Origin of the sequence: Dongia sp. (assembly GCF_041910485.1) — a bacterium.
Classification (GTDB): domain Bacteria; phylum Pseudomonadota; class Alphaproteobacteria; order Dongiales; family Dongiaceae; genus Dongia.
Window position 1 is genome coordinate 57,672 of the sequence record NZ_JAYRQR010000062.1, and the last position, 56,047, is coordinate 113,718.

The following is a 56,047-nucleotide window of genomic DNA, read 5'->3' on the forward strand; positions in this document are numbered from 1 at the left end:
CAGGTCTCGACGGCACTGGCCGTGGCCGGTCTCCTTGCGGCCGAGGATGTGTTCCTCGCGGCCCTGGCCGTCGGTGCCATGACGACCGACGCGACCCTGGGCAGCGACACGCCGTTCGATCCGCGCATTCATGAAGTACGCGGTCAGGTGGGCCAGATCGAAGTCGCGGCGGCCTTGAAGGCGATGATGGAGGGCAGCCCCTTGCGCGCCAGCCACGTCGATTGCGACCGCGTGCAGGACCCCTATTCGCTGCGCTGCCAGCCGCAGGTGATGGGGGCCGTTCTCGACATGCTGCGCCATGCCGCCACCATCATCGGGCGCGAAGTCAATGCGGTCAGCGACAATCCGCTCGTTTTCGCCGCCGAAGGCGATGTCCTGTCCGGCGGCAACTTCCATGCCGAGCCTGTGGCGATGGCGGCCGACTGCCTTGCCATTGCCGTGGCCGAGATCGGGGCCCTATCCGAACGCCGCATCGCCATGCTGACCGATGCACGCTTCAGCAATCTGCCGGCTTTCCTGGTGCCGGAGCCCGGCCTCAATTCCGGCTTCATGATCGCGCATGTGACGGCGGCGGCTCTGGCATCGGAGAACAAGTGCCTCGCCCATCCGGCGAGCGTCGACTCGCTCCCCACGTCCGCCAATCAGGAAGACCATGTCTCGATGGCAACGCACGGCGCGCGCCGCGTGCTCGACATGGCCGACAACACCACCGGCATCGTGGCGATCGAACTCCTCTGCGCCGCGCAGGGGATCGATCTCCGGCGGCCGCTTGAGACCAGCCGCACCCTGCGCCGCGTCATGGATGCGCTCCGCACAAAGGTCGCCTTCTGGAACGAGGATCGCGAGATGGCGCCCGACATCGCCGCCGCGAAATCGGTCATCGCCGCACCGCTCTTCCACGAATTGACGCCGCTCCGCGCCGTTCGCTAGCGCGTCACCGCACCGGTTTCGCCGGCAGCACCTGCTCCATCTCGCCGAGCGACAGGGTCAGATGCTCATAAGAGATGGTCTGGTCGACCCGGTGCCCGTCGCTGGAGAGCGGGAAGACGCCGACGCGATAGGGAATCTCGGTATGGGCCGTGCGGAAACGGCAGACACCGGCGATCGGCTTCCGCTCGCGCACGATCTCGGCGTAGATCTGGAGCCAATCCGTATCGCTTTCAGATTCGAACATGAGTTCGTCGAGATAGCGGCCGGTATAGTCGAAGCCGGCGCTGCGCGCGCAGGCGGTGCCAACGATGCTGTACCTGACGCGGAATGGATCGTGCTCGATCCGCGCCATGATGATCTGCGGCAGCAGCGGCTTGATCTCGGCCGGATCGATATCGGCGCGCGACGGCATCAGGCGATCGCCCCGCTTCTGGTGCCAATAGGTTTCCATCTGCAGCAGCGGTGCCGAACCGAGGTCAGCGATTTGGGTTGCTCGAATCATCCAATCTTTCCGCTATTGTCATCGCCCCCATGTGGGCACTATCGACGACGGCACGGCGCCATGCAACCGGCATGGATCATACCTCGATGATGACACCCCGATGACGCGATATTTTGCTGGCGCGCTTACGCCGCATCCTTGCCCAGATGGTGCCGCAACAGGACCAGCCGGTCATTGCCCCAGAAGACCTCACCGTCGACAACGAAGGTGGGCACGCCGAAGGCACCGGCCTCAACCGCGGCCGCAATCGTCCGCTGGTGGAGCGCCACCGTTTCCTGGTCGTCGATGAGGGAGACCAGCCGCTTGCCATCAAGCCCCGCTTCGTCGGCAAGGCGCGCGAGATCGTGATCGCTCAAGACCTGCGCCCCTTGACCGAAGACGGCATCGAAAAGACGGCGTGAATAGGCGGCGACATCGCCCACCCGCGCGGCGGCAACCGCCGCCAAGTTGACGCGGCGCCAATCGATGACCTTCCAGGCGGGCTCGCGGTAAGGGATGCCATAGAAGGCCGCCCAGCGCGCCGCGTCCTCGGATCGATATTCCGGCAGATACTGGACCGAAACCGGATTCTGCTTGAAGGGCGTGAGGCCGCGCGCGCGCATCAGTTCCTCGGAAAGGAGCGGCTGCCAGCGAATGGCGACATGGCCGATCGCCTCCAGATGCGCCACCTGGCTTTGTGCCAGATAGCAATAGCGGCTGCCGATCGCATAATAGAAATCGACGATACGCGCCATGACGGATGTGCCTTTCGGTTGAGGTCTAAACCGATCCATCGAACCTGACGATCTTTCGCCCGCCGAAGGACAACGTCAAGGCACTCCGGCAGTCAATATGGGCGCGTGCAACGCCTTACGTCAGTTGAACCGCGACCCGGCCCAGACCCGGAAATTCCGCCACGATCGCATCGCCCGCATCGACATGGAGCGGCGTGATGCAGGTGCCTGTCGTGATGATGTCACCGGCCTGCAAAGCCGGGCCGCGCTTGGCGCGTTCATTGGCGAGCCAGGTGAGCGCCAGGCATGGATCGCCCAGCGCATTGGCACCCGCCCCCTCCGCAGCGACCTTGCCGTTCTTTGTGACTCGCACCGGCTGGTTGGGAAGATCGAGCCTCTCCCATCCCGTCACTTTCTGCCCCAGCACGAACCAGGCGGCAAAGGCATCGTCGGCGGCGATCTGCGCCGGGCCGATCGTCTCAAACGGCTCGAAGCGCGCATCCGGAATCTCAATCGCCAGATGCAGATCGGCGATTGCCGCGCGCACCTCGCCGATCTTGTAAGGCACAGCCCGCGCCGGCAGATCGGCGCCCAAGCGGAAAGCGAACTCCGCCTCGACGACCCGCATCTGCAAGGGTGCCGCCGGCAAACTGGCGCCGTCGGGCAGAACGAAATCGGCAAAGAGGCGCCCGGCCAACGGCTCGGTAACGCCGATATGCTTCTGCCCCGCCGCACTGGTGGCCGCAATCTTCCAGCCGACCGTTGCCTGGCCGGCCAGTGCTGCCATCGCCGCCTGCACCGCATAGCCTTCGTCCAGCGTCGCCGGCTTGCAATCGGCCGGCAAGGCCGCCAGCCGCCCCTGCGCCAAGCGCGTCTTCCAAAGAATGCCGGCTGCCTTGTCGATCGAAGTCTCAGTCATGTCGATTGCTTCTCAGATGGTGCGATGTGATCAGGGCGGGGTCCGATTGTTGCCGACATCGTAGAGCGCTTTCGGCTCTTGCGTCAGCCCCTTGGTCGATATTTCACCGGCAAGCTGGTCAATGACATGACCGATCTCGTGGCCGTAAACGCCCGGCAGGTCTTCCGGCGTCAGCTTGTTGGAGAGACCCACCTCCTCTGGCAGGCGCGAGTAACGATTGACTACGACCTGACCAACAGTCCCGGATCCCCGGAGCGTGCTCGGCGGAGCAATCTTAGTCCCTCGGCCCGTTCCTTCCTTTGCAATGGCGTCAAATTCTGCTGCCGGGAAGGCTTGGTCCGCTCCGCCAACCACGCTTCTGCCCACAACTCGTCCGCCGACTTCGAGCGGGTTTCCGTCGATGTCGTGGGTGAGGTTTTGAGCTGAATCGTGTCGTCCTTAGACATTCGGATAATCCGCTGAAAATGGCCGTTCGGTGACTGGGCCATTGTACAGTTTTACGCGGCGAGACGGCAGAGTTTGCCGGCGCCTTTAGCTGCTCTTCGGATTGCCGCTATGGGCAGAGAAGCTTTATCGGGCGTCCATCCTTGAATTCGAACACTTCGCGGCATGCTGGCCGATCGGCACTTGGGCGTACGCCATAGTCAATCGTGGCCCAAAGTTCCGTCAACGATGTCTGGCCACTATCATCCCAATCCATGTCAGCGAGAGACAATCCTTTGCTGAAGGTATTGCTAACGACAAACCAAGTCGCTGCAGCCCCTATCGCGATAATGATGATCTGAAACGCATGGAGATTCGTTTTATCAAATTGACAAGATAAAGACAGAAGAGAATGCCAATCAGCCCTTCTTATCCGGATCGAGATCCGGATATTGCCGGACGATATGCATTGCCATCTCATAGCCGAGGGACTGCATGGCACTAGCTATTTGTCGACGTATGAATTTGCGCTCAGTTTCGTCTTCGATCTGATACGTGATGTTTGTCAGTTCATCGAATGAGGGACCCATCCGCAGCAAAGCATCCATAAAGACTATGGCGGTATCACGCTTCATCAGCCCCCCTAGATGGATGTTCCATTTAGAAGTCGGAATATCCATGATCTTTTAGGCAATCTCGCACACATCTGCGCCACCGTGCGCTCATATCGGATCCTTCGCCGGGCAACTGATGCGGATTGTTTTCGTAAATATCCGTACAAAGGTTGCGGCAGAATTCATATGCTTCATCGCGATCAGGTTGCGCATCTTCGTTGGAATTACCACGAAGTAAATTGAACAGCCACTGCTTAATAGCTGGAGCAATTTCTAGACTGGCAGGTGTTGTTTCGCCCAATACACTCGGAGTTCCGGCTGGGGTCGGCTCCGTCGTTTCAAGGTTTTTGCCAACGGATGCTTCGCTGGCACCAAATTTCGAAATAATTTCTCTCGAAAAACTCGCTTCCTCCTTGGTCAGAGATTCTCCTTTTCTTAGTTTGGCGATCAAGGATGAATATGTTTGGTAATTTTCGACGATCAAGTGTTTGAGTGAGGAATCCGATGCGCTAGCTTGCGTCGCTTCCGAATTTGGGCTGGGTGCTTTGGGGGCAGCAAGAGGAAGGGAACTTGAAATCTGCTCCATCGGGTTGGACGGACGCGCAGCAGTTTCCATGTTCGGCATTTCTTGTATTGTTTCTGCCTTCTCGCGATCGATATCTGCCGGCTTCGACTGGGTTGCTGACTTCTGATATAGACTCGGTGACTCGTCGGCTTCGGGGCCTTGAGTACTGGACATCATGAGAGCCAAGAATCCCCCAACCAGCCCCGTAAAAGCAGCGACACCCAAAGCAGCAGTGCCTACTGCCGCTTCTTCCAACAAGGTGCCGACAGCTGCGGCCGCCGTACGTAGGCCGGTCAGAGACGCGCCCCCGGCAGGAATTGCGAGTGTTGCACCGGCGATAGCTGGCGACGTTGATTTGATTGTGCCTGCATTGAGATCATCGACAGCATTCGAAGAACTGGCCGCACGCTCGACGGTTTGTTTGAGGCGTTCTACATCGACCTTCTTCAAGTCGATCGAAACGCCGGCTTTGGCGAAGGCTGCCTCAGTGCGCTTTAGGAGATCGCTGTAATCAGCGGACAGGGATTCGCTGTTCTGAAACTTTTCGATCGCCGATATCAGCTGCGGCAACCGTCCCTCAGCCCCGACACGTTGCTGTGACAGGTTACTCTCTGCAGCAACGCTTTTGACCGAAGACTTTATCGGCGCCTGCTCCCCATAACTCCGCGCCACGGCCTCGTCGATTTCCGGGTCATTGTCATTGGCGGCGATGGCTGCGGCGTCGCCTTGGGTGTCGGCTTTCTCCGTGGCGCGTTTGCGGCGGAGGGCTTGCACCTCGGCGCTTTCCTGGGTGCCTTCGTTGGCGGCGTAGAAATAGCCGTCGTCATAGCCGCGATAGATGCCGGGAATGCCGAGCGGGATTTCCTTGCCATCGGGGCCGCGCGTCGCCTGCTGCAGCTTTGGCTGCTGCGCCATCGGCAGCGGGTCGCCGTTATGGGCGGAATCCGGGGCAACGCCGACGCGGGCGTAATGGAGGTTGAGGGCGTGCGCGTCGGGCCGGCCCGTGCTGGTGTCGTGCGGTCGGCCGAGCGGATGGACAAGCGGGACATTGGCCACGTCGACCAGTTGCTCGACCGGCTTCGGCACCGCCCCCAGATAAACATCGAGCGCGTCCTGCCCCTGCGCCGGGGTGGCGGCGACCTGCGGTGCCGTCTTATAGAGCCGCCCCGCCACCTCGAAATGGCGCGCGTCCTTCTCCCCGGTTTCGCGGAAAGCCTGCTGTGCCGGCCAGTCTGCCGGCTGGGCCGCTGTCCAATTGTTGGGGTTGATGCCCTGGGCGTGGAGATGGGCGGCAAGGTTTAGCTTTTCAGCGTATTTTTGTCCCTCGCCGGACTCCCGGACGGTTGCAAGTCCTGATCCTTTTTCGCAATAATTGCCGCACTAACACCGGGTATGGGTCGTTGCATTGAGGGGACCTCCTACAGATTGTCTACGCAAAATATACAACGTAAAAAGCGTTCATCAAGCAAAATGTTCTTTTTATGTTCTCATCCCTTGACTCTTCCCAGATAGAGAACAAAAACAGAATATGACCCGAGCAAAAACCATCAACACCCCCATCTCCTCCCCTGGCGCCCAGCCCGGCCAGAGCCCCGCTTCGCAGCCATTGGGGCTCGTTGCCCTGCGCCGGCAGGTGGCTCTGCTGGAAAAGCTGCCGGCAGCGGATCTGGGGTCGCATCGCGGGCCGCGCGTGCTGGATTGGGGCCTCGCCGCCATCGACCGGCATCTGCCGGGCGGTGGGCTGGCCTGGGGGGCGCTGCATGAATTTGCCGGCGACGGTCCTGACCTTGAGGAGGCGAGCCTGCCTGCAGCGGCCGTCGCTCGGCTGATCGGCCGGCGCCTGCGCCTCTCGCCGGCGAACCGGAACGAAGGTGGCAGCGTGTTGTGGGTGGCACGGCGGCGCGATCTCTATGCGCGCGCCCTTCCCGCCGCCGGCTTCGACCCCAGACACCTGCTCCACCTCAATGTGCGGCGCAATACCGATGCGCTCTGGGCGATCGAGGAGGCATTGCGCTGCCAGCATCCCGGCGCGGCGGGCCTCATTGCCGTGGTGGGCGAGATCGGCGCGCTCGACCTCACGCAAAGCCGGCGCCTGCAATTGGCGGCTGAAAAGAGCGGCGTTCCCACCTTGCTCATCCGCCGCGACAGCCGGGGCGGCGAGATGCGGCGCCTGGTGCAACAGCCCAGCGCCGCGATGACGCGCTGGCGCATTGCCGCAGCACCCTCCACCGGCATGGCGGCACCGCCGCACCCGATCCTTCCTGGCCCCTTGCGCTGGCGTCTCGATTTGTGGCGCTGCCGTGGCGGCCGGCCCGCAACCTGGCTCATTGAGGAGCAAGCAGATGGATGGCGAGAAGCGGCGTTTTCTCAGCCTGTTCCTGCCCCGCTGGGCGACCGATTGCCGGCGCCGCCAGCAGCGTCAGCAGATGGCCTCCGCCCCAAGCGCGCCACGGGGTGATGCCGCGGCGGATGAAGCGAACGCGACACCGCTGCTGCTGGTGCGCAGCAGCGGCAATCTGCGCCTCGTCCACGCCGCCGACGATGCGGCATTGGCGCTGGGTCTTTATCCCGGCCAGCGCCTGGCCGATGCCCTGGCCTGCGTGCCGGGGGCGCGCGTTGAACCGGCCGATCCCGCCGGCGATCAAGCGCGCCTCCATGCCTTGGCGGCGTGGGCGACGCGCTTCTCACCTTACGCCGCGCCCGATGCGCCCGACGGGCTGATGATCGACATCACCGGCTGCGCGCATCTCTGGAAAGGCGAGGCGAAGCTGATGGAGGACGCGCTCTTCCGCCTCGCCCGCCAGGGCTTCAGCGCGCGCGCCGCCATCGCCGGCACGATCGGCGCCGCCTGGGCCAGCGCGCGCTTTGGTGGCGACAAGTCGATCATCCCGCCGGGCAGTATCGGGGCAGCATTGCATAGCCTCCCCGTCCGGGCGCTGCGCCTTGATGAAGCGACTGCGGCAGGGCTCGACCGCTTGGGACTGCGGCATGTCGGCGCGCTCTATCCGCTGCCGCGCGCCGATCTGGTGAAGCGTTTCGGGGCCCTGTTGCTCACGCGCCTCGACCAGGCGCTGGGCTATGCGGCCGAAAGCCTCTCGCCGCTGGCGCCAAAGCCCGATCATCGCGTCAGCCTGGTGTTCGCCGAGCCGATCGCGACGCCGGAGCAGATCGCCCGCGCCGTCGAGATCCTGCTCGCGCGGCTCCTCAAGGAACTGAGTGTGCAGCAACTGGGCGCGCGCCGCCTCGGCCTCATCTGCCACCGCCTTGATGACGAGGCGCCGGGCCTCATCGTCGGCACCGCACAGCCCAATTGCGACCAGAAGCATCTTCTGAAACTCATCACGGAAAAGCTGGAAACGATCGACCCCGGCCCCGGCATCGAGCGCATGAGCCTGAGCGCGATCCTCTCCGAGAAGATCGTGCCCACCCAGGCCGATTTCGACCGGCGCAATGCCTTGCTCGCGGCGGCCGATCTCGCCCCCTTGATCGACCGGCTCACCAATCGGCTGGGTGCCGGCAGCGTCACCGTTCCGCAGGCGGTCGCCAGCCATGTGCCAGAACGCGCCGTGGCCTTCGTGCCACCGCTGTCGCGGCACGGGAATGATTGGTCGGCCGATCTGCCGCCGCGCCCCATCCGCCTGCTCTCGCCGCCCGAACCGATCGAGGCGATGGCGCCGGTTCCCGACGATCCGCCGCTTTCCTTCCGCTGGCGCCATGTGCAGCACCGCGTCGCCAAGGCCGAGGGGCCCGAGCGCATCCGGCCCGAATGGTGGCAACAGATGGATGCGCGCGGCGAGACGCGCGACTATTACCGCGTCGAGATCGAGGATGGGCGCCGCTTCTGGCTCTTCCGCAGCGGCCTTTACGCGCAGGATACGGCACGGCCGCCGCGCTGGTTCCTGCACGGAATCTTCGCCTGATGGCGGCGGACAACATCATCGCCCTTCCCGAACGGCCGCGTGCGTCACATGGCGACGCGCCGGTGGTCGAATATGTCGAGCTTTCCGCCATGACCAATTACTGCTTTCTCGAAGCGGCGTCCCATGCGGCCGAACTGGCGGTAACGGCGGCGGCACTCGGCATGCGCGCCATCGGCATCGCCGACCGCAATTCGCTTGCCGGCATCGTGCGCGCCCATGTCGCCTGCAAGGAGACCGGTATCCGCCTGGTGGTAGGTTGCCGCTTGAGCTTCCGCGACGCGCCCGACATTCTCGCCTATCCCGTCGATCGCGCGGCCTATGGGCGGCTGTGCGAACTGCTCACCCGTGGCCGCCGCCGCGCGCCCAAGGGTGAATGCCATCTCGACTACGCCGATTTCACCGAGATGAAGCAAGGCTTCCTCGCCATTGTCGTGCCTTCTCTACCCCCCACCCCGCCCTCCCCCTCAAGGGGGGAGGGAGAAGAAAGAGCCTCATCACAGCATCCAGTCTCGCTGCAATCCCCTCCCCCCTTGAGGGGGAGGGTTAGGGTGGGGGGTGAACAAGTGAAGACTCTCACCACCTTCCTCCACCGCTTCCGTGCCGATTTCGGCGCCGACGGCTATCTCGCCCTCACCCATTATTATCATGGCGACGATGCAAGGCGGCTGCGGGAATGGCAGCAATTGGCCGATGCGGCGGACCTCCGCACCATCGCCATCAACGAGGTCCGCCATCATCTCCCCGCGCGGAAAATCCTGCTCGATGTGCTGACCTGCGTGCGGCATCACTGCACCATCGACGATGCCGGCTTTCGCCTTGAGAAGAATGCTGAGCGGCATTTGAAGGATGGAGCCGAGATGCGCCGGCTCTTCCGCGGGCTAGAGGATGCTGTCGCCCGGTCGAACGAGATTGCCGCGCGCTGCACCTTCTCCCTCGACGAACTCAGATACGAATATCCGGAAGAGGTGGTGACGCCCGAAAAGACGCCGCTGGAAAGCCTCAAGGCGTTCGTCGAGGAAGGCGCCCGGTGGCGCTATCCGCAGGGTGTCCCAGCCGGCATCCGTGCCAAGATCGCCCATGAGCTCGATCTCATCGCGCGCTTCGACTATGCGCGCTATTTCCTGACCGTCCACGACATCGTCCGCTTCGCGCGCCGGGAGAACATCCTGCATCAGGGGCGTGGGTCGGCAGCCAACTCCGTCGTCTGCTTCTGCCTCGGCATCACCTCGATCGATCCCACAAAGGTCGACCTGCTGTTCGAACGCTTCATCAGCGCCGCGCGCAAGGAACCGCCCGACATCGACGTCGATTTCGAACATGAGCGGCGCGAGGAAGTCATCCAGTACATCTATCGGAAATATGGCCGCGACCGGGCCGGCCTTGCCGCCGCAATCATCTGCTATCGCGCGCGCGGGGCGCTGCGCGATGTGGGGCGGGCGCTGGGGCTGTCGGAAGATGTCCTCAATCGCCTTTCAAAGACGGTCTGGGGCATTTCCAGCCGCAGCCTCACCGACCGGCAGATCGCGGAAGTCGGTCTCGATCCGACCGATCCGCGCCTCGCCCTCACGGTGCGGCTGGCCGGCGAACTCATCGGCACGCCGCGGCATCTCTCGCAGCATGTCGGTGGCTTCGTCATTTCCAAGGGACCGCTTTCGCGCCTCGTCCCCATCGAGAATGCGGCGATGGCGGACCGCACCATCATCCAGTGGGACAAGGACGATCTCGACGCCGTGGGTCTCCTCAAGGTCGATATCCTGGCCCTTGGTATGTTGAGCTGCATCCGCCGCGCCTTCGACTTCATCCACCAAGTCTATGGCAAGCGCTACAATCTCGCCACCATCCCGCAGGACGATCCCATGACCTACGAGATGCTGTGCCGGGCGGATTCGATCGGCGTCTTCCAGGTCGAGAGCCGCGCGCAGATGAGCATGCTGCCGCGCCTCAGACCCCGCACCTTCTACGATCTGGTCATCGAGGTGGCAATCGTGCGGCCCGGTCCCATCCAGGGCGACATGGTCCATCCCTATCTGCGCCGCCGCAACGGCGAGGAGAAAGCCGACCCGCCCAAGGAGGAACTGCGCGCCATCCTCCAGAAAACCGAAGGTGTGCCGCTGTTCCAGGAGCAGGTCATGAAGATGGCGATCGTCGCCGCCGGCTTCAGCGCCGACGAAGCCGACGAGCTGCGCCGTGCGATGGCAACCTTCAAGAAAGTCGGCACCATCCAGAACTATCGCGACAAGTTCATCGGCGGCATGCTGCGCAACGGCTATCAAGCCGGTTTCGCCGAGGATTGCTTCAAGCAGATCGAAGGCTTTGCCAATTACGGCTTCCCCGAAAGCCATGCCGCGAGCTTCGCGCTCCTCGTCTATGTCTCGGCCTGGCTCAAATGCCATTATCCGGCGGTCTTCGCGGCCGCCCTCCTCAACAGCCAGCCGATGGGCTTCTATGCGCCGGCGCAGATCGTGCGCGATGCGCGCGATCACGGTGTCCGCATCAAGAGCGCCGACATCAATCTCAGCAACTGGGATTGCACGCTCGAAGGTGGCGGCCGCCCAACCGATTTCGCGCAGGACTTTGCCGACAATCGCCGCCGCGCCGCCAACGGACCGATCCTGCGCTTAGGGCTTCGCCAGATCGACGGCCTGCAGAGCGCGGAGATGCTGCGCCTCATTTCCTTGCGCGACGGTGGCTATCAGAGCGTCGATGATCTGTGGCGCCGCTCCGGCCTTTCGCCTAAGAGCCTCGCGCGCCTTGCCGAGGCCGACACTTTCCGCTCATTGGGGCTCGACCGGCGCCAGGCCCTGTGGGCGGTGAAGGCGCTCGGCGAAGCGCCGTTGCCGCTCTTTGCCGATCTCGAAGCGCCATATCAGGCCAAAGCCGATCTTCCCGACATGCCGCTCTCGCAGCATGTGGTCGAGGATTACCAGACGCTGCATCTCTCCCTGAAGCGTCACCCCGTCGCCTTCCTGCGCGACATCTTCCACCGGCGCGGCATTGTCGCCCATCGCAAGCTCGGCCACATGCGCAACGGCGAGAAGGTGTTCGTCGCCGGCCTCGTCCTGGTGCGCCAGCGGCCGGGCACGGCCAGCGGCGTCATCTTCGTGACGCTCGAGGATGAAACCGGTGTCGCCAACCTCGTCGTCTGGCCCAAGATCTTCGACCAGCACCGCGCCATCCTCATGGGCTCGAAGCTCATGGGCTGCACCGGGCGCGTGCAGATCGAAGGGAAGGCGCCGCACCAGGTCGTCCATGTGGTCGCCGACCGCCTCATCGACCTGAGCGATCTTCTGGGCCGCCTGCATGAGGCGCAGGAGAATCATTTCACTCCACCCCTTGCCCGGGCCGATGAAGTGGCCCGCCCGAATGGCGGCGATCCGCGCCAACGCCCCGCTCTCCACACCCGCAGCAGGGATTTTCACTGAAAGCCGCCACCCGTAACGACCTTGGCAGCCGGCACGTAAAGCCCCATATAGAGAGCCACACGAAACGGAGCCCCGCGCATGTTCTCTTTCGCCCGCAAGCCCCTGGCGCTGCCCGATGCCGCGACCGCCCTCCCCGGCCGCGCGGCGGCGATGCCCATTACCCAGCCGCATCTCATCACCGGCCAGAAGCTCACCGGCCCCTATCCGCAAGGGTTGGAAGTGGCCGATTTCGGCCTCGGCTGCTTCTGGGGCGCCGAGCGCAAATTCTGGCAGCTGCCCGGCGTTTACGTCACCGCCGTCGGCTATCAGGGCGGTATCACGCCCAATGCCAGCTATGAGGAAGTCTGCAGCGGCATGACCGGCCATACCGAGGCCGTGCGCGTGGTCTATGACCCCGCCCAGATCCGCTATGCCGATCTCCTGAAGACCTTCTGGGAGAGCCATGACCCCACACAGGGCATGCGCCAGGGCAATGATGTCGGCACGCAATACCGCAGCGCCATCTACACGCATTCGACGGCACAGCAGGACGAGGCCGTTGCCAGCCGCGATGCCTATCAGGCGGCGCTGCTGCAGGCCGGCAGGGGCACCATCACCACCGAGATCGCCGCCGCACCGCCCTTCTATTTCGCGGAAGACTACCACCAGCAATATCTCGCCCGGAATCCCGGCGGCTATTGCGGCCTCGGCGGCACGGGTGTGGCCTGCCCGATCGGTATCGGCATCGACGCCTAGGCCGCGAGTGCCGCGAGGAAGTTGCGGCAATAGCTCTCCGCCGTGTTGGTGAAGACGCGGGCGCGCAGCCGCTCCATGCGATCCTGCCGCTCGTCCAGCTTCATCGTGAGCGCCTGGTGCATCGCCTCGGTGATCTCGGCCGGATCATAGGGATTGACGATCAGCGCTTCGGTGAGATCCTCGGCCGCCCCGGCAAAGCGTGACAGAATGAGGACGCCGGGATTGCCGTGGTCCTGCGCCGCGACGAATTCCTTGGCGACAAGGTTCATCCCGTCGCGCAACGGCGTCACCAATCCCACCCGCGCCGCGCGATAGAAACCCGCAAGCGTTGTCCGCGACATCGGCCGCGTCATGTATCGCAGCGGTACCCAGTCGAACTCGGCGTAGCGGCCGTTGATATTGCCGGCCTTGCGGTCGAGTTCGCGCCGCAAGGCCTGATATTCGGAAACATCCTCGCGGCTCTTCGCCGCCACCTGAAGATAGCTGACCTTCTGGCGGTGCTCGGGGAAATCGTGCAACAGCTTCCCGAACGCGGTGAAGCGGTGCGGCAATCCTTTTGAATAATCCAGCCTATCGACGCCGATGACCAGATCGCGGCCGACCAGGCTCGAAAGCAACCTGCGTGTTTCCGGCGAGCGCTCCGCTTTCGTCGCCATCGCGGCAAAGGACCTCGCGTCGATCCCGATCGGATTGGCAATGGCGCGCGCGGTTCCATCGGCCGTCGCGATGCGGCCATCGGCGTCCGCCTCGAGCCCCAGCATCTGCCGCACGGAATCGAGGAAATCGCGCCGATGCTCCTCGGTCTGCAGGCCGACCACATCATAGGCAAGAAAGGCCCTGAGCAATGCCTCCCCTTGCGGCAGTGCCGCAAACAACGAGGCCGGCACAAAGGGTATGTGCAAAAAGAACCCCAGCCTGTTGCGCACCCCGAGCCGCCGCAACTCGGCGCCCAGCGGAATGAGGTGATAGTCATGGATCCAGACGATATCGTCGGGCTTCAATTCCAAGGCCAGCGCCGCGGCGAAGGTCCGGTTGACCGAAAAATACCCGTCGAGATCCTCGCGCTTGAAATCGATCAGCCCCAAGCGGAAATGCAGCAACGGCCACAAGGTCGAATTGGCGTAGCCGACATAGAAGCGATCGTAATCTTCCTGATTGAGGTCGATGGTCGCATAGGTAACGCCGCCCGCTTCCACCTTGCGCACGGGGTGATGCGACCCCGGCGCCACCTGCCCGCTCCACCCGAACCACAGGCCGCCATCCTTCAGCGCATCGGCGATGCCGACGGCAAGCCCGCCGGCGCGGGCACCGCGTTCGGTTGGCAGCGGAACACGGTTTGAAACGATTACGACGCGCGCCATAGGCCCTCCTCCCAGCTGCGACTGAGGCGCATGGCAGAAAGAAGCATGCCCACCATCGAAAAGGTCTGCGGGAAATTCCCCCACAGCATGCCGGTCTTGCCGTCGAGATCTTCCGACAGCAGACCCAAATGATTGCGCCGTGCCAGGATACGGTCGAACAATTCCTTGGCTTCGGCCCGGCGGCCGGTCGCGGCCAGCGCATCGATGAACCACCAGCTGCAAACGAGGAATGCCGTTTCCGGTTTGCCGAAATCGTCGGCGGCGTCATAGCGCATGAGGAAACCCTCATGCATCAGGCGCTGCTCGATCACTTCCATCGTTCTCAGGAAACGCGGATCGTCATACCGCAGCAGCCCGATTTCGGGCAGTGTCAGCACCGCGGCATCGCAGACAGTACTGTCGAGCGCGCCCGCCAGCCAGCCATCGGTCGCGGATGTGGCGCGCTTCAGGATGGTGTCCCGCAGGTTCGCGGCAAGATGCAGCCAACGGTCCCTGTCCCCGATCTCGCCGACTTTTCCGGCAATCAGGCCCAACCGATGCAAGGCCGCCCAGCACATGGCGGCTGAATGCGTGAAGACGGCCGTCCGCCCGCGATATTCCCAAAGCCCCGCATCCGGCGCCAAGGCCGCCGCAGCCGCCAGATCGCCGATCGGTCGCAATTGCCGATAGAGGTCGAGATCGCCGACTTTGGGCAGCCGCTCGTCATAGAACATCTGCGCAGCCGTCAGGATGATCGAGCCGTAACCGTCATGCTGACGCTGGATAACTGCGGCATTGCCGACGCGTACCGGCCCCATGCCCCGAAATCCGGCCAGCGCCTTGGCCTCGTGCTCGCTCACATCGACGCCCGGCACGATGGGATAGAGCGGCACTTCGGGCGAGATGCCGGCATTGAGCACGACGTTGAGGATGAAACGCACATGGTTTTCCATCGTGCGCGTGGCACCCAGCCGATTGAGTGCCGTCACGGTGAAATAGGAATCGCGCAGCCAGCAATAGCGATAATCCCAGTTGCGGCCCGAATGGGCCGATTCCGGCACCGACGTCGTCAAGGCGGCGACGATGGCGCCGGTATCTTCGAACGTGCAGAGCTTCAGTGTGATCGCCGCGCGGATGATGGCTTCCTGATAGTCGAACGGCACGGCCAGATCCCGCGCCCAGTCCCGCCAGTAATGTGCCGTCTGCTCCAAAAAGTCCGCCACCAGCGCCTGCGGAGCCTCCTGCACGGGTTCGTCGGCCCCGACGATGAGATTGACCGGCCGGTCGAGCAGAAACTCGACTTCATTGGCCAGATAGCTCACCGGCATATCCGTGGTGATCCGCAAATTCGTCTCGGTACCGACGAACCGCAAATGGTTGCTGCCGACCATGACCTTGGGTTTCGTCACGCCATAGTCGAAGGTTGGTCGATAGCGCACCTTGATCCTGCAGCGGCCGGTCAGCGGCTCGATGCGGCGGATCAGCATCGGCGGACAGAAAAAGCGCCCGAAGCGGATGAAGCGCGGTGCAAAATCGGTGACACGTGCCGAATTGCCATGCTCATCTGCAAAGACGGTCTCGAGGATCGCCGTGTTGCGCAGATAAGCCTGCCCGGTCGCCTTGCCACCGACGATCTCGATATCGGCAAAGCCGGCGTCCGGATCGACGCCGTTCACCAGTGCGTTGAACAGGGGATCGGCATCAAAGCGCGGAAAGCAGAACCATTGATGCCGACCGTTCCGGTCGATCAGGCTAGCGACCGCTCCATTGCCAATGACACCAAGATCAAGCTGCGTCATCTACTCTCCTACGTCCAATTCAGCCAATTGCGCCAACCATCCACGCACCCGCACCGGTTCACCGGCAAAGGCTTCCGGCACGCGCAGGCCGATGCCGCCCATCTCCTGTGCCGCGCGAATGGCATCTTCGTCGGTGACATCGTCGCCGATGAACAGAGGCAATCGCCCCTTGAATGGCACAACACCCATGATGCGCCCCAAGGCGACGCCCTTGTTGATCGAACGATGCCGCAATTCGCGCGCCATCAGCGCCGGCAGGATCTCGAAACTGGGATCGCGCGCGACAAATGTCTCCAGCAAGGCAAGCACGGACGCGCCGAGATCCGGATTGGCACGGTAATGCAGGGCCACACTATGTTTTTTCTCTTCGATCAGAACGCCCGGCCAATCTGCCGCCGCGGCGTGAATGATTTGCCGCCAATCCATCGGCACCGTCGTTCCGGCGGCTGCATCCCTGATCTCGCCATCAGGCAGGCGCAGCACAGCGCCATGCTCGCCCCCCGCCGTGATCAGCAACGGGTGCAACAGACGATCGATACTGCGCAAATCCCGCCCCGAGAGCACGGCCAGGGCGCCATCGGTGCGCAAGCGCAAAGCCCCCAGAGTCTCGATCAGCCTCTTCGGCACCAGAACAGAATCTGGTGACGCCGCGATGTCGAGCAACGTTCCATCCAGATCCAGAAAGATCGCCCACTTGGTCAGATCGACATCCCGCGGGCTTGGTGCCGATACGAATTGCTCAGTTTGCATCAAGGAATATTGTCTGCGGCGCTCACGGTGAAATTGTTGAAGAAATGCCCCGTTGTCTCGGCGAATGACTGCGCCAAGACGGCAATGATTTCAGGTTGATGAGGGGAACTATCCGGAGAGTAACACGTTTCTCTCCAATCTGTTCCCTCAAATTTGAACAAAGCTTTGGATTGGTGCATCTCTTCGATATGCTGTCTGCATGAGTGATAACGCGCGCACAGACATTCAGAAGCCCGCAGCGTCGGCCGCAAACAGCGCGCGTGAAATGCGGATGGAAGTCGGCATCAATGTCGCCATATCCCCGGATGACAGATTCCATCCGGACATCCAGGGCTTTTTTCTTTTCTGGCAATCAAAATGTGGCGCACGCGCCTTGCCGGCACGCAGCGATTTCGATCCCAGTGAGATGGTGCCATTCCTTTCCGGCATCACGCTCATTGACGTCGTCGAAGATGAACGGCGCTTCGTCTATCGCCTGCTGGGCACGCGCGAGGTTGCGATGCGCGGCAGGGATCCGACGGGAAAAGGCGTTGCTGACGGCTTCCACGCGACGTCGGCCGAGGCTGCCATCGGCTCATACCAGGATGTCGTCGATCGCCGCGCCGCGCGTTTCGAGCAGCGCCGCTTCATGACGCCGGGCGGTCGCATCGGTCACGAACAGACGATCATTCTGCCCTTATCGGACGATGGGGACAGGATCAATAAACTGATCGCCTATACCCATCACTTCTTGGCCTAGAAGCGATCCTTGGCGGCGCGGATGGCGCCCAGGACATCCGCATCCTTCATGCCGGCGCCACCGAAATGCGCCTGCAGGCTCGGCGCATCGGCGCGCAGAAACGGGTTGCAGGCCTTTTCGCGGCCGAGCAGCGACGGTATGGTGAACTCTCCCTTGGCGCGCGCCGCGTTGACGCGCGCCACCTCTTGCTGCAAGGCCACGTTCTCCGGTTCTGCCGCCAGGGCAAAGCGCGCATTCGACTGCGTATATTCATGGGCGCAATAGACGCGGGTCTCATCCGGCAGGGCCCGCAGCTTCAGCAAGGACTGCCACATCTGCGCAGGCGTCCCTTCGAAGAGACGCCCGCAGCCCAGCGCAAAAAGCGTGTCGCCGCAGAAGAGCGCCGCATCCTCGGCGAACCAATAGGCGATGTGCCCGCGCGTATGGCCGGGCACGAAGAACACTTTCGCATGACGGTTGCCGAGGTCGGCCCCGCTGGCCTCATCGACGGCGATATCAAGGCCCGGAATCCGGTCGCGATCATAGGCCGGCCCCACGATGGTGCAGCCGGTTTTGGCTTTCAGATCGAGATTGCCGCCGACATGGTCCCCATGATGGTGCGTGTTGAAAATATGTGTCAGTCGCCAGCCCCGGGCATCGCAGGCTGCCAGGGTCGGCGCGGCTTCGGCCGGGTCGACCACGGCCGTGGCCCCGGTGAGGGGTTCGTGGATCAGAAAGCCGTAATTGTCGCTCAACATCGGGAAGACGACGATTTCCAGGGCTTTTTCGCTCTTCTGCGCGCTCATATCCGGTCCTTGCCGCCTGTTCACTTAGCGGCTGACGATATCAGCGGATATGCCATAATCATAGCCGACAGCAACAAAGGGCGAGTTCGATACCTTGTTCCAGGACGTGGTCGATGTCCGCGATTTCTACCAGACGCCGCTCGGCAAGGTGACGCGCCAGCTGCTCCGGGCGCGCATCCGCTCCATGTGGCCGGACATGCGCGGCCAATCGCTGCTGGGCCTGGGCTTTGCGATACCTTTCCTGCAGCCCTTTCGCGAGGAGGCCGAGCGCGTCATCGCCATCATGCCCGCAGGCCAGGGTGTCGTGCATTGGCCCAGCGACGAGCCCAATCTGACAGCACTCGCCGACGAGACCGAACTGCCGCTGCAGGATTATTCCGTCGACCGCATCCTGATGGTGCATGGGCTCGAAGGCTCGGACCATCCGGGCGACATGCTGCGCGAAGCCTGGCGTGTTCTGGCCGGCGGCGGGCGATTGTTGCTGGTTGTTCCCAACCGCCGCAGCCTCTGGGCGCAGCTGGAATCGACGCCGTTCGGTTTCGGCCAGCCTTATTCTGCAGGCCAGGCTTCGCGCCTCCTGCGCAATCATTCCTTCACGCCGCTCAGGACCGAACGCAGTCTCTTCTTCCTGCCCTTCCGCAACCGCTCGTGGCTGCGGGCCGCTGGCGGTTGGGAAGTGTTCGCGCGGCACGCCCTTCCCGGCCTTGCCGGCTGCATCCTTATCGAGGCGACCAAGCAGGTTTATGGCGCCATACCGGTGAAGCGCGCACGCCGGCAGATGCCGGCGATGGTGCCGGTACCGGCCACTGCCGCAACGCGCGGCCTCTCACGCGATAGCAGCGACGCGTCTCAATAAGCAGCGGCTTGGCCGCGGCTCCGGCGCCGCGCTTGTGCCACGATCACCGCAGCGACGCCGATCACGACCGCCAGCGTCACGTAATGCGCGGGGGCCAGCGGGTCGGCCTGCGTCAGCAGCGAGACCAGCAAGGGTGTGACACCGCCGAACACGGCGTAGGCGACATTGTACGAGAATGAAATGCCGCTGAAGCGCACCGCCGCCGGGAAGGCGCGCACCATCACGACCGGCACGGCGGCGATGGTGCCGACGCAGAAGCCGGTCAGCGCATAGAGCGGCAGCAGCCATTCGGGCGCTGCGGCAACACCGAGATAGAGTAGATAGCCGCTCCCGACGAGTGCCACACCGCCCACCAGCATCACGCGGGCCGGGCCGAACCGATCGCTTGCCGCACCCACCAGCACGCAGGCGATGCTCAGGGTCAATGTCGCCGCCGAATTGGCCGGCAATGTATCGGCCGGCAGGAAGCCGTGCAGCTTCTGCAGCAGGGTCGGCGTCATCAGGATGAAAACGACGATGCCGGCGGTCAGCGTCCAGGTCGCCAGCGCCGAAACGATCACCGCAGGCGCATGGTCGCGCAAGACAGCCTTCACCGGCAGCACGTCGCTCAAAGCTTTCTGCGCGCGAATTTCCTGGAAGACGGGCGTCTCTTCCAGATAGCGGCGCAGGTAAACTGCAACCAGGCCGAAGATGCCGCCGGCAATGAACGGAATGCGCCAGGCAAAGGCGCTGATCTCTTCCGGCAGGTAAAAGCGGTTGATACCGGTCGCGACCAAGGACCCCAGCAGGATGCCGGCGGTGAGGCCGCAGGTGAGAAGACCGCAGGCGAAGCCGATACGGTTCGCCGGCACATGCTCGGCGACGAACACCCAGGCGCCCGGCACCTCGCCGCCGATCGCGGCTCCCTGCATGATGCGCATGATCAGCAGCAGAAGCGGTGCCGCATAACCGATCGCGGCATAGGTCGGCAGCAGGCCCACCAGCAAGGTCGGCACCGCCATCAGGAAGACCGACAGGGCGAACATGCGCTTGCGGCCGAACAGATCGCCGAAATGCGCCATGATGATTCCGCCGAGCGGCCGCGCCAGATAACCGGCGGCAAAAATGCCGAAGGATTGCAGCTGCCGCAGCCAGTCCGGCATGTCCGGCGGAAAGAACAGCTGGCCGATCACGGCGGTGAAGAAGACGAAGATGATGAAATCGTAGAACTCAAGCGCGCCCCCGAGGGCGGCAAGGCTCAGCGTTTTCACGTCCTGGCCCGACAGGGGCCGATGCTGGTTCATGATGGTCTCGTGCGGAAAGGCGATGGATGAAATCGGCCGCACTATAGTTGCCGCATTGCAGCGACGAGCTTTGCATTTCCTGCAACGGCGTCTGTGCCCGAAGCAGGATCGTTGCGTGCCTATGCCGCAGGCCGCGCGATGAGGCTGCTCGACAAGGTCTCCATCAGCGCCTCCTTGAGGCGCGCCGTGGCCGGTGGCGGCGTGTCGGCACCGACATGGAGAAAGAGGTCGATGGGCTGCCGCATCGCAGGCAGGCCGCTGGCCCCGTCCAGCAATTTGAGCCGCGCCGGCAATCCTTCCGCCGTCCGCGGCGTGACGCCGAGCCCCGCTTCGACGGCGGCAAAGAGGCCGGCGAGGCTCGGGCTCGTGAAGGCGATGCGCCAGGGCATGCCGGCAGCATCCAACGCCTCGATCGCCCGCGCCCGGAAGGTACAGGGTTGCTTGAAGGCGATGAGTGGCACGGGCTGGCCCGGCTGCAAGGCAAAATCCGCGGCACCGATCCAGCGCAGCGGAATCTCGGCCACTTTCTGCCGCCGCGGGCTCGGATAATCGCCCCAGCACAGGGCCAGATCGAGCTCACCCTTCGAGACCGCCTCAGCCATGTTGGCGCCGCGGTCGACCAGCACATCGACCTTGATCTGCGGATGCGCACGGGCAAAGCGGCCGAGCAGAATGGGCAGCCAGCTTTCGGCGAAATCCTGCACCAAACCCAATCGCACCCAGCCTTCGACGGCGACGCCGCGCGTGGCGGCCACCGCCTCGTCGTTCAGCTCCAGCATGCGCTTGGCATAGGAGAGCAGAATCTCGCCGGGCGGGGTCAAAGCGAGGCCGCGCCCCTCCTTCTTGAGAAGCGTTTCACCGACCTGATCCTCAAGCTTTTTGAGCTGCAGGCTGATCGCCGATTGCGACCGGCCGAGGCGCTCGGCGGCCTTGGCGAAGCTCCCCAGCTCGGTCCCGGTGACGAAGCTGCGCAGCACATCCATGTCCAGATTGGTCAGCTGCATCGTGCTGTTTTTCAAAAGTATCTGTTAAGAACTACCAATTTTTCAAAACGATCCTTGAGGATTACATCGGAATCGTCAACCCGAAAACACCCCGAAAGGCAGGTTTTGATGTCCGATTTCACCCTTCAGCAGCTCACCCCGCGGCAGCACGAGGTGGGTCTTGGCCCGTCGATCGCCGCCGCCCTCATCGTCGCGGCCATCGTCCTCACCGCCCTGAAGCTGTCGACCGATACCCCGCAGGGGCAGCCGCTCCTCATTCCCCAGGATGCCGCCGCCTGGTCGGGCTTTACGGCCTGATGAGTTCGATGGGGTTGGGGGCGATGTCGATCGCGGCGGGGAGATATCCCAGCACGTCGCCATCGCCCTGAACCGGGTCTTTCTCCGGTCCGGAAATAGCAATTTTCCGAGCTGTCACAATGCGATAGCCGTCGGCACGCGGCAGGCGGCCAAGGCCCAGCGCCAAGGCGTAGCGCAGCATATGAAGGGCGCCCTTCCGCTCGAAGAGGCAGACTTCGAAGCTGGGCGCGGTGAGATCCGCCTTCGGCGCCACCACATGGCGGCCCCCATAAAAGCGACCCTTGGCAACGATCACCGAGGCCGCCGCGACCGGTGCCGCATCGTCGAGCGCGACACTGTAGGTCGGAAAACCGAAACGAAACAATTGCTTGGCAGCACCCCAGAGATAGGCGCCCTTGCCGATGCGGCGCTTCAGGGCGACGTCGAGTTCCGCCACCACATGCGCGTCGACCCCCACCCCCGCCATCAGCGTGAAGGCCCGGCCATTCGCCCGGCCGATATGAATGAGCTTCGATTTCCGCGCATCGATGGCGGCGGCGATGGCGTCCGGGGTCACTTTGAGGCCGATTTCGGCGGCCAGCACGTTGGCGGTGCCCATCGGGATGATGGCGAGGCGCGGCGGGGTCGTGGTGCCGGCAATGAGGCCGTTGATCGCCTCGCCGATGGTGCCGTCGCCACCGGCGACCGCGAGCAGGTCCGGCCGCAATTCCGCTGGCAGATCAGCCACTTCGCGCGCCATCCGCTCGGCATCGCCCCGCGCCCGCGTGGGCTTGAGCTCGATCTCCCAGCCGCGCGCGGTCAGGCGATCGCATACATCCTCGAGGGTGATGCGGCGGCGCCGGCCGGCGATGGGATTGAAGATGATGGCGATTCGGGCTGTCACGGCGGCGACCCTAGAACATCCGCCGCCCGCCCGCCAATCGCCCCTGCCCGCCAATCGCCAGAGTCGATCAAAACATTAAAATCCATCGACAAAATCGATTGTCGGTTCACCCTATACGCGGCCGTTCCGATGCCCTATAAGCACGCCCTTACCGCTGTTTGGGGACGGGGTCGCGTTGACTCTGGCCGAGGCTTTCTTTATATAGCCGCGCCAAACCGCAACTGATTGAATTCTTGGAGAATACCCGTGAAACGTACCTATCAGCCCAGCAAGCTGGTCCGTAAGCGCCGTCATGGCTTCCGTTCGCGCATGGCGACTGCCGGCGGCCAGAAGGTCCTCTCGGCGCGCCGGGCCAAGGGCCGCAAGCGTCTCAGCGCCTAACCGGCGCTGACGGCCTTGTCGCCACACGCTCATCAAAGCTCAAGCACCGCACGATGACCCGCCTCGGCCGCCTGAAACGGCGTGCCGAATTCCTGGCCGCCGCCGCTGCGAACCGCAAATGGGTGGCGCCAGGCCTGGTCCTTCAAGCGCGCGCTGATGCGCGCGCCGATCGCCCTTCGGACATCGACATCCGCCTTGGTTTCACCGCCAGCCGCAAGGTCGGCAACGCGGTGAAGCGCAACCGCGCGCGCCGGCGCCTGAAGGCCGTCGCCGCCGAGGTGCTCAAAGACGTGCCGCAGGCGCAGCAACCGACCGATCTGGTGCTGATCGCGCGCCCCGCCACGGTGGTGCGGGACTATAAGGCGCTGAAGGAAGATTTCCGCCGCGGCCTCAAGAAACTGGGCGTCGGCGCGTCATGAGCGCCGCCTCGCGCCAACGCGGATGGCGGCTTGTCGGCATCCTGCCGATCCGCCTATACCAACTGACCCTTTCCGGCTTCGTCGGATTCCATTGCCGCTATCAGCCGACCTGCTCGGCCTACGGCATCGAAGCCATCGAGCGGCACGGCCTGATCAAGGGCCTGGCGCTCACCCTGCGGCGCCTCATGCGCTGCCACCCCTGGGGCGGCAGCGGCTATGACCCGGTGCCGCAGCAAGAAGATCACGCTCATAGCGACGCCTGCGGCCACGGGGCCGCGCGCGTGCACCACTAACCAACCTCTTTTCGCCCTAACCTCTATCTCTGGGACCAGATCGCCGCCATGACGCCGCAGACGGACAAGAAGAACATGATCATCGCCATCGCCTTGTCGGCGGCGATCATCTTCGGCTGGCAGTTCTTTTACGAAATGCCGCGCCAGGAAAAGCTGCGCGCCGCGCATGAGGCGGCCCAGGCGGAACTGGCACAACAGCAGGCGGCGAGCGGCAACCAGACGACGACGGCCCCCGCCACGACGGGCAGCAATGCCGCCACGGCAACGGCGCCGGGCGACGCCAACGTCGCCCAGCAATTGCCGCGCGAGCAGGCCCTGGTCCAGAGCCCGCGCGTCGCCATCGACGCGCCGAAGCTCAAAGGCTCGGTCGCCTTGAAGGGCGGGCGCATCGACGACCTCGTCCTCAAGAACTATCGCGAGACCATCGAGGCCGACAGCCCGAACGTGGTGCTGCTGACGCCGGCCAACAGCGAGCATGGCTATATCGCCGAGACCGGCTGGGTCGCCGGCAATGGCGTGGCGGTTCCGGGGCCCGAAACGATCTGGCAGGCGCAAGGCAGCACGCTGACGCCGCAATCGCCGCTGACCCTCACCTGGAACAATGGCGCGGGCCTGACCTTCACCCGCAAGATCTCGATCGACGACGGCTACATGTTCAAGGTCGAGGATTCGGTCGCCAACAATGGTGCCGCCGCCGCTTCGCTCGCCCCCTATTCGCGCGTCGTGCGCTTTGGCCTGCCGCCGCATCCCAGCCAGACCTATGTGCTGCATGAAGGGCCGATGGGCGTCTTCGACGGTACGCTCAATGAAGAGAAGTACGGCTCGGTCAAGAGCCACGCCGAGGATGCCGACGCGGGTGAATCGAAATCGATCAACTTCACCAGCACCGGCGGCTGGCTCGGCATCTCGGACAAATATTGGATGGTCGCGGAAGTGGCCCCGACCGATGCCAAGATCAACGCGCGCTATCTCTACGAACCGAAATTCGATTCCTATCAGGCCGACTACACCGCCGAGATGCGCGACGTCGCGGCGGGTGCGAGCGCCAGCTTCACCCACCAGCTCTTTGCCGGCGCCAAGGAAGTGAAGCTGCTGGAGGATTACCGCGACAATCTGGGCATTCCGCTGTTCGAGCGCGCGGTCGATTTCGGCTGGTTCTTCTTCCTCACCAAGCCGCTGCACGCCTTCCTCGACTGGATCGTGCGCTATATCGGCAATATGGGTGTGGCCATCCTGATCCTCACCGTCTGCGTCAAGGCGGTGATGTTCCCGCTCGCCAACAAATCCTACGCCTCCATGAACAAGATGAAGGCGCTGCAGCCCAAGATGGCCGAACTGAAGGAACAGTATGGCGAGGACAAGGCGCGCTTCCAGCAGGAGATGATGGCCCTTTACAAGAAGGAGAAGGTCAATCCGGCGGCAGGGTGCCTCCCCATCGTCGTGCAGATCCCGGTCTTCTACGCGCTCTATAAAGTGCTCTATGTCACCATCGACATGCGCCAGGCGCCGTTCTTCGGCTGGATCCATGACCTTTCGATGCCGGACCCGACCACCTTCCTCAACCTGTTCGGCCTCATCCCGTGGGATCCGCATCTCTATTTCACGATGCCGATCGTCGGCAGCATCCTGCACCTCGTCTCGATCGGCGTCTGGCCGCTGATCATGGGCTTCACTATGTGGGCCCAGATGCGCCTCAACCCGACGCCGCCCGATCCCGTGCAGGCCAAGATGTTCGCGCTGATGCCGTTCGTCTTCACCTTCATGCTGGGCTCGATGCCGGCCGGTCTCGTCATCTATTGGGCCTGGAACAACACGCTGTCCATCGCCCAGCAGCGCTACATCATGTACCGCCACGGCACGACGCCGCCCAAGCAACCCAAACAGGCCAAAAAGGCCTGACGCGGACAGCGGATCGGATATCGTGAGCGGCGAACGCAAAGCGGGCGAAAGATCACCGGGCGACAAGCTCTTCCACAAGGAGTGCAAGTTCGTCGCCGGGGCGATGACGCTTGAACAATTGCCGCCGATGGGTCCCATCGAAGTGGCCTTCGCCGGCCGCTCGAATGTGGGAAAGTCGAGCCTCGTCAACGCGCTCACGGGGCGCAAGACGCTGGCCCGCGTCTCGCAGACGCCGGGGCGTACGCAGCAGCTCAACTTCTTCGACCTCGACGGCGTCCTGGTCCTGGTCGACATGCCGGGCCACGGCTATGCCAAAGTCGGCAAGGCGAAGAAGGCGGAATGGTCGGAACTGATCGAGGGCTATGTGCGCGGCCGTGCGAACTTGCGCCGCGTGATGCTGCTCATCGACGCCCGCCACGGCTATAAGGAAAGCGATATCGAGCTCATGAATCTGCTCGACCGCTTCGCCCTTTCCTATCAGGTGGTGATGACCAAGGCCGACACGCTGAAGCCCGGTCCCCTTGAGACCAACCGCCAGAAGTTCCTGGACCAGATCAAGCGCCGCCCGGCGGCGCACCCCGAGATCCTGGTCACGAGCGCCGAAGAAGGTGCTGGCTTGAGCGACGTGCGCGACGCGCTGGCAACGCTGGCCGAGCAGGGGTAAGGGCGGGCGCAACCTTGCGGCCCCAACTGAGGCCAATTGCGGAACAGATTCGGCTTCCGAGCAGATGGGCCCAGGGGCCCTGGTAACTATAGCCCTCCCCGACCACTTTGCTCATCAATCAGACGCAAAGCCTCTCTAACAATGATCGGATATGCTTCAACTGCGGACTGACCGGGCGACAGGTGTGGATCATAGAGCAACTGTACCAATTGCCCTTCTAGTCGCGATATCTCCTCGAGAGTGAGCTGGGTCGACGAAGGTGATTGCCCAAGCAGCAGATCCGCGTTGATGCCAATTTGTCTCAAGTAGGCCACTTTGATACATTTCAATTGCTCATCGATACCTGCCGAAGAATCTATTAACGTCACTCCGGATTTGATTATCGAACTGCTGTTGATGGCCAAGTAGTCGGTGCAGGACGAGCCATTGCGCGTCGCAAGCCAACGCCTTGTTGCCGGCTCGCTACCCCCAAAGAACTTTTCGGATAGAAGGCGTAATATTTTCTGAGATTCTCCGCGTGACGAATCATCAAATACGATCCAGTAGTTCGATGCGGTAAGAGAAATAGAAGGCGCCTCCTCTGGTCCTCCATTTGCAGCAACGAAAGCAGAGACGATCTCCAGTTCGGTATCCAAGCTGGTTTCCAAAGAAGGACTCAGTTTGTCACGTACCAAGATGAAGAGTTCGATCCTTTCATCTCTTCTGCGAATCTTAGCGGGCTCGTCATTGTTGAGAGGCCTCCAAATTAAGCTGGGCAAAACCATTGCAAGATTATGAAACCACTCGACGCCATCTTCAGAAAGCCTCGCGTACCGAGACCTGATGATCGGATCAGATAGAACGGACTGAAGAACATCCGGTGTAGTGGGTTGCACCTCTTGCGCAACGCTAGGGCCATTGGTCGTTGCGAGGCTGGTACCGAGCACCGCCGCGATCGCGACAAAATATGTACGTAGTGCTGCGCCTAAAGTTGAGTGACTAGAGCGGATCGGAGACAGAGCCAAATTCCTTCTTTCGTGACAATGAGCAATCGCGACATGGGTCTTTCAGCGTCGAGCAAGACGAGGACGGGGTCGGCAAAATCGGGGTCAGAGTGTGATTTTCGTTCGTCACGTCATGCCCGGGCGTGACCCGGGCATCAGCCGGCAACTGATAGACATAGCCCAGTCGAACCCGATCCCCGGGTCACGCCCGGGGATGACGCAAAAGAAATCTCGCTCTGACCCCGATTTCCCCTCTGACCCCGATTTCCCGCTCTGACCCCGATTTCCCGACCCAATAGGCGTTCGCCCCCAGTCAGGTGCGTTCTGCCTAATGGGTCATTGTGGCGTCGACAAAAGTTCCCGTCAGTGCAGCAGCGGCGCCAGCGATCAGCGTTAGCGCGCCACCGCGCCATTCGAATATACCGAATGCGGGAGGTGCGTCTGATCGCGAAGAGGAGGGAGCATTGGTTCCGGCACCGTACACTACCACTAGCTCCTCATTGTCAACGACCACGCCAAAGTAAGTTGGCTTTGCAATGAACCGAGGCAACTGCTGATCCCTACTCCCATTGCAACCCTCGCAGGCATCGCCAAGCGACAGACGGACAATGGCAGGGTCGGGAATCTGGTCAGCAATAGAACCTGCCCCCTCACTTCCGCCGCGAAGATATTTCAATATGCCGAGTAGTTCTTTGTGATCTGCGCTTGGTGCATGGCGTCGAAGCACTTTCTGAACCTGCTCAAATTCAATCCCATCTTTCAAGGCTTGTTCCAGTTCTCGAATGACAGCTTCAATACCCAAGTGATGCGCCGATGTTCTGTGACCACGACGCCAGATAAATGACAGCTCGTCCTTGAAATTGACTCTTACCTGACAACTGGCATTTTCGGTTGACGGCAGTCCGCTTAGCGGCATCGGCACAAGCAGGTACGAATGCTGCAGAAGCGCATAATCAATTTCCATACGGACGAAGAGCGGAACCACTCCCGCGCCGTCATCGTAAATTTCGAAGCCTTGGCCGCAGGAACAGGTTGCGTCATCTCCGCAGCCAGACGCCTTCCCACTCAAGAATGAGCTATAGTCAGACCTGAGCGAAAGTTCCTCGTTGTTGACCGCGAATACAACCGGCCAGTTACATTGCATCGATCCTACGACTTTGTTCGCGATCACTAGGTTCTTCGAACTTTTGTAGATGGTCACATCTGAGAAAGGCGCCTTGTAATCGATCTCAGAGAGTGCGGCGAGGTCGTTCTCATTCAAACGGAATTGGCCAAAAGGGTTATCGGCATCCATGACGCTTAGTGGGTCTATGGGTTCTTTCAGCTTCAGTGCGTCGTATATGAAGCCAAAACCATCCCCGTCTTTGGACTTGCTATTGAAACCGCTCGCCGAACTCTTCAGCTTTGCGATGAGCGAGACGCATGCGGAGGATTCATCATTCGCTGTTGCCGGCCCAACCCAGCTTGAGAAGACGAGGGCGATTCCGGATAGATAGATCATTCTGGTCAGCATGCGCCGCATTCCATAGTTTGGCGAAATCATCACTCCCTCGCCGCCTCATAGGGTCGAAATCGGGGCTACGAAATCAGGGCCTGAGTGCGATCATTACTCGGGGCAGCAGCCTCGCCTGTCGTTGATCGTCTTGCACGTTGCGTAGGCGACGAGTGGGGAGCGGAAGCGGGCAAGAATCAGGCTCTGGCCCCGAGTTCCATACTAGTTTCCGATTTTGAACCACTTGACTTCCACGTCTCGACGGTCGCTGAGGAACGCTCCAAGGCATGCGACCCGCTCGAGCGTCCCGGGCTTGTTACCGGCCTTGTTCAAGCCAACGAAGATTGTCGTGATATTGCACGGGCTGGCGTTCGGGGGGAGCACAGCATCTGCAATATTCGCTGTTACGGGGGTAAAGAAGAGTTCGTAACTACTGCAGAGATTCAAATGTGATTTGTCTTTGACAATGACCGGGGGAGCTTGAGCAAGTACCAAGCGCACTTCTTCCCATAAATCGAGACAATCGCTTTCAGATGGATCAACCTTCGTAAAAATAGTTGTCACCCGAAGCTCAGCGCCTCTAGACTCTAGATCCACGGTTGATCCATGGAAAGTTATGTCATCGCTCCATCTATTTGTGCGCAAACTAAGATTGATCGATGCTGCAGCAATATCGAGCATAGTTGCCGGTCTCATGCCGACCTGGTCATAGAATGTGTTCTCTTGAGCCTGTCCGCATTGGGGATAGGCAGCACTTGAGACAATCAAGGTGAGAACTGTCGCCACCGACCGTAATCTGCCGACGAGTGCGAGCACGGGAGGCAAAATTCTGTGTAGCAAGTTGCGCATATCGGCTTCTTTCTGAATTTGCTTTTGACGTAACGATCCAAATCTCGGTCAGAGTGCGATTTTCGTTCTTCACGTCATGCCCGGGCGTGACCCGGGCATCAGCCGGCAACTGATAGACATAGCCCAGTCGAACCCGATCCCCGGGTCACGCCCGGGGATGACGATAAAAGGGCAGCACAAAAGAAATCTCACTCTGACCCCGATTTCGTCCCTTAGATACCTAATGCATCCCTCGCTAGTGGCGAATCTAATAAGATGTTTTCCCCCAGAATCCGGGCAAACTGTTCGAATCCCTCTCTATCCTCCTGAACTTTCTTTCGAGGAAGTCGAACTGAAGTATAGAGCTGCTTCTCGGCCTGATTTGGGAATATCCGGTAAATAGACAGGGTTCCAGCACTATCTATTTCGATCAAATGACTGTGCGCTATCGCGCTATCTGACATGGCTAATTGTTCCAGATATTAAGGGGAGGAAGTGACCTTCCAGTGGGCGATGGAGGAAAAGAATTGGGGTCAGAGTGCGATTTTCGTTCATCACAATGCGCGTTGCCCAATGGAAGTCCGCCTCGGATTTTCGAGAGTGTGTCCTCGATAGTCGTAACGATCGCAATCGCCTTCGCGTTTTTCATAAGCTGATCGTCACCCCAACAGAGAAGCGCGCACGTTTCATGATTTGCACAATTTATCGGTGCACATATTCTCGTCAAGGCATACGGGTCTCGGTCGGATAGAAATGCGCGGGTGGTTGGCCTGCGCCGACCATGAATTTGAGGAACTGGGCCTGAGCACCGGGAAGGTTGCGGTGCCGTCTTGGGAGGCCCCGTCACTCGCCTCCTCACCCTGACCCTCTCCCGCGAAGGGAGAGGTAATGAGGTGCCGCTTGGCAGGGTCGATGGGGCCGACATTGCGGAACGCAGCCCCTGTCTCATCTGACCTGCGGCAGGTGACCGCGTGGATGGCCCGCCTGCGCGGCCCATGACAGGCGCTAAAGGGGGTTTTGACCTCCCCAGACCTCGCCAAATCAGATTCTTCATTTATGAATTGCAAATGATTCTCATTTGCATAAAATGCCGTCGATTTTGCTGTTGGTGAACGCTTCATTTTGGAGAGGAAATTATGGGTAAGGCAGGCAAATCCGGCTTCGGCGGCAAAGACTTCTTCGGCCACGGCTGGTCGAACTGGGGAAGCGGCGGCTTTTGGCACGCGTTCCATCACAATGGCGGCAGTCACATGCCCAAGCCCAAGCCAACGGTGGAAACGCCGGAACTGAGCCTTGCCCCCGCCTATCAACCTTTGACGGCGCTCTATGGCGATCAGCTCGCCCGCAAGGTCTTTCTGATCAAGGACCGCAATGGAGATGGCGATACGCTGGATGCCGGTGAGCACAGCGTCTACTTCGACGCCAGCAACCAGAGCGGCCTCGCTTCCCCCACGGACAATGTCTACGCCATCCACCAGGCCAAGGACGGCGCCGTTTACATCGCCGACGGCGAGGATGACGCCGTCTATGTGACGCGCGACCTCAACCATGACGGCGATGCCAATGATGCGGGCGAGGCGCAAGTCTGGTTCTCGAGGGACAATGCCGGCGGGCTGCAGCTTCCCACCCCCAACGGCGTCTCGACCGATGCCGCCGGCATCGTCTATGTCGTCAATGCCGGTACGGCGAGCCAGCCGGACGACGCCATCTATCGCACCGTCGATCTCAACCACGATGGCGATGCCAACGATGCCGGCGAAGCCACACGCTGGGTCGATTTGAAGACGCTGAACCTGTCTTCCTCCGCCTTCGATCTGTCCTTCACGGGCAACGTCGCCTTTCTTGCCGACACCGTCGGCGGCGACACCGACCGGATTTACCGCCTGGAAGACAAGAACGGCAACAACGTGATCGATGCCGGCGAAGCCAAGGTCTTCATCGCCGACGGTAATGCATTCGGTGTGACCATGGACCTCGCCGTCGCCGCGCAGAACGGCAGTGTCTTTACCTGGGACTATTCGGCGACGGCCGCCGGCAGCTCCCGCGTCTTCAAGCTGACCGACCTCAACAACAGCGGCGACATCGACCAGGCTGGCGAAGTCCAAAAGGTCTGGGACATGTCCCTGTTGCCGGAAGGTTTCGGCAATCGGTTCGGCTTCTCCATCGCCGCCGATGCCAATGGCGATGTGCTCATCACCTCCTACTCGTCCGCCGCCAGCGAAGCGGCGTCGCGCAACATCGTTCGCCTCAGCGATCTCAACGGCGACGGCGATTTCCTGGATCAGGGCGAAACCATCGTCACGGTCTCAAATGCGTTGGATTCCGCCACGGGTGAGCGGCCGCGTGCCGTGGGTTTCTATGACGACGGCGCGCCTACCCCGCATGCCAACACCTATCACGAGGGCGGTGCCGCGGTTTATTTCGCCGAAAGTCTGAAAATCGGCGATGCCGATTCCAAATATCTGGGCGGCGCCATCGTCAAGATCGCCCAAGGCCTCGATGCGGATCACGATGTCCTTGGTGTCGATCTCAGCCGTTGCAGCAACATCAAGGTGAGCTATGACGAGGATACGGGCGCGCTGACGTTGAAGGGCTATGCGACCGTCGCCGAATATCAGAGCGTGCTGCAGAGCCTGCATTTCGAAAGCCGAGTCGACAATCCGGACGAGGCACTGCGTCATCTCACCATCACCGTCTTCGACGAGCGCGGCGAGACGGGTGCCGGCAATACGGTCGCGACCACGATCGGCGTCGAGGGCGATTCCTTGAAGACGCTTTTCGGCACGGATTGCGATGACCGCATCACCGGCCATGCCTATGGCGAGCAGATTCTGGGCGGTGGCGGCGATGACACCATCACCGGCAAGGGCGGCAGCGACCGGCTCTTCGGCGAAGATGGCAACGACCACCTGATCGGTGGCGCCGGGAACGATGTCATCTCCGGCGGCAGTGGCCACGACACGTTGGAGGGCGGCAAAGGTGCCGACCATTTCCTGTTCAACAGCGAATCGCAAACCGACGTCATCACCGACTTCGACGTCTTCGAGGACCAGATCGAATTCGACGGCATCACCTATAAGGGCCAGGCCATTCACTCGCTGGCGGAGGCAGATGCAGCCGGTGCCGCACATTATATCGGCCACCACACCACAATCTTCGCCTTCGACAACAATGCGACCCTTATTGTCACGGAGCAGAACGGCCACGCGATCGTGTAAGGCCGGCACGATTTGGCGCTACTCTCCCTAGGTAGCACCTGCAGCACCACGGCGCGCCCGAAACGCGCCGTGGTGTTTCCTTTTTGGGGAAGAGATTGTCCGACGCCCTCAAAGAAAGACTTGCGCAGCGCTCAACTTCTGGTTTCTTGAGGCGACGCCTCTCCCGTCACCCCCTCCCCCACGATTTTCCCTTGATTTTACAGTCCCCCGACCGCACTTTGCGCGCCGGATGATCTTGGTTGCACCAATCCTTTTAACCACCCGGTCAAGTACCGGGGCAGCGATGGCCGGACGATGAGCATTAGCGACACCAAATACTGGCTGAAGACCGCGCAGACCCTGACCGAGGCCCTGCCTTACATGCAGAAGTATGCCGGCAAGCGCTTCGTCATCAAATATGGCGGCCACGCCATGGTGGACAAGGAACTGGCCAATATCTTCGCCCGCGACATCACCCTGCTGCGCCAGGTCGGCATCCTGCCCGTCGTGGTACATGGCGGCGGCCCGCAGATCGGCGAGATGCTGAAGCGGCTCAACATCCAGTCGCAGTTCATCGACGGATTGCGCGTCACCGACGCCGCCGCCATGGAAGTGGTCGAGATGGTCCTTTCCGGTTCGATCAACAAGCAGATCGTGGCCGCGATCAACGCGGCCGGCGGCAAGGCGGTGGGCGTTTCCGGCAAGGACGACAATCTGCTCCATGCCAAGAAGACCGAGATGACCAAGGATGGCGAGCGGGTCGATTTGGGCCTCGTCGGCGAGCCGGACAAGGTCAATCCCAGCATCATCCGCTCGCTGGAGCAGGCCGGCGTCATTCCCGTCATCGCGCCCGTGGGCTTCGGCCCGGACGGGCAGACCTACAACATCAATGCCGACACGGCCGCCGGCGCCATCGCCGCCGCCATCGGTGCCTCGCGCCTCCTGATGCTGACCGACGTGCCGGGTGTGCTCGACAAATCGGGCCAGCTGATGCAGCAGCTGACCGCCGGCGAAGTCCGGGCGCTCGCCGCCGACGGCACCATTTCGGGCGGCATGATCCCGAAGCTCGAAACCTGCCTGGGCGCGGTCGAGAGCGGGGTCGAGGCGGCCGTCATCCTGGACGGGCGCGTGCCGCATTCGATGCTGCTGGAAATCTTCACGCCGCAGGGCATCGGCACGCTGGTGACGCGGGGCTGAGGCGCCGCGACTGCCGCGACGCCGTCAATAGGCCGAATCGGCCTCAAGGCCGTAAGATTTCAGGATGCGGACATAGCCGCCATCGGCCCGCATGACCTGAAGCACGCGGTCGAATTCGGCGAGCTTGGCGGCATGGGGCGATTTGTCCCCCAGGCACAGCACATATTCGACCGTGTCGAAATCGTTGGGCAGGATCACCAGCTTGCCCCGCAGCTGCAGCTTGTTGACGTAGTATTGCGCGCTGAGTGCCGCCACCAGGGCGATATCGCCCCGGCCGAGGGCCAACCCACGCAGCGAGGCCGGAAAATCGGCCGCATCGGTGACGTTGAACCCGGCCAGCTTCTGCCGTGCCCAGCCATTGCCGAGATAGCTCACCAACGCAAAGGGACGCAGGTCGTCGAGGGTCCGCAGGTTGGCAACATCTTCGCGCTGGGGATGATTGCGCCGCATCGTGGCCCGCATGGGCATGCGCACCACCGGCACCTGCCCGCAAGAGGCATAGCTGTCGCGTTCCGGCGTGGGGATGCTGATGAAGCCGTCGGCCTCGCCATTCCGCACCATCTGCTGCGCGCGTTCCCAAGGGTATAGCTGCGTGTCGATCGCTAGCCCCAAGCGCTTCGTGAAGACTTCGCGCGCCACATCCACCTCGATACCCCGGACCTGGCCATCCTCGCCGAAGGCGAGCGGCGCCGCCGTCTCGGCAAAGACCAGATGGATCGGCGTCTCGGCCGCAACGGGCTGCGGCGAATGAACGAAGATGGCAAGCAGGGCAAGGAGCGCGCCGATGCCGGCACGGCGCAAGGACCGGCTCTGCCTGCCCTCAAAAGACATTGAGATCGAGGCCGTACCGCCGAAGGATCGCATGATACGCCCCCTCGGCCCGCATCACCTCGATAACGCGGTCGAATTCCGAGAGGAGGCCAACCATGGGCGAGTTCTTGCCGAGGCACAGCACGTAACTGTAATCATCGACCACCAAAGGCAGCATCGTCAGCTGGCCGGCCAGATTGTGTTCGCGCAGATAGTAGCCGCCGGCAACCGTGGTGGCAAAAGCGAGGTCGCCGCGCCCTGCCGCCAGACCGTTGATAGAGGCGCCGAAATCGGCGGCATAATGAACGTTGAAGTCGGCCAGATTCTCCTTGGCCCATCCGTTGCCCAGATAGCTGATGATCTTGAAGGGCTTGAGGTCGGCGAGCGACGCAGCGGCGTTCATCCGCTCCATTTTCGGATCATCGGCGCGCACCAGCGGGTGCAGCGGCACCCGCAGGACCGGAATGCGCCCGCAATTGGCATATTCCTGGCGCGCCTTGGTGGCGACGGTGATGAAGCCGTCGGCAGTCCCCTCGCGCACCATCTGCTGCGCGCGCGCCCAGGGATAGAGATTGACGCTGAGCGGCACCTGCAGCCGCTTCTCGAACGCTTCGCGGGCAAGATCGACGAAGATGCCGCGCGCGGCACCACCCTCCTCGAACGAGAGCGGCGTGAGGTCGATGGCGAAGGCGATGCGCACGGGCTCCTTGGCAGGAACCGGTGTCGCGCCGGCAAAAGAAGCGATCAAGCAGAGGAAGGCCAACCTGAAAAACCGGATCATCGTCCGCATTTCACCTGCCATCGCCATTTGTGCGTAGAAAGAACGCCTGTCAGCGTGAAAATTAGAGGGCATTTGTTGAGAAATTACCAACAAGAATGCGTTATGCCCTTTGCGGCACAAGAAATGTCCTGACATATTGGGAAAATCAGCATCGGATGGCTCTTGTCAGGCACTTTGCCTGGTCTTGGCCGAGACAGGAGATCGCGCAGCTTGGCCCTCATCAATCAGCTCATCTTTCTCGGCGCGCTCCTGGCCCTTATCAGCATTCTATTAGGCCAGCTTTCCTCGCGGCTTGGCGCGCCCCTGTTGCTCGTCTTTCTGGTGCTGGGGATGATGGCGGGCGAGGATGGGTTGCTGGGGATTCCGTTCCAGAGCTATCAGGCGACCTTCGCCGTGGGCTCGATCGCCCTTGCCATCATCCTGTTCGAGGGCGGACTGCGGACCCCGCGCGAGGTGGTGAAGCTGGTCTTCTGGCCCTCGCTGACGCTGGCGACCTTCGGCGTGCTGCTGACCGCGCTGTGCATGGCGGGGATGGCGGTACTGGTCCTCGGCATGCAGCCGCTGGAAGGCGTGCTGATGGGCGCCATCCTGGCTTCGACCGACGCCGCCGCCGTCTTCATGCTGCTGCACGGGCAAGGGGTCGCGGTGAATGCCCGCGTCGGCGGTACGCTGGAACTTGAATCCGGCATGAACGACCCGATGGCCGTGTTCCTGACCCTGATGGCCGTGCACCTCGTACAGGCGGGCGCGGCGGTGAGCGGCTGGTATGTGCTGGCAAGCTTCACCCTGGAACTGGTGGGGGGTGGCATCATTGGCATGGCGGGCGGCTTTGGCTTACGCTGGCTGCTGCAGCGCCTCACCCTCTCCGCCGGGCTCTATCCGGTGCTGGCAACAGCGGGCGCCCTCCTCATCTTCGCCGGCACCAACACGGTCCATGCCAGCGGCTTTCTCGCCGTCTATGTGGCGGGCGTGATGCTGGCGCAGACGCCCTACCGCGCACAGCAGGTGATCACCCGTTTCCTCGACGGGCTCGCCTGGCTCGCCCAGATCGCGATGTTTCTGATGCTGGGCCTCCTTGTGACACCCTCGGCCCTCATCGCCGATCTGGCGGCGGCCCTCATTCTGGCGCTGGGCCTCATCCTGATAGCGCGGCCGGGCGCGGTAATGCTGTGCCTCATTCCCTTCCGCTTCAACTGGCGCGAGCGCGGCTTCGTCGCCTGGGTCGGCTTGCGTGGTGCCGTCCCCATCTTCCTCGCCTCGATCCCGATCCTGGCTGAGGTGCCAAATGCACAGGTCTATTTCAACGTCGCCTTCGTGGCGGTGCTGACGTCGCTTCTGGTGCAGGGCTGGACCGTCGGGCGGGCGGCGCGGTTCCTGGGCCTTGAAGTGCCGCACGCCGCGCCGCACGGGCAGGACCTCGACATCAGCCTGGGCCACGGCGCGACACGAGAACTCGCCGGCTACCGCGTGCAGGAGGGGGCGCGCATCCTCAACTACGATTACGGCGAGATCGACTTGCCGCCCCAAGCCGAGATCATCAGCGTCATCCGCGAGTCAGCGCCGATCGCCCTCTTTCGCGAAACGCGGCCGCTTGCCGGCGACTATGTCATCGCCATCGCGCCGTCGGCGGAAATCGCCGGGCTCAACCAGTTCTTCGCCCATCACGAAGTCGATGAGGCGTCGGCCGCCGGTTTCGGCGAGTTCGTGTTCGAGGCGGAAACGCTGGCCAGCGACCTCGCCCTCCTCTACGGCCTGCCTGTCGGCCAGGTTGCCAAGGATCTGACGCTCGGCGCCTACCTTCACGAACGGCTTGGCGATCAGGTAGTCCCGGGCGACCGATTGAAGCTCGGCGAGATCGAGCTGGTCGTGCGCGAGGCGCGCGACGGGCGCATCCAGCGCATCGGCCTCGAGCTCGAGGATACACGCGTTCACCTCCCCGTGACGCGCACCTTGCGCAAGCTCAAGCATCCGATGAAGACCTGGCGCGCCTTCCGCCGCCTCACGGGCGTCTGAGATCAGGCGAGGTCGGCCGCCACCTCACGCAACAGCCAATCGCGGAAGACGCGGATCTTGCGCTGATTGCGCCGTTCCTGTGGATAGACCAGCCAGTAATCTACCGGCTCACGCGCGAGAATGGGCAGGACCTGCACCAGACGGCCTTCTGCGATTTCTCTGCGGAAGAATGCCGGTGTGAGCAGCGCCAACCCCTGCCCCGCCATCGCCGCATTACCGAGAATCTGCTGGGTGGGCGCCATGATGTTGGGGCCGGAGCTTGGGCGCGGATCGGCGATCCCCGCTGCCTTGAACCACAGGCGCCAGGCATTGTCGGTCCAGTCGAGAAGCGGCAGGCGCAGGAGATCGGCCGGCCCGGCGATCGGCCCTGCCGTAGCGAGGAAGGTCGGGCTCGCATAGACGCTGATTTCCAGCGGCAGGAGGTGATGGGCGGCAAGGCCTGGCCAATCGCCCCGGCCGCCGCGAATGCCGAGGTCGAAATTTTCACGCGTGAAATCGATCTGGCGTGTCGACATGTCGAGGCGCACGGCAATGTCGGGATGGGCGGCCTGGAACGTACCCAAGCGCGGCACGAGCCAATTGGTGCAGAAGGTGCTGACCGCTGTTACCGACAGCACGTTCTCATCGCTCTGCTTCAAGGCGTCGAAAGCAAAATGGAGACGCTGGAAGGCATCGGCCACGGCCGGGGCGAGGCGTTTGCCTGCTTCCGACAGTACTACTTTACGCGCCTGGCGAAGAAACAGCGGCGCCCCAACCCGGTCCTCGAGCTGCTTCACCTGATAGGAAATGGCGGCCTGGGTCAGACCAAGCTCGGCTGCCGCCTGGGTGAAGGAACCCAGGCGCGCCGCGGCCTCAAAAGCCCGAATGGCGCTGAGAGGTGGCAGCTTCGACATCATCTATCCATAAATTTGGCTTATCCATATCCTTAGAGGATTAGTTGGTTTTTTGGGCATGTCTAGCCGAAATTGAAGCCCGAAAGATAAGTTTGACTGGGCCTGATGGAGATGGAAATGACACTGATCGAGACCTTGTCCCGCGGCCTCCTACCCTGGAACTGGGCGTGGTTGCATGCCAAGAGCCAACAAAAGCCGGTCGATTTCAGCCGACTTTCAAAGCATATGCTGCGCGATCTGGGCATGTCGCACCGAGATGCCCAAGACCTCGTCGCTGCCGAACGGGCGCGCTTCCTCTAGCGGGGGAGCCGCTCCAAGGGGAGGGCCGCCACCTTGGACGGACGTCCTTTCGCAGCATCGAAACCGGCCATGTCGGTTGCCATGCAGAGGGAATTGAGGATCGCTTCTTCGGTCGCCTCGATTGCCGCTTCAAACAGGGGCGAGACGAGTTCGTTGGGAAGCTCGGGGATCGACTGCACCGCCCGGCGCCGCGCTGGCGTGCGCCGCACATCGGCATGGGTCGAGAAGGCCAGCGCATAGTCACCCGAACCGTTGCTCAAGGCCGCACCCGTTCGCGCCAGGCCACCGAAGCAACGTTCGGCGAGGCGCCGGAGGTTGCGGTCGGAAAGTGGCGCATCGGTCGCCGCCACGATCATGATCGAGCCGTCGGGATCCGCCATTTCACCCAACAGGGGACGGCCGTCAATGCGCAGCGTGCCGCCGAAATTCGACTGCACCAGCACACCCAGCGAGAATTCGCCGACCAGCCGTGATGATGTGCCGATCCCGCCCTTGAAGCCGAAAGATACCGTGCCGGTGCCGGCCCCAACGGCCCCTTCCGTGACCGGTCCATTCGTCGCCGTGTCGATGGCACTGCGAATTTCAGCAACGCTCGGTCGCGCCGCACGGATATCGTTCAGGCGCCCGTCATTGGTCTCGCCCACCACGGCATTGACCGAGGTCACGCGCTCATTGCCTTCCTGCGCCAGCGACCAGCCGACCGTCGCCTCGATACCACGACCGACCGCCAGCGTGTTGGTGAGGACAATCGGTGTTTCGATCTCGCCCAGTTCCATCACCTGCGTCGCACCGGCAAGCTTGCCGTAGCCGTTGAGGATGGCAAGACCCGCCGGCACTTTCTCCTGGTAGAGATTGCCGGGATGCGGTCGGATCACGGTCGCCCCGGTGCGCGTGCGGTCACCTTCGATCAACGTCACATGACCGACGAGGAGTCCGTCCACATCGGTGATCGCGTTCATGGTCCCGGTCGGATAGCGGCCGAACGTCAAACCAAGATCTCGGGCGCGACTGCGCTCCAGCGAGCTGGCCATCTTCAGGCCGGACGCGCCGGAATGGCGAGGCCGCGTTCGACCGCCGGGCGCTTGAGCCCGCGTTCGAGCCAAGCCGGCACATTCTTGAGCTTACCGTACTCGACCAGGTCGCCCGCACCATAGAAGCCGATAAGGTTGCGCACCCAGCCCAGGTGCGCGATGTCGGCGATCGAAAAGTCGGCACCCATGATCCAGTCGCGCCCCGCCAGCCGTTCATCGAGCACGCCGAGGAGGCGCTTCGTTTCGTTGACATAGCGCTCGAGCGGGCGCTTGTCGGAAATGTCCTTACCGGCAAATTTATGAAAGAAGCCGACCTGGCCGAAGATCGGGCCAACATTCGCCATTTGGAAATAGACCCATTGCACGGTCTCCCAACGACGGATCGGGTCGGCGGAGATGAGCTTGCCCGTCTTTTCTGCCAGATATTGCAGGATGGCACCGGATTCGAAGAGGCCCAGCGGCTTGCCGCCCGGCCCGTCCGGATCGATGATGGCCGGAATCTTACCGTTGGGATTGAGCGACAGGAATTCCGGCCCCCAGGTCTCATTCTTGGTGATGTCGATCGCATGCGCCTCGTAGGGCAGGCCGATCTCTTCCAGCAAGATCGAGACTTTGACACCATTCGGCGTCGGGAAGGAGTAGAGCTGCAAGCGATCCGGATGCTGTGCCGGCCAACGTCTGGTGATCGGGAAGTGCGACAAGGCGTTCATCGGTCGGGTCTCTATGATGATGGTCTCGAAGATGCCGACAAGATATAGAACATGGCATGCAAAGCCAGCCCCCTAACCCCGACCGCCCATGATCAAACCGCCGTCCATGACCAAACCATTGTGGATTGCCCTCGGAATCCTCTCGGTTGGTGCGGGCATAGCCGGGATCGTGCTGCCGCTGGTGCCGACGACGCCTTTCATTCTGTTGGCGGCTTTCGCCTTCGCCCGTTCTTCCCCGAAGCTGGAGCGCTGGATCTTGGATCACGCCACATTCGGTCCGCTCATCGCCGACTGGCGCCGGTATGGCGCCGTACCCCGGCGGGCGAAAATCCTGGCGCTGCTGCTGCTGGCCGGTGCACTTGCCGGCACCATCCTCATGCAACTGCCGCTGTGGGTGCTGAGCATCCAGGGAATAGTGGCGTTCGGCGTTGCAGCCTTTCTGATTTCCCGGCCGGAAGGTCCGCGCGGCGATCCACCCACCTCAAAATAGTTTTCTATAATTTTATAGTTGACTATAAAATTATTTGACAAGACCGGCTGGCGCCACCTAGCCTTTGACGATCGGCCGCGATTTTCGTGGCCATCGACGGAGCCCGGATCATGCGCCACGCTAGAACTTGCGTCCTTGTTGCCACCTTCCTTGCGGCGGCGGCGATGCCGGCCGCGGCCGAAGACAAGCAGATCAACATCTACAACTGGTCGGACCTCATCGGTGGCAGCACGGTCGCCGATTTCACGGCGGCAACCGGCATCAAGGTGCAGTACGACACCTATGACAGCGACGAAGTACTGACGGCAAAACTCCTGACCGGTGCTTCCGGCTACGATATCGTCGTGCCGACGGCCACTTCCCTTCCCTATCAGGTCAAGGCAGGGGCACTCCTGGAACTCGACCGCAGCAAGATTCCCAATTGGAAGAATCTCGACCCCGACCTGATGAAGGCGGTCGAACAGTCGGATCCCGGCAACAAGCACGGCATCATCTACGATTGGGGCAGCACCGGCCTCATCATCAATGTCGATGCAGTTCAAAAGCGCCTGCCCGGCGTGGCACTCGACAGCTATGCCATCCTTTTCGATCCGGCCAATGCCGAGAAACTCAAGGATTGCGGCATCTCCGTCCTCGATTCACCTGCCGACGTGATGCCCATCGCCCTCAACTATCTGGGCCTCCCGCCCAACAGTGAAAAGGCTGAGGATCTGGAGCGCGCCAAGAATGCGCTGCTGGCGATCCGCCCGCATCTTCGCTACATCCATTCAAGCTCGTACCTCAACGATCTCGCCGCCGGCACCATCTGCCTCGCTATCGGCTGGTCGGGCGACGCGACGATCGCGCAGGCGCGCGCCGATGAAGCGAAAAATGGCGTCAAGCTCCAGTACATCGTGCCCAAGGAAGGCACCCTCTCCTGGTTCGGCATGATGGCGATCCCCGCCGATGCGCCGCACCCGGAGGCGGCCTATGCCTTCATCAACTTCATCCTGGAACCCAAGGTGAGCGCCGATTTCGTCAACACGGTCGGCTATGCCAACGCGGTGCCGGACAGCCGGAATTTCGTGACCCCGGAACGGGCTGCCGACGAGACGATCTATCCGACCGAGGATGTGAAGAAGCGGCTGTTCCCGTCAGTCACCGCATCGCAGGAATATGACCGCCTGCGAACCCGCGCCTGGACGGAATTCAAAAGCGGGATGTGATCTTTCAGACGGCATGCGGTACCAGCAGTGCCTTGAGATCGCGCCGGATGAAGCGCAGGCTCTGCTGGACCGTGAGCTGATCGAGACAGACCAGCTGACGAAAATGATAGGCGAAAATGGCATAGGCGATATCGACAATGGCCTCGATATCCGCCTTGGGCGACAGCGCCGAGGCCTGGCCCAGCGACTTGGCGAGGCGCCGCAGGTTGGCGCGGAACAGACCGCGCAGATCCTCGATCTCAATCCGGTTCTCTTCGTCGCGGATCATCGAGGCCAGCAATTCCCGCCAGAGCTTCTTGTCCGGAGCACCGTTGATGTCGCCGATTTCGATCTTCATGAGCGCCATGAAGGCCTCGACAGGATCTGCCGGCGGGTCGTTCAGCACGGCGGCGCAGGAGTCCTGGCTGCCCTGCACGTTGGCGCGGACGATGTCGAGCAGGATCAGCTGCTTGGTCGGGAAATAATTGTAAACCGTCGCGACCGACACGTCGGCGGCGATGGCAATATCCTCCATGCGCGTACCTTCGAAGCCGCGGTCTCGGAACAGCTGCCCGGCCGCATCGATCATGGCCGCGCGTTGCCGCTGCTTCTTGCGGTCACGCAAGGCGACAGGCGCCTTCTTCTCGTTCGTTGCCGCCATCGAAATCGCTCCGGATCAGGTCAGGTGCGGCACATGAATGGATCGGGGACTCGCGCGCACCGCAGCGACATGATGCCGAAGGACAGTTTCATGCGCGACACCAATCTTGAAGTGAACTCCAATTTAACCGGTGCCACACAGGCACCGTGACAGGTGAAGGCATGATTGTGGAAATGACAGATCGCGACAGCGCCCAACGTCCCGTCGTCGAGACACGCTCGGGGCCGGTGCAAGGCATTACCGACGCCCGGACCGGGCAGCAGCTCTTTCTGGGCATCCCTTACGCCGAGCCACCGCTGGGCAAGTTGCGCTTCCGGCCACCGCGCGCCAAGGAACCGTGGCGGGCACCACTTGATTGCAGCCGCTTCGGCGCCGCCGGCACGCAGATTTTCGATCCGACCGAAGGTGCCTATGAAGAGTTCACCGGGAGCCCGGCGGATGGCGCCCCGGCACGCTGGGTCGGGTCCGAGGATTGTCTGACGCTCAACATCTGGCGCCGCCCGAACGGCGCCAGTGGGAAGCCCGTGCTGGTCTGGATCCACGGCGGCGCCAATTGGCTGGAAAGCAGCCGGCTGGAAATCTATCACGGCGACCGCTTCGTCGACGCGCAGGACGTCATCTTCGTTTCCATCAACTACCGATTGGGAATTTTCGGCTGGCTGGAATTGAGCGGGCTGGGCGGCGCCGACTATCGCGGCAGCCACAGCAACGGCTTGCGCGATCAGATCCTGGCACTGGAATGGATCCGCGACAATATTGCGGCCTTCGGCGGCGATCCCATGAACATCACGGTGATGGGCGAGTCCGCCGGCAGCATCGATATCAGCTGGCATCTGGCGGCCGGGCGCCTTGCGGGAATCGCCCGGCGTGTCATCATGATGAGTGGCGTTGCCGGCCTGCCCGGCATGACGGCCCCCCTGCCGCATGAGTGGAGCGAGACCCACGGCCTCACCCAGGCCAATTGCTTCCTGGCACGCCTTGGCGTCACCACGATGGCGGAACTCACGGCCCTGTCGACAGCCGACATCATGAACCGCCTAGTAGAGGTGGCCGCTGCATCGGACACTTTGTTCGAAATGGACGCCCTGTTCTGGCCCCGGGTCAGCAGCAGCTATGCGCCGGTCGATCCGTTCACGGCGGCGCGACATGGACACGTCACCGGGATCGACGTGATGATCGGCTGCACGGATTATGAGATGGGCCTGTGGCTCAACTGGGACGCGACGCTGGACCAGCATCCCGTCCGCTGGACCGCCGAGCGCCTGCCGGCGCTGACGCCCGAGCAGCGCAAATCGGTCTGCGCCCTCTACGATTCCTGGTTCGCGCACGACACGGAGGGAAGCCGGGGACTGCATTTGCTCGGCGATTTGCTGTTCCGCCTGCCCAGCATCTGGTTCGCCGACGAAGCTGCGGGACAGGGTTCCAATGTCTGGACGTTTCTCTTCGACTGGTCGGTCGATGACCGGCGGCGCGCCCAGCATGCCGCCGACCAGGCCTTCCTGTTCAAGAAATGGGAGACGTCGGCCGGGCGTCACCTGCTGGGCGACGAAATGCCGGCAGATGATGCGAGACGGCGTGATCGGACCGCTGCCGCCATGATGGACGCCATCCTTTCCTTCGCCACTGGTGGCAATCCCAATGGAGACGGGGTGGATAATCTTCCGACCTGGCCGCGCTATGACAAGGCGCAGCGTGCCGTCATGTGCTTTGGCCGCGACATCCGCGTCGTTGCCGACCCGGCGGGCCCACGGCGGCAATGGTGGACCGAGACGATCTACCGGCAAATCACCGCCGGCAAATAGAACGCCTGCTGATTCTGCTTAAAGCCGGCCGCGCTCCAGGATGCGTTCGCGATCATCCCGCGACAGCCGGCTCCCCAGATCGAGGAACATCTCCGACATGGCGGAGAAGAAGCGGTCGGCCGCCTGTTTCCGCGCGGCCAGTGCGGTCTTATAGGCAGCCGCGTCGAAAGGATCGGATGCGAAGGCCTGCTGCGCCACCAATTGCGAATGACCCAGCTCGCCGTAAAGCATGTCGAGATCTTTCCGGCGCTCCTCGTAGACAGAAAGGATGGCGGCCCTCCCTTCCGCAGATTTGACCGATCCGCTTAGCCGGTCGATCAGTTCCGCCGGCGGTGGTGGTGCCACCGGCCCTTGCGGCGGCGGCGCATAGCCCAGCCACTGGACCGCGACGAAACCGATCAGAAACAGGTTCCCGAGCAGGGAAAGGAACAGCAGGCGGCTTGCCGGAACGCCCCCAATAGATTCACGCATCGTCACTCGCCGCCACCCCTAGATATAGAATTGGTCCGAGCTGACCAGGAAAATGCCGGACGCGTCGAAATCTGCCGGTTTGGAGGCCGCGAGATCTCCGGCGACAACACCGATCAAGAGGACGATGCAGCAGAGTAGCGCCGCCTGCAGCACGCGCGGCCAAGGCATACGGAGCGGGCTGATAGCTTCCTCAGGATGAGCGGAATCGTGGGCGCGCTGCGCCGCCATGACGCGTTCCACAAGTTCACCGGGCGGACTGGTGTCGGCGCGCGAGAGGAGGAATTCGTCGACCAGACGTGCATCATGCCAGGCGGCTTTTGCCTCTGCCGATTGAACGAACAGAGCCTCGCCGGCAGCGCGGATCTCCGGCGGCCAGCGGGACAGGTCGGCCCCATAGCGGTCGAGACCCGCTTCAAATTCGGCCAACGATAGGTCAGGATGAGGCGAAGCCTCATGAATCGGGGAAGGCTTGCTGCACATTGAGGCGGTCCCGTTTTAATTGGTCCCTGAGGTTTTGTCGGCCCCTCTTTAGGAGCGACTCTACGGCTGTCACCGAGATACCCATTGCCGAGGCAGTGTCTTTGGCACTATAGCCCTCATGATAGCTTAGAAACAAGGCAACATATTGTGCGCTCGGCAGTTGCGTCATGGCGCTCCTGAGGCGCCGCATCACGTGGCTTTGATAGATCCGCGTCACCGCATCGGCCTGCTGGTCGGCCGGCTCCTCGGCAGAGTCCAGTGCAATATCGCGCTGCTTACGCTTGACATCGATGCACCGGTTGAACACGGCGCGGAAAAGCCAGGACGTGAATTTGGCATTGGTCTGGCGCCAGTCCGCCCGGCGGATCCACAATTGCAGAAAGACGTCCTGGACGATGTCCTCGGCCAGGGCGCTGTCGTGCAGCACCCGGACCGCCAAGCGCTGGCAGCGATAGATATGCCGGACCACGAGGGTGCGATAAGCCGATTCGTCGTCGGCCCGCATCAACTCGAGCAAATCTTCATCCGACATTACACTTTCTTCCGCCCCCCCCGGCCCCTCATGGCCTCGGTCGCGCTGCTGGCAGCCAGTGCCGCCGTTCCGCCGATCTGCCTAGAGAATGACATTGGTATCCCTGCCCACGGCCGCCCCACGCGCCGCCGCGCCTTCGCGCGCAATCCGCGCCCAAGCATCGCGCATGCCACGAAGCTGTCGTGCGAGCCGCTCATAGGCCTGGAATGGATCCTTTCGCCGCGGCACGGCCAGCGCATGGAAGCTGATCGTGAGATAGAAGCGCTCCAGACGACCGATCAGCGGCCAGTCGCGCATGCGGTCGAGGGCCGAATTGAGCCCCAGCATGATACGCGACACGCGGTCGAGTTCCGCGAGTTCCATGTCCAAATGTGTCTCGCGGCGCGCTTCTTCCGCCCGCATGAGGCTTGCGAGCGCCGCGTCGAGGAGCGACAGGACCATCACCACGGCATTGCCGCCGATCTGCGCCTGCCGATAGGCACCTGTCGCTATGGCCGTTCCCCGTTTCATGTTGCCGTCCTCAAGCTAAATCGTTATTGCGGGCTCAATCGTTGTTGTCGGCCAGCAGCTGTTCCAGCTGGTCGCGCAGCCGGCTTGCCGCGTTGATCTGCGCCTCGATCCGGGCGTAATACTCGGTGAGCCAGGCGCGATAATCCTCGGTTCGGCGCTCGATGTTGGAAACATCGGTTTCCATCCGATCGATGCCGTCCTGAAGTGCGGACATTTCCTCGGTCAGGCGCGCCCCGTCGGCCCCGGCATAGGCACCGACATAGTCGTTGAGCCGGTCGGCGAACAGCTGCCCTACTCCCCGGCTGATCGAAACCTCGACCGAGGCGGAGGTGGAGCCGATATAGGCAAAGGTCATCCCTTCGAAGATCGTGCCGTCCTTCCCCTTGATCCGATTGCCTGTCACCGTGAACAGCGAGCTGTCGCCATTCACCGAGACCGACGAGATATTCCCGTCGCCATCGACCGCGATATCGAATGTGTAGTCGCCGCTGGCGCCACCCGTGCCATTGTTGATGACGGCAAGGTCCGTCGAGGATGTCGTCGCCTCGAAGCGGAACAGGCCCGCGACCGCATCAAGATCGGTGCTGAGTGCATCGGCCAGCGCCGTGCTGTCGATCACCAGATAGTTGTTGGCATCCAATGTAATGCCGATCGTCGACAGTTGCGTCGCGCCGTCATCGGTGCTGGTGCCGAACAGGCTGGAGAGTTCGTTGCTGATGTCGCGCAGCAAGGACGATCCAAAAAGAACCGCATCGTCAGCCGCGGTGCCGTCGCTGCCCGTCGCCTGATTGGTCAGAATGAAATCGCGTAGCGCGTTATAGGCATCGACAAAGTCGGTGATGGCATTGCTGATACCGGTTAGATCGGCGCCGATATCGAGCGTCACGGTGGTATTTTCGTCACCGTCGTAAAGATAGAGCGTGACCCCGTCGATAAGATCGTCGATCTCGTTACTGGAACGCGTCACCTCGATCCCATCGATGGTGAGGATAGCGGGTGCTGCCGCCTGCAATTCGTTGCCGATTCCACCCGATGCAGTAACCAGTCCCAGCGTTTCGAGAACCGATCCGCTGCTGTCGCCGAGCGATATCTGGGCGTCGGTCTCCGAAGCGCTCAAGACCAGGATATAGGAGGAAGAGGACACCTTAAGGATAGAGGCCGAGACCCCACTATCGTCGCTGGACGCATTGATGGCGGCAGCTATTTCGGAAAGCGACATACCCGCATCGACATCGATCGTTACCGTCTCCGATCCCGCTGCCCCCAGGGTGAAGCTCCCCGACAGCCCCAAATCTGTCCCGGAATTGGCGATGCCGTCACTGGCAATCTTGTGGTTCTTCGCGACCTGCTCGACAACGATGTCGTAGCTACCGGTCTGGGCGCCGTCCTCGACCGTGGCACCTATCAGATTTGTCGCCGTGCCGCCGCCGCTTGCCGACAGCGTGACTGCGCGACCGTCGAACGCATCCGATTGCGTCGAACTGGCCGGGTTCTTGAGGTTGTCGGCGGTGCTGGAAAGTGTGAGCAGAAGCGTTTGCAGCTGCTGGTAGGCGCTGAGCTTGGCCTCGGCTGCGGTGATATTGAGTTCGATCGCGTCGGCTGCGGCCAGGCGTTGCTCGACCGCCGCTTCGATCAGCGCCTCCGTGTCCAGGCTGGTGCTGGCTGAGGTCACGGCACTGATGTTGCTGGAACCCGTTGCCGAGATGACCGCCATTTTCTACCTCGCTTCCATTTCGCGTCGGCGCCGGTCCCGGGTTGGCCACAGCCGCCCCGGGACCGTCACCGCTTTACTGCAGCAACTTGGAAAGGCGCGTCGCCATATCGTTGGCGTGGCTCAGCGCCGAGATGCTGGCGTCGGTCAGGACTTCAGCCGTGGTCAAGGCGCTCTGCTCTTCGGCAACGTCGGCATCCATGATGGCCGATTGCGCCGCTGAGAGATTTTCGATCGACGTATCGATCATCTGACCACGATAGTCGAAGCGGGACATCTGCGCGCCAATGCTGGAGCGAGCCGTCAGGACCAGATCGATGGCCGCATCGATCGCGGTTGCCGCCGTCTCCGCATTGGCCTGGGTATCCACCGTCGACGCGTTGACGCCGAGCGCCGTCGCGTCGATATCGTTGATGGTGACGGTCAGCGAATCCGTCGCCGCATCGGTACCGAGCAGGAAGTCGACGCCGGTCGCAAAATCCGTGGTGCCGTCGAGCAGCGATTCGCCGTTGAAACGCGTGCCAGAGGCAATGCTGTCGATTTCCGAGATCAGCTCCCCGAATTCCGAGTCGATATAGGCCCGCTCGTCATCGGTGACGGCGCCCGACAGCGATTGCGAGGCCAGCGTCTTCATACGCTGCAGGATGTCGGAAATTCGGGCGGCACCGCCGTCTGCCGTCTGCAGCACCGAGGCACCATGCGAGGCGTTGGTCGATGCCTGCTGCAGAACCGTAACATCGGACTGCAACCGGACGCCGACGGCGAGGCCCGCGGCGTCGTCGGACGCCTTGGTGATGCGCGAGCCGCTGGACAGCTTGGCGACCGAACTCGATTCCTGGGCCGAATTGAGGTTGAGGTAGCGCAGCGCCGTGTTGGCCGCTGTGTTTGTTGCGATAACAGGCATGAGATATCTCCACCCGCTTGAGAAAGAATGAGCAGCGGCTCTTTAGCCGCCACGACCATCAGACCGGGAACACGCCGTGCTCTTTGCGGGCTGACTGAAGATTGAACGGGCGGGCCGCGCCATCCGGGCGCTGATTTTTTAGGCAATGCGCATTTAAGAGAATTTTAACGAACGGGCGCATTTTCACCGCCCGGGATCGATGCGCCGAACGTTTGTCTTCTGTACGGCGGACAGGAGGAGACAAAGCGATGTCGGTCAGCACCATTTCGACGGCGACCAGCACGAGCACCAGCACCAGCACCAGTTCGACGACCTTGTTCACGAACTATGAGGCGTTCCTGACGCTGCTGACCACCCAGTTGCAGAACCAGGATCCGCTCAACCCGATGGACACGGCGGAATTCACCAACCAGCTGGTGCAATATGCCGACGTCGAACAGGCCATCCAGACCAATGATACGCTGAACGACCTCCTCAGCCTCGTTAGCTGGAATACCAATACGCTGGCCCTCTCCTACATCGGCAAGAGTGTCACCTATGCCAGCGAGTACGGCATGCTGACAGATGGCGAGGCGACCTGGCGTTACGATCTGCCGGAAGAAGCCGAGAGCGTCACCATCACCGTGAAGGACCAGGACGGCAACATCGTCTATCAGGGCGCCGGCGACACCGCCAAAGGCAAGAACAGCTTCACCTGGGACGGCAAGGATGCCGACGGGAACAGCCTCGAGGACGGTGTCTATTCGATCAGCGTCGATGCACGTAACGCAACCGGCGGCGAGATCGAAAGCGACATCTACGGCACCGGCACCATCACCAATGTCAGCACCAGCGGCGACGAAATCGTGCTGCTCGTCGGCGACCTCGCTTTGTCGATCAGCTCGATCGTCGCCCTCGGATCCTGAACAAGCCAGAGAATAGGAGAGACCCATGAGCCTCGGCAGCGCCATCAACACCGCCGTCTCCGCGCTCAATGCGCAGAGCCAGGCCATCTCGATGATTTCGGACAATATCTCGAACAGCAGCACGGTCGGCTACAAGGCGACCACGGCAAGTTTTTCCTCCCTGGTGACGCAGAATTATAACAGCAGCGCCTACGCATCAGGTGGTGTCAGCGTCACGGACAACCGCAATATCGGCCTTCAGGGCCTCATTCAGAGCAGCACGGTGTCGACCAATCTGGCGCTCGACGGCGGCGGATTTTTCGTCGTTGCCCAACTAGGCAAAAATGGCCAGGAAGATTTTGCCTACACCAGGAATGGGGAGTTCTCGCCGGACAAAGACGGTTATCTCAAATCCCTAAGCGGGCAGTACTGCCTAATGGGCTACCGGGTCGACGCCGACGGCGAACCGCTCAACGGCGATGTCCACAATGTCGACAATCTCACCCCGATCGATGTCGATATCGTCTCGGGTCTCGCCAAGGCGAGCAGCACCGTCGAACTGACAGCCGGTCTCCCAGCCGATGCCGCCGTCGGCGATACGGTGAGCCTCGACGTCGAATTCTATGACAGCCTCGGTGTTGCTCACTCGACGACCCTCACCTGGGAGAAGACCGGGGCCAATGCCTGGGAAATGACGGTCGGGAATGCCACCGACCCGGACGATTCCAGCATCGTCACCGGCACCAGCACCGGTGGACCATTCGCCATCACCTTCGATTCCGACGGTAACCTCGATACGGTTTCACCCTCGCCGATGGCGCTGACCTTCACTGGCATGAGTTCGGGCGCGTCGGATGTCAACCTGACCCTGGATATCGAGGATGAAGGCGCCCTTACTCAATATGCCTCCGACGATGGCGTGATCGAGTTGCAACTCGATGGGCTGGATGTCGACGGCGCGAAGTACGGCGCCTACACCAGCGTCGAAGTCAGCAAGGACGGACTTGTGACCGCCTACTTCGACAATGGCCTCACTTTGCCCATCTACAAGATTCCGGTCGCAACCTTCACCAATCCCAACGGCCTGCAGGCCTTGTCGGACAATGTGTTCATCCCCAGCGTTGCCTCCGGCGACTATATCCTGCGCGATGCCGGCGAAGGCAGTGCGGGCCTCGTTCGGGGTTCATCGGTCGAAACCTCGACCGTCGATATCGCCGACGAGTTCAGCCGCATGATCATCGCACAACAGGCCTATTCCGCCGCCTCGAAAGTGGTGACGACCGCCGACGAAATGATCGACACGCTCATGAGTGCCATTCGATGAATGAAGCGGCCACCTTTGGCGACCTGCCGGTTGCTAGCACGGATCTTGATCGGGCATTGCGGCGCTCGAAGCGCATCGAACGCGCGGCGGTCAGCGAAATTGAGGCCTTCGCCAACCTGCAGTCGCAACAATCCCCGTGGGAGGCCGCCCGGCGCATTCGCCTGCAGGCCTTGCTCGACGAAATCGGGACAAATCTTCAGGTCCTCGATCGGCATCGCCGCGACCTTTCCCTGCGGTTGCGTCTCCATGCCAGCGCCGCCCGGGCCGCTCAGGCCTACGCCCAGGCGCGGCACCACCTTGCCCATAACATGAAAGGTTGATGCGATGAGTGCTTCGCAGAAAGATCACCGGATCGATGCGACCATCGATCTCCTTCGCCGCCTGCGGGCCCATCTGCAGGAGGACATGGCAATGATCAGCGACGGTGTGCTCAAAGGTGCGGACGACCGCAACCGGCAAAAGCTGGCGGCCGCCAACTTCATGCGCGAGGAATTGACCAGTCTGCTGGAGTACCTCAGTGCCAGGGCTTTGGCGCACGATCTGCCACCGCTCGATACTCTCAAGGAGACATTGGAGGAACTCGCGGGCACCGCCGCGCGGCACCAGCGCTGCATCGAAAGTGCGATCGCCGCGACCCAGGAACGCATCGAAACGGTGATTGAGGCCCGTCGCAGCGCCTATACCAGTCACGAGACCTATGGTCCGAACGCCGATCTCCGCAAGGGCTATCTCCACCGCTGTGCCATGAACGTGCGCACCACAAACGCCTGATCCGAAGCATGACCCGGGAGTAGAGACGCGCCATGTCCCTCAGCAGCGCCCTGACCATTGCCACATCCAGCCTGAAGGCGACGCAGACCGCCATCTCGGTCACGTCCAATAATATCGCCAATGCCGATGTTGCCGGCTACACGCGCAAGACTGTCGCCCCACAGACGGTCATCGTCAGTGGGCTCGGGAATGGTGTGTCGCTCGCCGAGATTCAACGCCAGGTCGATGCGGGACTGGAAAAGCGCACCAACGCGGCCCGGACCCAAAGTGCCGAGGCGCTGATCATTGCCGCCTATCTCGATCAGTTACAATCGGCCTATGGTTCGACGACCGGCGACGACACGATTGCGACGAAGATCGGCGACCTTTCGTCCTCCTTGCAGGCTCTTTCCACCTCGCCCGCCAGCGATAGCGATGCCCAGAAAGTCATCTCCGATCTCGCCGACCTCGCAGATACCGCCAATGGCCTGACTGATTCGATCCAGGATTTACGCCAGGAGGCCGATCAGAGCATCGCAGACAGCGTTGCTGCCGTGAACGCAGCCCTGCACAATCTCGATGAACTCAACAATCAGGTGATGCGCGCACAGGCGACCGGCGTCAGTACGGCAGATTTGGTCGACCAGCAGATGCAGCAGATCGCGGCACTGTCCGAGCAATTCAATATCAGCTACTTCACCAATGCCAATGGTGCAGTCTCGGTCTATGGACCAGGTGGCGTGCCGCTCCTCACCGACAATGTGCATGAACTGTCCTTCACACCGACCTCGCCCATCGACGCTACGACACTTTACGATCCGGCCAGCAGCACGGGCCTTTCCGGTGTCAGCGTGGGCGGCCAGGATATCACCGGATTTATCGGCAGCGGCCTGATGTCCGGGCTATTCACGGTGCGGGATGAAACGCTGGTCGCTGAGCAGAAGCTGGTCGACAATCTTTCCGCCGGCATTCTCGACGCCGTAAATGCCGCCCAGAACGCCGGCACCTCGGTTCCGGCGCCCAATTCCTTGACCAGTTCCGAGCCCATCACCGGAACCGATGCCCTGAACGGCAGCGGGACATTGCGGGTCGCCCTTCTCGATGCCGATGGCAATGTGCAATCCTATGCAGATCTCGACCTGTCGCTCTATGCCACCAATGACGATCTGGTCGCGGGCCTCGATGCCATTCCTGGCCTTTCGGCCGGTTATGATGCCGATGGCAAGCTGGTCATCACCTCGGACGATCCAAACCTGGGTGTGGGCCTCGGACAGATCTCGGGCGGGGTCGGCGCGTCAAATGAGACGCTTTCGGCGGCACTCGGCCTCAACGATGTGATGGTGCGGAGCGCCGATGGTAAACTCAGCGTGCGCAGTGACATCGCGACCGATCCCGCGCTCCTGGCGCGCGGCTCGCTCTCGACCGAGGCGACGCTCGCCATCGGCAGCAAGGGCGTTGCCAGCGGCGATGCATCGGCCGTGAATGCGATGATCGACAATCTGGCGGCGGACCGCACCTTCCCCGGCGGTGGCGGCATGGCGACCGCCACCACCGATATCGCCAGCTACGCCGCGAACCTCATCGCGCATGTCGCCGTTTCCGCGAGCGAGGCTGAAGCAAGTGCCGAGATCAAAGCCGGCACGCTGAGCAGCCTGGAAAGCAGCCTCGCCGGCAAGTCGGGCGTCAATCTCGATGAGGAAACGGCCGAACTCTCCCTCCTGGAGACGAACTACCAGGCTGCGGCCAAGGTCGTGTCGGTCGTTCAGGAAATGTACAAAACGCTTCTCAACATGATCTAGGAGCCGGCAGGCATGGACCGTATTTCATCCTTCAGCCAGCAGCGGCAATTCATCGCCCAGGCGCTCGATGTGCAGAAGCGCTATGCCGCCGAGCAGACGCAGCTGGCGACCACCGTCAAATCGCTGACTTATGACGGCTATGGCGCGAACGCCCGCACCATCATCAGCCTCGAAGCCGACATGAAGGCCGCCGACCAGTATGTCAGCAACGGCACGCTTGTGGCGACGCGCGTCGAGGCAAGCTACGGCGCCACGACCAAGCTCCTGGACCTCGCCAGCAACGCGCGCACCTGGCTTTCCTCAGTGATCTCGGGGGCGAGCGGCGAAGTGAGCGGCATGAATGTCCAGGCCGAGGCCTATCTTGCCGAAGTGGCGAGCCTGCTCAACACCAAGGTCGACGGCTATTACGTCTTTGCCGGCACCATGTCGACCGATGCGCCGGTTGACATCACGGCCTACGCAGCGACCGATCCGGCAACGGCGGATGTGAGCTACTATCGCGGCAGCACCAGTGTGGCGAGCTACGAGGCGTCGCCCGACCAGACCATCAGTTACGGCACGCGGGCGGATGCGGCGGGGTTCGAAAAGCTGATGCGGGCGTTGAGCGCCGTCGCCCAAGCCGACGAAGACCCGGTCGACGTCGATTTGCTGCAAGACGCCTTCGGTCTTCTTGATGAGGCAATCGAGGATATGTCGACCGAGCAGGCCCGTATCGCCGGCACCGCCGCCAGCATCGACGAGGCGCTCGACCGCAATGTCGACTTCCAGCTTTACGTCGATGCGCTGGTCGACGATCTGAAGAATGTCGACGTCGCCGAGATCACGGCGCGCCTGTCGGCGACCGAGCTGCAGCTCGAATCCGCCTTCAGCACGCTGAGCAAGCTGCAATCGATCAACCTGCTCGACTATCTATGATGGGGCGGAGGTTGGTGGGCAGTTCAGTGCAATGGATGACCGCGGCGCGCGCTAGAATCAACTCAGCGTGGCATGATCAGTGCCCAGCCGAAATGATTGATATTGCCATCATGATAGCGGCAAGAAGATCTCACGGTGGAGCTTGTCAATAGCTTGAAGGCTACTGGTTCATCTCCTGTCGCCCCAAGGATGCGCGATAATCGCCTGGCGCGATGCTGTTCCATCTCTTGAACGAGCTTCGGAAGTTTGCGACATCCGAAAACCCCAACAAATCAGAAATATCTGCAATCGTGACGGAGCTCGATCCGAGGTATTTCTTTGCTAGTTCGTTCCTCACCTGGTCGAGGAGGCCGGAGTAAGAGTTACCTTCGACGGTAAGTCTACGCCGGAGCGTCCGTGTGGTCATACCCAAGCGTGCGGCAATTGTCTCCATCGAGGGGAACGGCGCCAGACTTTCCAGAAGCAGACGCGACACTTGGCGCGAAATGCCGGTCGTGTCGGTCACCACACCAATCAGCCGCTCACAGCTTTCCCGCATCATGGCGTGAGTGACCGGGTTAGTCATGGGCGGACGTTCGTCGAGAATTGACATGTCATATATGATTTCGGTCACCGGTGCGGCAAAGGTGACGGGGCAGCCAAAGGCCTGTTCGATGAGCTCATCCGGTTCTTGCGGATCAATGGCGGCCAGTATTTTCTTCGGCAGCCTGTCGGCGCGGGCAATGTCCTGCACATGTGTGACATGGGCGGATATCTGCTGCATCATCAGGAAGTTCTTCAACGGCCGGGCATAGGCGCGCTGCACTTCATCGGGAAAGAACCAGACAAAATCAGCGCCCCGGATCTCCCAGCCGATATCGAATGTCGGCGTTGCCAGCTCATGGTAGCGCACGGCGAATTCGAACCCGGCGCGGACGGATGAGCTGGAAAGCAGCGCAAATCCATATAGGCCGTATGCGGAGAGATGCAGATTGCGGCCGACCTCGATGGGCAGTCTCGGATCCGGACAACGCCGGACTGAGTTGCTACATGCCCGGAGATATTGCGGGACGCTGCATTGCGCCTTGCCGTCCTGTAGCTGCGCCGGGTCGAGACCAGTGCCTTGCAGGACAGCCTCAGCGGCTATGCCAAACGCCTTGGCCGTCTCGACCAGCGCGAAAATTTTGTAGGGCGCGAAAGTGGTCATGTCGGCTATCGGCAGCTTTCTCGCCTGAACAATAGCATGAGTTTGTCCGTTTTCCACCCCATGTTTGTCCGGTG

Annotated in this window: 56 protein-coding genes (2 of these 56 only partly in view); 26 read left to right on the forward strand and 30 right to left on the reverse strand. The window is 62.0% G+C overall.

The genetic code is table 11. The features are described from left to right. A protein-coding gene (gene hutH, locus ACE3PP_RS19875; RefSeq protein ID WP_374385024.1) for a histidine ammonia-lyase crosses the window boundary here: on the forward strand, positions 1 to 930 show its 3' portion. It extends 597 nt beyond the left edge of the window; the window shows 930 of its 1,527 coding nt (coding positions 598-1,527); its start codon lies off the left edge, out of view; the stop codon is at positions 928 to 930. Positions 931 to 934: 4 nt separating this feature from the next. Here hutH and ACE3PP_RS19880 read toward each other — a convergent pair whose 3' ends face one another. From ACE3PP_RS19880 to ACE3PP_RS19905, 6 genes are all read right to left on the reverse strand, one after another. Continuing rightward, positions 935 to 1,432 carry a PAS domain-containing protein gene (locus ACE3PP_RS19880; RefSeq protein ID WP_374385026.1) on the reverse strand — a complete coding sequence of 166 codons (498 nt, stop codon included), beginning with the start codon at positions 1,430 to 1,432 and terminating at the stop codon, positions 935 to 937. Positions 1,433 to 1,557: 125 nt separating this feature from the next. Next, the gene (locus ACE3PP_RS19885; RefSeq protein WP_374385028.1) at positions 1,558 to 2,166 is read right to left on the reverse strand and encodes a 2-hydroxychromene-2-carboxylate isomerase; all 609 of its coding nucleotides are present in this window, start codon (positions 2,164 to 2,166) and stop codon (positions 1,558 to 1,560) included. A 115-nt stretch (positions 2,167 to 2,281) separates the two neighbouring features. Beyond that, positions 2,282 to 3,064, reverse strand: a complete 783-nt coding sequence (locus tag ACE3PP_RS19890) for a 2-keto-4-pentenoate hydratase (RefSeq protein ID WP_374385030.1) — start codon at positions 3,062 to 3,064, stop codon at positions 2,282 to 2,284. Between the two features lie 30 nt (positions 3,065 to 3,094). Further along, positions 3,095 to 3,256 carry a hypothetical protein gene (locus ACE3PP_RS19895; protein ID WP_374385031.1) on the reverse strand — a complete coding sequence of 54 codons (162 nt, stop codon included), beginning with the start codon at positions 3,254 to 3,256 and terminating at the stop codon, positions 3,095 to 3,097. A gap of 650 nt (positions 3,257 to 3,906) precedes the next feature. Beyond that, positions 3,907 to 4,122, reverse strand: coding sequence for a hypothetical protein (locus ACE3PP_RS19900; RefSeq protein ID WP_374385032.1), 216 nt, complete (start codon positions 4,120 to 4,122; stop codon positions 3,907 to 3,909). 25 nt (positions 4,123 to 4,147) lie between these two features. Next, positions 4,148 to 5,839 (reverse strand): hypothetical protein, encoded by a 1,692-nt coding sequence (locus ACE3PP_RS19905; protein WP_374385033.1) that lies wholly within the window; start codon positions 5,837 to 5,839, stop codon positions 4,148 to 4,150. 355 nt (positions 5,840 to 6,194) lie between these two features. On the opposite strand from ACE3PP_RS19905, the gene ACE3PP_RS19910 reads away from it, so the two are divergent. The 4 genes from ACE3PP_RS19910 (at position 6,195) to msrA (ending at position 12,743) form a co-directional block, all read left to right on the forward strand. Then, complete coding sequence (locus ACE3PP_RS19910; protein ID WP_374385034.1) at positions 6,195 to 7,124, forward strand: ImuA family protein; 930 nt, start codon at positions 6,195 to 6,197, stop codon at positions 7,122 to 7,124. Beyond that, positions 7,009 to 8,586 (forward strand): DNA polymerase Y family protein, encoded by a 1,578-nt coding sequence (locus ACE3PP_RS19915; RefSeq protein WP_374385035.1) that lies wholly within the window; start codon positions 7,009 to 7,011, stop codon positions 8,584 to 8,586. Before ACE3PP_RS19910 ends, ACE3PP_RS19915 begins: the two co-directional genes overlap by 116 nt. After that, on the forward strand, positions 8,586 to 12,008 hold the full coding sequence (locus tag ACE3PP_RS19920) for an error-prone DNA polymerase (protein ID WP_374385036.1): 3,423 nt from the start codon (positions 8,586 to 8,588) through the stop codon (positions 12,006 to 12,008). The genes ACE3PP_RS19915 and ACE3PP_RS19920 overlap by 1 nt, the downstream gene beginning before the upstream one ends. Before the next feature lie 78 nt (positions 12,009 to 12,086). Further along, positions 12,087 to 12,743: a peptide-methionine (S)-S-oxide reductase MsrA gene (gene msrA, locus ACE3PP_RS19925; RefSeq protein WP_374385037.1), complete on the forward strand. Its 657-nt coding sequence runs from the start codon at positions 12,087 to 12,089 to the stop codon at positions 12,741 to 12,743. On the opposite strand, the gene ACE3PP_RS19930 is transcribed toward msrA, so the two are convergent. From ACE3PP_RS19930 to otsB, 3 genes are read right to left on the reverse strand one after another with little or no spacing between them, the layout of a single operon-like run. Further along, the gene (locus ACE3PP_RS19930) at positions 12,740 to 14,104 is read right to left on the reverse strand and encodes a trehalose-6-phosphate synthase (RefSeq protein ID WP_374385038.1); all 1,365 of its coding nucleotides are present in this window, start codon (positions 14,102 to 14,104) and stop codon (positions 12,740 to 12,742) included. The genes msrA and ACE3PP_RS19930 overlap by 4 nt on opposite strands. Beyond that, positions 14,089 to 15,882 carry a glycoside hydrolase family 15 protein gene (locus ACE3PP_RS19935; protein ID WP_374385039.1) on the reverse strand — a complete coding sequence of 598 codons (1,794 nt, stop codon included), beginning with the start codon at positions 15,880 to 15,882 and terminating at the stop codon, positions 14,089 to 14,091. Before ACE3PP_RS19935 ends, ACE3PP_RS19930 begins: the two co-directional genes overlap by 16 nt. After that, a complete protein-coding gene (otsB, locus tag ACE3PP_RS19940; protein WP_374385040.1) occupies positions 15,883 to 16,632 on the reverse strand; it encodes a trehalose-phosphatase in 750 nt (249 codons plus the stop codon). 199 nt (positions 16,633 to 16,831) lie between these two features. On the opposite strand from otsB, the gene ACE3PP_RS19945 reads away from it, so the two are divergent. Beyond that, complete coding sequence (locus ACE3PP_RS19945; RefSeq protein WP_374385041.1) at positions 16,832 to 17,371, forward strand: PAS domain-containing protein; 540 nt, start codon at positions 16,832 to 16,834, stop codon at positions 17,369 to 17,371. On the opposite strand, the gene gloB is transcribed toward ACE3PP_RS19945, so the two are convergent. Next, positions 17,368 to 18,156, reverse strand: coding sequence for a hydroxyacylglutathione hydrolase (gene gloB / locus ACE3PP_RS19950; RefSeq protein WP_374385042.1), 789 nt, complete (start codon positions 18,154 to 18,156; stop codon positions 17,368 to 17,370). The two genes, ACE3PP_RS19945 and gloB, sit on opposite strands and share 4 nt — an antisense overlap. Before the next feature lie 94 nt (positions 18,157 to 18,250). Here gloB and ACE3PP_RS19955 point away from each other — a divergent pair, with 94 nt between their 5' ends. Next, positions 18,251 to 19,012, forward strand: coding sequence for a methyltransferase domain-containing protein (locus ACE3PP_RS19955; RefSeq protein ID WP_374385043.1), 762 nt, complete (start codon positions 18,251 to 18,253; stop codon positions 19,010 to 19,012). Here the strand turns inward: ACE3PP_RS19955 and ACE3PP_RS19960 are convergent. Together ACE3PP_RS19960 and ACE3PP_RS19965 are read right to left on the reverse strand one after the other, a co-directional pair. Then, a complete protein-coding gene (locus tag ACE3PP_RS19960; RefSeq protein WP_374385044.1) occupies positions 19,006 to 20,295 on the reverse strand; it encodes an MFS transporter in 1,290 nt (429 codons plus the stop codon). The two genes, ACE3PP_RS19955 and ACE3PP_RS19960, sit on opposite strands and share 7 nt — an antisense overlap. Positions 20,296 to 20,414: 119 nt before the next feature. Further along, positions 20,415 to 21,299, reverse strand: coding sequence for a LysR substrate-binding domain-containing protein (locus tag ACE3PP_RS19965; protein WP_374385045.1), 885 nt, complete (start codon positions 21,297 to 21,299; stop codon positions 20,415 to 20,417). A gap of 108 nt (positions 21,300 to 21,407) precedes the next feature. Here ACE3PP_RS19965 and ACE3PP_RS19970 point away from each other — a divergent pair, with 108 nt between their 5' ends. After that, positions 21,408 to 21,596 carry a hypothetical protein gene (locus ACE3PP_RS19970; RefSeq protein WP_374385046.1) on the forward strand — a complete coding sequence of 63 codons (189 nt, stop codon included), beginning with the start codon at positions 21,408 to 21,410 and terminating at the stop codon, positions 21,594 to 21,596. Here the strand turns inward: ACE3PP_RS19970 and ACE3PP_RS19975 are convergent. After that, the gene (locus tag ACE3PP_RS19975; RefSeq protein ID WP_374385047.1) at positions 21,586 to 22,479 is read right to left on the reverse strand and encodes a diacylglycerol kinase family protein; all 894 of its coding nucleotides are present in this window, start codon (positions 22,477 to 22,479) and stop codon (positions 21,586 to 21,588) included. The two genes, ACE3PP_RS19970 and ACE3PP_RS19975, sit on opposite strands and share 11 nt — an antisense overlap. A gap of 246 nt (positions 22,480 to 22,725) precedes the next feature. Here ACE3PP_RS19975 and rpmH point away from each other — a divergent pair, with 246 nt between their 5' ends. The 5 genes from rpmH to yihA are packed head-to-tail and all read left to right on the forward strand — an operon-like array spanning position 22,726 to position 26,135. Next, entirely contained in the window at positions 22,726 to 22,860 is a 135-nt protein-coding gene (gene rpmH / locus ACE3PP_RS19980) for a 50S ribosomal protein L34 (protein ID WP_374385048.1), read from the forward strand. A gap of 53 nt (positions 22,861 to 22,913) precedes the next feature. After that, a complete protein-coding gene (gene rnpA, locus ACE3PP_RS19985) occupies positions 22,914 to 23,279 on the forward strand; it encodes a ribonuclease P protein component (RefSeq protein WP_374385049.1) in 366 nt (121 codons plus the stop codon). Then, positions 23,276 to 23,572, forward strand: a complete 297-nt coding sequence (gene yidD, locus ACE3PP_RS19990) for a membrane protein insertion efficiency factor YidD (protein ID WP_374385051.1) — start codon at positions 23,276 to 23,278, stop codon at positions 23,570 to 23,572. The genes rnpA and yidD overlap by 4 nt, the downstream gene beginning before the upstream one ends. Before the next feature lie 48 nt (positions 23,573 to 23,620). Next, positions 23,621 to 25,471 (forward strand): membrane protein insertase YidC, encoded by a 1,851-nt coding sequence (gene yidC, locus ACE3PP_RS19995; RefSeq protein WP_374385052.1) that lies wholly within the window; start codon positions 23,621 to 23,623, stop codon positions 25,469 to 25,471. A 22-nt stretch (positions 25,472 to 25,493) separates the two neighbouring features. Continuing rightward, complete coding sequence (gene yihA / locus ACE3PP_RS20000; protein WP_374385053.1) at positions 25,494 to 26,135, forward strand: ribosome biogenesis GTP-binding protein YihA/YsxC; 642 nt, start codon at positions 25,494 to 25,496, stop codon at positions 26,133 to 26,135. 86 nt (positions 26,136 to 26,221) lie between these two features. Here the strand turns inward: yihA and ACE3PP_RS20005 are convergent, their stop codons facing one another. The 3 genes from ACE3PP_RS20005 to ACE3PP_RS20015 all read right to left on the reverse strand — a co-directional run bounded on the left by ACE3PP_RS20005 (position 26,222) and on the right by ACE3PP_RS20015 (position 29,396). Further along, complete coding sequence (locus ACE3PP_RS20005; RefSeq protein WP_374385054.1) at positions 26,222 to 26,770, reverse strand: hypothetical protein; 549 nt, start codon at positions 26,768 to 26,770, stop codon at positions 26,222 to 26,224. Positions 26,771 to 27,446: 676 nt separating this feature from the next. Then, complete coding sequence (locus tag ACE3PP_RS20010) at positions 27,447 to 28,631, reverse strand: hypothetical protein (RefSeq protein ID WP_374385055.1); 1,185 nt, start codon at positions 28,629 to 28,631, stop codon at positions 27,447 to 27,449. A gap of 201 nt (positions 28,632 to 28,832) precedes the next feature. Then, a complete protein-coding gene (locus tag ACE3PP_RS20015; RefSeq protein ID WP_374385056.1) occupies positions 28,833 to 29,396 on the reverse strand; it encodes a hypothetical protein in 564 nt (187 codons plus the stop codon). A 1,178-nt stretch (positions 29,397 to 30,574) separates the two neighbouring features. Between ACE3PP_RS20015 and ACE3PP_RS20020 the strand changes: the two genes are divergently transcribed. Continuing rightward, a complete protein-coding gene (locus ACE3PP_RS20020) occupies positions 30,575 to 32,656 on the forward strand; it encodes a calcium-binding protein (protein WP_374385057.1) in 2,082 nt (693 codons plus the stop codon). Between the two features lie 294 nt (positions 32,657 to 32,950). Further along, the gene (argB, locus tag ACE3PP_RS20025) at positions 32,951 to 33,832 is read left to right on the forward strand and encodes an acetylglutamate kinase (RefSeq protein ID WP_374385058.1); all 882 of its coding nucleotides are present in this window, start codon (positions 32,951 to 32,953) and stop codon (positions 33,830 to 33,832) included. Positions 33,833 to 33,856: 24 nt separating this feature from the next. Here argB and ACE3PP_RS20030 read toward each other — a convergent pair whose 3' ends face one another. After that, entirely contained in the window at positions 33,857 to 34,696 is an 840-nt protein-coding gene (locus ACE3PP_RS20030; protein WP_374385059.1) for a substrate-binding periplasmic protein, read from the reverse strand. Continuing rightward, positions 34,653 to 35,423 carry a substrate-binding periplasmic protein gene (locus tag ACE3PP_RS20035; RefSeq protein ID WP_374385060.1) on the reverse strand — a complete coding sequence of 257 codons (771 nt, stop codon included), beginning with the start codon at positions 35,421 to 35,423 and terminating at the stop codon, positions 34,653 to 34,655. Before ACE3PP_RS20035 ends, ACE3PP_RS20030 begins: the two co-directional genes overlap by 44 nt. Positions 35,424 to 35,633: 210 nt before the next feature. Between ACE3PP_RS20035 and ACE3PP_RS20040 the strand changes: the two genes are divergently transcribed. After that, positions 35,634 to 37,436 (forward strand): potassium/proton antiporter, encoded by a 1,803-nt coding sequence (locus ACE3PP_RS20040; protein WP_374385062.1) that lies wholly within the window; start codon positions 35,634 to 35,636, stop codon positions 37,434 to 37,436. A 2-nt stretch (positions 37,437 to 37,438) separates the two neighbouring features. Here ACE3PP_RS20040 and ACE3PP_RS20045 read toward each other — a convergent pair whose 3' ends face one another. Next, positions 37,439 to 38,329, reverse strand: coding sequence for a LysR substrate-binding domain-containing protein (locus ACE3PP_RS20045; RefSeq protein ID WP_374385063.1), 891 nt, complete (start codon positions 38,327 to 38,329; stop codon positions 37,439 to 37,441). Between the two features lie 117 nt (positions 38,330 to 38,446). On the opposite strand from ACE3PP_RS20045, the gene ACE3PP_RS20050 reads away from it, so the two are divergent. After that, on the forward strand, positions 38,447 to 38,629 hold the full coding sequence (locus ACE3PP_RS20050) for a hypothetical protein (RefSeq protein ID WP_374385064.1): 183 nt from the start codon (positions 38,447 to 38,449) through the stop codon (positions 38,627 to 38,629). Here the strand turns inward: ACE3PP_RS20050 and ACE3PP_RS20055 are convergent. Beyond that, positions 38,626 to 39,660, reverse strand: a complete 1,035-nt coding sequence (locus ACE3PP_RS20055; protein ID WP_374385065.1) for a P1 family peptidase — start codon at positions 39,658 to 39,660, stop codon at positions 38,626 to 38,628. The genes ACE3PP_RS20050 and ACE3PP_RS20055 overlap by 4 nt on opposite strands. Positions 39,661 to 39,662: 2 nt before the next feature. Then, a complete protein-coding gene (locus ACE3PP_RS20060) occupies positions 39,663 to 40,370 on the reverse strand; it encodes a glutathione S-transferase N-terminal domain-containing protein (RefSeq protein ID WP_374385066.1) in 708 nt (235 codons plus the stop codon). A gap of 106 nt (positions 40,371 to 40,476) precedes the next feature. Here ACE3PP_RS20060 and ACE3PP_RS20065 point away from each other — a divergent pair, with 106 nt between their 5' ends. Next, the gene (locus ACE3PP_RS20065; protein ID WP_374385067.1) at positions 40,477 to 40,860 is read left to right on the forward strand and encodes a YbaN family protein; all 384 of its coding nucleotides are present in this window, start codon (positions 40,477 to 40,479) and stop codon (positions 40,858 to 40,860) included. Positions 40,861 to 40,970: 110 nt separating this feature from the next. Further along, positions 40,971 to 42,065 (forward strand): polyamine ABC transporter substrate-binding protein, encoded by a 1,095-nt coding sequence (locus tag ACE3PP_RS20070; protein ID WP_374385068.1) that lies wholly within the window; start codon positions 40,971 to 40,973, stop codon positions 42,063 to 42,065. Positions 42,066 to 42,069: 4 nt separating this feature from the next. Here the strand turns inward: ACE3PP_RS20070 and ACE3PP_RS20075 are convergent, their stop codons facing one another. After that, positions 42,070 to 42,705, reverse strand: coding sequence for a TetR/AcrR family transcriptional regulator (locus ACE3PP_RS20075; RefSeq protein WP_374385069.1), 636 nt, complete (start codon positions 42,703 to 42,705; stop codon positions 42,070 to 42,072). A gap of 173 nt (positions 42,706 to 42,878) precedes the next feature. Between ACE3PP_RS20075 and ACE3PP_RS20080 the strand changes: the two genes are divergently transcribed. After that, entirely contained in the window at positions 42,879 to 44,507 is a 1,629-nt protein-coding gene (locus ACE3PP_RS20080; protein ID WP_374385072.1) for a carboxylesterase/lipase family protein, read from the forward strand. Positions 44,508 to 44,525: 18 nt separating this feature from the next. On the opposite strand, the gene ACE3PP_RS20085 is transcribed toward ACE3PP_RS20080, so the two are convergent. From ACE3PP_RS20085 to ACE3PP_RS20115, 7 genes are all read right to left on the reverse strand, one after another. Further along, positions 44,526 to 44,978 (reverse strand): periplasmic heavy metal sensor, encoded by a 453-nt coding sequence (locus ACE3PP_RS20085; RefSeq protein ID WP_374385073.1) that lies wholly within the window; start codon positions 44,976 to 44,978, stop codon positions 44,526 to 44,528. Positions 44,979 to 44,996: 18 nt separating this feature from the next. After that, positions 44,997 to 45,404, reverse strand: a complete 408-nt coding sequence (locus ACE3PP_RS20090) for a hypothetical protein (RefSeq protein WP_374385074.1) — start codon at positions 45,402 to 45,404, stop codon at positions 44,997 to 44,999. A 25-nt stretch (positions 45,405 to 45,429) separates the two neighbouring features. Further along, positions 45,430 to 45,990 carry a sigma-70 family RNA polymerase sigma factor gene (locus ACE3PP_RS20095; protein WP_374385075.1) on the reverse strand — a complete coding sequence of 187 codons (561 nt, stop codon included), beginning with the start codon at positions 45,988 to 45,990 and terminating at the stop codon, positions 45,430 to 45,432. A gap of 81 nt (positions 45,991 to 46,071) precedes the next feature. Continuing rightward, a complete protein-coding gene (locus ACE3PP_RS20100; RefSeq protein ID WP_374385076.1) occupies positions 46,072 to 46,500 on the reverse strand; it encodes a flagellar protein FliS in 429 nt (142 codons plus the stop codon). Between the two features lie 34 nt (positions 46,501 to 46,534). Further along, on the reverse strand, positions 46,535 to 48,214 hold the full coding sequence (fliD, locus tag ACE3PP_RS20105) for a flagellar filament capping protein FliD (RefSeq protein ID WP_374385077.1): 1,680 nt from the start codon (positions 48,212 to 48,214) through the stop codon (positions 46,535 to 46,537). A gap of 73 nt (positions 48,215 to 48,287) precedes the next feature. Beyond that, positions 48,288 to 49,115, reverse strand: a complete 828-nt coding sequence (locus tag ACE3PP_RS20110; protein WP_374385078.1) for a flagellin — start codon at positions 49,113 to 49,115, stop codon at positions 48,288 to 48,290. Between the two features lie 58 nt (positions 49,116 to 49,173). Continuing rightward, positions 49,174 to 49,437, reverse strand: a complete 264-nt coding sequence (locus ACE3PP_RS20115; protein ID WP_374385079.1) for a hypothetical protein — start codon at positions 49,435 to 49,437, stop codon at positions 49,174 to 49,176. Here ACE3PP_RS20115 and ACE3PP_RS20120 point away from each other — a divergent pair. Genes ACE3PP_RS20120 through ACE3PP_RS20145 form a run of 6 tightly spaced genes read left to right on the forward strand, consistent with a single transcriptional unit; the run spans position 49,430 to position 54,787 of the window. Further along, positions 49,430 to 50,020 carry a flagellar hook assembly protein FlgD gene (locus tag ACE3PP_RS20120; RefSeq protein ID WP_374385080.1) on the forward strand — a complete coding sequence of 197 codons (591 nt, stop codon included), beginning with the start codon at positions 49,430 to 49,432 and terminating at the stop codon, positions 50,018 to 50,020. The genes ACE3PP_RS20115 and ACE3PP_RS20120 overlap by 8 nt on opposite strands. A 25-nt stretch (positions 50,021 to 50,045) precedes the next feature. Then, the gene (gene flgE, locus ACE3PP_RS20125; RefSeq protein WP_374385081.1) at positions 50,046 to 51,323 is read left to right on the forward strand and encodes a flagellar hook protein FlgE; all 1,278 of its coding nucleotides are present in this window, start codon (positions 50,046 to 50,048) and stop codon (positions 51,321 to 51,323) included. Beyond that, positions 51,320 to 51,643, forward strand: a complete 324-nt coding sequence (locus ACE3PP_RS20130) for a hypothetical protein (protein ID WP_374385082.1) — start codon at positions 51,320 to 51,322, stop codon at positions 51,641 to 51,643. Before flgE ends, ACE3PP_RS20130 begins: the two co-directional genes overlap by 4 nt. A gap of 4 nt (positions 51,644 to 51,647) precedes the next feature. Continuing rightward, positions 51,648 to 52,094 (forward strand): hypothetical protein, encoded by a 447-nt coding sequence (locus ACE3PP_RS20135; RefSeq protein ID WP_374385083.1) that lies wholly within the window; start codon positions 51,648 to 51,650, stop codon positions 52,092 to 52,094. Positions 52,095 to 52,126: 32 nt separating this feature from the next. Beyond that, on the forward strand, positions 52,127 to 53,872 hold the full coding sequence (gene flgK, locus ACE3PP_RS20140; RefSeq protein WP_374385084.1) for a flagellar hook-associated protein FlgK: 1,746 nt from the start codon (positions 52,127 to 52,129) through the stop codon (positions 53,870 to 53,872). A 12-nt stretch (positions 53,873 to 53,884) separates the two neighbouring features. After that, positions 53,885 to 54,787, forward strand: coding sequence for a flagellin (locus tag ACE3PP_RS20145; protein ID WP_374385085.1), 903 nt, complete (start codon positions 53,885 to 53,887; stop codon positions 54,785 to 54,787). A gap of 160 nt (positions 54,788 to 54,947) precedes the next feature. Here the strand turns inward: ACE3PP_RS20145 and ACE3PP_RS20150 are convergent, their stop codons facing one another. Continuing rightward, a protein-coding gene (locus tag ACE3PP_RS20150) for an AraC family transcriptional regulator (protein WP_374385086.1) crosses the window boundary here: on the reverse strand, positions 54,948 to 56,047 show its 3' portion. 4 nt of this gene lie beyond the right edge of the window; only the last 1,100 of its 1,104 coding nucleotides appear in the window; the start codon falls outside the window, past its right edge; it ends in the stop codon at positions 54,948 to 54,950.

Bases quoted from the DNA above. Each gene is read 5' to 3' on its own strand.
- ACE3PP_RS20035 (WP_374385060.1), bottom strand. From the start codon at position 35,423: ATGATCCGGTTTTTCAGGTTGGCCTTCCTCTGCTTGATCGCTTCTTTT.
- ACE3PP_RS20020 (WP_374385057.1), top strand. From the start codon at position 30,575: ATGGGTAAGGCAGGCAAATCCGGCTTCGGCGGCAAAGACTTCTTCGGC.
- argB (WP_374385058.1), top strand. From the start codon at position 32,951: ATGAGCATTAGCGACACCAAATACTGGCTGAAGACCGCGCAGACCCTG.
- msrA (WP_374385037.1), top strand. From the start codon at position 12,087: ATGTTCTCTTTCGCCCGCAAGCCCCTGGCGCTGCCCGATGCCGCGACC.
- ACE3PP_RS20060 (WP_374385066.1), bottom strand. From the start codon at position 40,370: ATGAACGCCTTGTCGCACTTCCCGATCACCAGACGTTGGCCGGCACAG.
- ACE3PP_RS20045 (WP_374385063.1), bottom strand. From the start codon at position 38,329: ATGTCGAAGCTGCCACCTCTCAGCGCCATTCGGGCTTTTGAGGCCGCG.
- ACE3PP_RS20055 (WP_374385065.1), bottom strand. From the start codon at position 39,660: ATGGCCAGCTCGCTGGAGCGCAGTCGCGCCCGAGATCTTGGTTTGACG.
- flgE (WP_374385081.1), top strand. From the start codon at position 50,046: ATGAGCCTCGGCAGCGCCATCAACACCGCCGTCTCCGCGCTCAATGCG.
- ACE3PP_RS19900 (WP_374385032.1), bottom strand. From the start codon at position 4,122: ATGAAGCGTGATACCGCCATAGTCTTTATGGATGCTTTGCTGCGGATG.
- fliD (WP_374385077.1), bottom strand. From the start codon at position 48,214: ATGGCGGTCATCTCGGCAACGGGTTCCAGCAACATCAGTGCCGTGACC.
- ACE3PP_RS20095 (WP_374385075.1), bottom strand. From the start codon at position 45,990: ATGTCGGATGAAGATTTGCTCGAGTTGATGCGGGCCGACGACGAATCG.
- ACE3PP_RS20070 (WP_374385068.1), top strand. From the start codon at position 40,971: ATGCGCCACGCTAGAACTTGCGTCCTTGTTGCCACCTTCCTTGCGGCG.
- yidC (WP_374385052.1), top strand. From the start codon at position 23,621: ATGACGCCGCAGACGGACAAGAAGAACATGATCATCGCCATCGCCTTG.
- flgK (WP_374385084.1), top strand. From the start codon at position 52,127: ATGTCCCTCAGCAGCGCCCTGACCATTGCCACATCCAGCCTGAAGGCG.
- ACE3PP_RS19935 (WP_374385039.1), bottom strand. From the start codon at position 15,882: ATGACGCAGCTTGATCTTGGTGTCATTGGCAATGGAGCGGTCGCTAGC.
- ACE3PP_RS19930 (WP_374385038.1), bottom strand. From the start codon at position 14,104: ATGGCGCGCGTCGTAATCGTTTCAAACCGTGTTCCGCTGCCAACCGAA.
- ACE3PP_RS20050 (WP_374385064.1), top strand. From the start codon at position 38,447: ATGACACTGATCGAGACCTTGTCCCGCGGCCTCCTACCCTGGAACTGG.
- ACE3PP_RS19945 (WP_374385041.1), top strand. From the start codon at position 16,832: ATGAGTGATAACGCGCGCACAGACATTCAGAAGCCCGCAGCGTCGGCC.
- ACE3PP_RS20145 (WP_374385085.1), top strand. From the start codon at position 53,885: ATGGACCGTATTTCATCCTTCAGCCAGCAGCGGCAATTCATCGCCCAG.
- ACE3PP_RS20080 (WP_374385072.1), top strand. From the start codon at position 42,879: ATGACAGATCGCGACAGCGCCCAACGTCCCGTCGTCGAGACACGCTCG.
- ACE3PP_RS19970 (WP_374385046.1), top strand. From the start codon at position 21,408: ATGTCCGATTTCACCCTTCAGCAGCTCACCCCGCGGCAGCACGAGGTG.
- gloB (WP_374385042.1), bottom strand. From the start codon at position 18,156: ATGAGCGCGCAGAAGAGCGAAAAAGCCCTGGAAATCGTCGTCTTCCCG.
- ACE3PP_RS19920 (WP_374385036.1), top strand. From the start codon at position 8,586: ATGGCGGCGGACAACATCATCGCCCTTCCCGAACGGCCGCGTGCGTCA.
- otsB (WP_374385040.1), bottom strand. From the start codon at position 16,632: ATGCAAACTGAGCAATTCGTATCGGCACCAAGCCCGCGGGATGTCGAT.
- ACE3PP_RS20085 (WP_374385073.1), bottom strand. From the start codon at position 44,978: ATGCGTGAATCTATTGGGGGCGTTCCGGCAAGCCGCCTGCTGTTCCTT.
- ACE3PP_RS20075 (WP_374385069.1), bottom strand. From the start codon at position 42,705: ATGGCGGCAACGAACGAGAAGAAGGCGCCTGTCGCCTTGCGTGACCGC.
- ACE3PP_RS19965 (WP_374385045.1), bottom strand. From the start codon at position 21,299: ATGCAGCTGACCAATCTGGACATGGATGTGCTGCGCAGCTTCGTCACC.
- ACE3PP_RS19880 (WP_374385026.1), bottom strand. From the start codon at position 1,432: ATGATTCGAGCAACCCAAATCGCTGACCTCGGTTCGGCACCGCTGCTG.
- ACE3PP_RS20135 (WP_374385083.1), top strand. From the start codon at position 51,648: ATGAGTGCTTCGCAGAAAGATCACCGGATCGATGCGACCATCGATCTC.
- ACE3PP_RS20030 (WP_374385059.1), bottom strand. From the start codon at position 34,696: ATGCGATCCTTCGGCGGTACGGCCTCGATCTCAATGTCTTTTGAGGGC.
- ACE3PP_RS19910 (WP_374385034.1), top strand. From the start codon at position 6,195: ATGACCCGAGCAAAAACCATCAACACCCCCATCTCCTCCCCTGGCGCC.
- rnpA (WP_374385049.1), top strand. From the start codon at position 22,914: ATGACCCGCCTCGGCCGCCTGAAACGGCGTGCCGAATTCCTGGCCGCC.
- ACE3PP_RS20065 (WP_374385067.1), top strand. From the start codon at position 40,477: ATGACCAAACCATTGTGGATTGCCCTCGGAATCCTCTCGGTTGGTGCG.
- ACE3PP_RS19885 (WP_374385028.1), bottom strand. From the start codon at position 2,166: ATGGCGCGTATCGTCGATTTCTATTATGCGATCGGCAGCCGCTATTGC.
- ACE3PP_RS19960 (WP_374385044.1), bottom strand. From the start codon at position 20,295: ATGAACCAGCATCGGCCCCTGTCGGGCCAGGACGTGAAAACGCTGAGC.
- ACE3PP_RS19890 (WP_374385030.1), bottom strand. From the start codon at position 3,064: ATGACTGAGACTTCGATCGACAAGGCAGCCGGCATTCTTTGGAAGACG.
- ACE3PP_RS20010 (WP_374385055.1), bottom strand. From the start codon at position 28,631: ATGCTGACCAGAATGATCTATCTATCCGGAATCGCCCTCGTCTTCTCA.
- ACE3PP_RS20130 (WP_374385082.1), top strand. From the start codon at position 51,320: ATGAATGAAGCGGCCACCTTTGGCGACCTGCCGGTTGCTAGCACGGAT.
- ACE3PP_RS20110 (WP_374385078.1), bottom strand. From the start codon at position 49,115: ATGCCTGTTATCGCAACAAACACAGCGGCCAACACGGCGCTGCGCTAC.
- yidD (WP_374385051.1), top strand. From the start codon at position 23,276: ATGAGCGCCGCCTCGCGCCAACGCGGATGGCGGCTTGTCGGCATCCTG.
- ACE3PP_RS20100 (WP_374385076.1), bottom strand. From the start codon at position 46,500: ATGAAACGGGGAACGGCCATAGCGACAGGTGCCTATCGGCAGGCGCAG.
- ACE3PP_RS19915 (WP_374385035.1), top strand. From the start codon at position 7,009: ATGGATGGCGAGAAGCGGCGTTTTCTCAGCCTGTTCCTGCCCCGCTGG.